At 65.5% G+C, this 56,279-nt stretch carries 52 protein-coding genes and 1 riboswitch (1 of these 53 running past the window's edge); of the genes, 29 read left to right on the top strand and 23 right to left on the bottom strand.

Annotation, left to right across the window (positions count from 1 at the left end; translation table 11 throughout):
- The 4 genes from ACI0FO_RS28320 to mntP form a co-directional block, all read left to right on the top strand.
- Positions 1-2,343 carry the 3' portion of a fimbria/pilus outer membrane usher protein gene (locus ACI0FO_RS28320; RefSeq protein ID WP_416031912.1) on the top strand. 216 nt of this gene lie to the left of the window's left edge, so the window shows 2,343 of its 2,559 coding nt (coding positions 217-2,559); its start codon lies off the left edge, out of view; the stop codon is at positions 2,341-2,343.
- A gap of 6 nt (positions 2,344-2,349) precedes the next feature.
- Positions 2,350-3,429: a fimbrial protein gene (locus ACI0FO_RS28315; protein WP_416031911.1), complete on the top strand. Its 1,080-nt coding sequence runs from the start codon at positions 2,350-2,352 to the stop codon at positions 3,427-3,429.
- Between the two features lie 78 nt (positions 3,430-3,507).
- A complete protein-coding gene (locus ACI0FO_RS28310) occupies positions 3,508-3,882 on the top strand; it encodes a hypothetical protein (RefSeq protein ID WP_416031910.1) in 375 nt (124 codons plus the stop codon).
- A gap of 38 nt (positions 3,883-3,920) precedes the next feature.
- Positions 3,921-4,096: riboswitch (yybP-ykoY riboswitch) on the top strand.
- Positions 4,097-4,103: 7 nt separating this feature from the next.
- Positions 4,104-4,679 carry a manganese efflux pump MntP gene (gene mntP / locus ACI0FO_RS28305; protein ID WP_416031909.1) on the top strand — a complete coding sequence of 192 codons (576 nt, stop codon included), beginning with the start codon at positions 4,104-4,106 and terminating at the stop codon, positions 4,677-4,679.
- A gap of 23 nt (positions 4,680-4,702) precedes the next feature.
- Here the strand turns inward: mntP and ACI0FO_RS28300 are convergent, their stop codons facing one another.
- Genes ACI0FO_RS28300 through ACI0FO_RS28285 form a run of 4 tightly spaced genes read right to left on the bottom strand, consistent with a single transcriptional unit; the run spans position 4,703 to position 11,486 of the window.
- On the bottom strand, positions 4,703-6,457 hold the full coding sequence (locus tag ACI0FO_RS28300) for an ABC transporter ATP-binding protein (protein ID WP_416031908.1): 1,755 nt from the start codon (positions 6,455-6,457) through the stop codon (positions 4,703-4,705).
- Positions 6,454-8,190, bottom strand: coding sequence for an ABC transporter ATP-binding protein (locus tag ACI0FO_RS28295; RefSeq protein WP_416031907.1), 1,737 nt, complete (start codon positions 8,188-8,190; stop codon positions 6,454-6,456). The genes ACI0FO_RS28300 and ACI0FO_RS28295 overlap by 4 nt, the downstream gene beginning before the upstream one ends.
- Positions 8,187-9,374, bottom strand: a complete 1,188-nt coding sequence (locus tag ACI0FO_RS28290) for an MFS transporter (RefSeq protein ID WP_416031906.1) — start codon at positions 9,372-9,374, stop codon at positions 8,187-8,189. Before ACI0FO_RS28290 ends, ACI0FO_RS28295 begins: the two co-directional genes overlap by 4 nt.
- 15 nt (positions 9,375-9,389) lie before the next feature.
- Complete coding sequence (locus tag ACI0FO_RS28285; protein ID WP_416031905.1) at positions 9,390-11,486, bottom strand: TonB-dependent receptor; 2,097 nt, start codon at positions 11,484-11,486, stop codon at positions 9,390-9,392.
- Between the two features lie 171 nt (positions 11,487-11,657).
- Between ACI0FO_RS28285 and ACI0FO_RS28280 the strand changes: the two genes are divergently transcribed.
- Positions 11,658-12,581: a helix-turn-helix transcriptional regulator gene (locus tag ACI0FO_RS28280; protein ID WP_416031904.1), complete on the top strand. Its 924-nt coding sequence runs from the start codon at positions 11,658-11,660 to the stop codon at positions 12,579-12,581.
- A 47-nt stretch (positions 12,582-12,628) separates the two neighbouring features.
- Here the strand turns inward: ACI0FO_RS28280 and ACI0FO_RS28275 are convergent, their stop codons facing one another.
- The 9 genes from ACI0FO_RS28275 to ACI0FO_RS28235 form a co-directional block, all read right to left on the bottom strand.
- Positions 12,629-13,534 (bottom strand): LysR family transcriptional regulator, encoded by a 906-nt coding sequence (locus ACI0FO_RS28275; RefSeq protein ID WP_416031903.1) that lies wholly within the window; start codon positions 13,532-13,534, stop codon positions 12,629-12,631.
- Positions 13,535-13,546: 12 nt separating this feature from the next.
- Positions 13,547-14,029, bottom strand: a complete 483-nt coding sequence (locus ACI0FO_RS28270; RefSeq protein ID WP_006222631.1) for a YajQ family cyclic di-GMP-binding protein — start codon at positions 14,027-14,029, stop codon at positions 13,547-13,549.
- 86 nt (positions 14,030-14,115) lie between these two features.
- Positions 14,116-14,904 carry a heme ABC transporter ATP-binding protein gene (locus tag ACI0FO_RS28265; RefSeq protein WP_416031902.1) on the bottom strand — a complete coding sequence of 263 codons (789 nt, stop codon included), beginning with the start codon at positions 14,902-14,904 and terminating at the stop codon, positions 14,116-14,118.
- Positions 14,901-15,899: a FecCD family ABC transporter permease gene (locus tag ACI0FO_RS28260; RefSeq protein WP_416031901.1), complete on the bottom strand. Its 999-nt coding sequence runs from the start codon at positions 15,897-15,899 to the stop codon at positions 14,901-14,903. The genes ACI0FO_RS28265 and ACI0FO_RS28260 overlap by 4 nt, the downstream gene beginning before the upstream one ends.
- Positions 15,883-16,716, bottom strand: a complete 834-nt coding sequence (locus tag ACI0FO_RS28255; RefSeq protein ID WP_416031900.1) for a heme/hemin ABC transporter substrate-binding protein — start codon at positions 16,714-16,716, stop codon at positions 15,883-15,885. Before ACI0FO_RS28255 ends, ACI0FO_RS28260 begins: the two co-directional genes overlap by 17 nt.
- 10 nt (positions 16,717-16,726) lie before the next feature.
- The gene (locus tag ACI0FO_RS28250) at positions 16,727-17,773 is read right to left on the bottom strand and encodes a hemin-degrading factor (RefSeq protein WP_416031899.1); all 1,047 of its coding nucleotides are present in this window, start codon (positions 17,771-17,773) and stop codon (positions 16,727-16,729) included.
- Between the two features lie 77 nt (positions 17,774-17,850).
- Positions 17,851-20,481: a TonB-dependent receptor gene (locus ACI0FO_RS28245; RefSeq protein ID WP_416031898.1), complete on the bottom strand. Its 2,631-nt coding sequence runs from the start codon at positions 20,479-20,481 to the stop codon at positions 17,851-17,853.
- A gap of 112 nt (positions 20,482-20,593) precedes the next feature.
- Positions 20,594-21,595, bottom strand: a complete 1,002-nt coding sequence (locus ACI0FO_RS28240) for a FecR domain-containing protein (protein ID WP_416031897.1) — start codon at positions 21,593-21,595, stop codon at positions 20,594-20,596.
- A complete protein-coding gene (locus ACI0FO_RS28235) occupies positions 21,574-22,083 on the bottom strand; it encodes a sigma-70 family RNA polymerase sigma factor (RefSeq protein ID WP_416031896.1) in 510 nt (169 codons plus the stop codon). Before ACI0FO_RS28235 ends, ACI0FO_RS28240 begins: the two co-directional genes overlap by 22 nt.
- Positions 22,084-22,239: 156 nt before the next feature.
- Between ACI0FO_RS28235 and ACI0FO_RS28230 the strand changes: the two genes are divergently transcribed.
- From ACI0FO_RS28230 to ACI0FO_RS28215, 4 genes are all read left to right on the top strand, one after another.
- Positions 22,240-22,707, top strand: a complete 468-nt coding sequence (locus tag ACI0FO_RS28230) for a CopD family protein (protein WP_416031895.1) — start codon at positions 22,240-22,242, stop codon at positions 22,705-22,707.
- 171 nt (positions 22,708-22,878) lie between these two features.
- A complete protein-coding gene (locus ACI0FO_RS28225; RefSeq protein ID WP_416031894.1) occupies positions 22,879-23,739 on the top strand; it encodes a hypothetical protein in 861 nt (286 codons plus the stop codon).
- Between the two features lie 122 nt (positions 23,740-23,861).
- The gene (locus ACI0FO_RS28220; protein WP_416031893.1) at positions 23,862-24,551 is read left to right on the top strand and encodes a helix-turn-helix transcriptional regulator; all 690 of its coding nucleotides are present in this window, start codon (positions 23,862-23,864) and stop codon (positions 24,549-24,551) included.
- A 69-nt stretch (positions 24,552-24,620) separates the two neighbouring features.
- Positions 24,621-25,034 carry a VOC family protein gene (locus ACI0FO_RS28215; RefSeq protein ID WP_416031892.1) on the top strand — a complete coding sequence of 138 codons (414 nt, stop codon included), beginning with the start codon at positions 24,621-24,623 and terminating at the stop codon, positions 25,032-25,034.
- A 45-nt stretch (positions 25,035-25,079) separates the two neighbouring features.
- On the opposite strand, the gene ACI0FO_RS28210 is transcribed toward ACI0FO_RS28215, so the two are convergent.
- Positions 25,080-26,216: a threonine synthase gene (locus ACI0FO_RS28210; protein ID WP_416031891.1), complete on the bottom strand. Its 1,137-nt coding sequence runs from the start codon at positions 26,214-26,216 to the stop codon at positions 25,080-25,082.
- Positions 26,217-26,313: 97 nt separating this feature from the next.
- On the opposite strand from ACI0FO_RS28210, the gene ACI0FO_RS28205 reads away from it, so the two are divergent.
- Complete coding sequence (locus ACI0FO_RS28205) at positions 26,314-27,237, top strand: LysR family transcriptional regulator (protein WP_416031890.1); 924 nt, start codon at positions 26,314-26,316, stop codon at positions 27,235-27,237.
- A gap of 48 nt (positions 27,238-27,285) precedes the next feature.
- Here ACI0FO_RS28205 and ACI0FO_RS28200 read toward each other — a convergent pair whose 3' ends face one another.
- Both ACI0FO_RS28200 and kynU read right to left on the bottom strand, forming a co-directional pair.
- Positions 27,286-28,695, bottom strand: a complete 1,410-nt coding sequence (locus tag ACI0FO_RS28200) for an amino acid permease (protein WP_416031889.1) — start codon at positions 28,693-28,695, stop codon at positions 27,286-27,288.
- A gap of 79 nt (positions 28,696-28,774) precedes the next feature.
- Positions 28,775-30,025, bottom strand: a complete 1,251-nt coding sequence (kynU, locus tag ACI0FO_RS28195; protein WP_416031888.1) for a kynureninase — start codon at positions 30,023-30,025, stop codon at positions 28,775-28,777.
- Positions 30,026-30,163: 138 nt separating this feature from the next.
- Between kynU and ACI0FO_RS28190 the strand changes: the two genes are divergently transcribed.
- A complete protein-coding gene (locus tag ACI0FO_RS28190) occupies positions 30,164-30,637 on the top strand; it encodes an Lrp/AsnC family transcriptional regulator (protein ID WP_006222611.1) in 474 nt (157 codons plus the stop codon).
- 33 nt (positions 30,638-30,670) lie between these two features.
- Here ACI0FO_RS28190 and trhA read toward each other — a convergent pair whose 3' ends face one another.
- Positions 30,671-31,303 (bottom strand): PAQR family membrane homeostasis protein TrhA, encoded by a 633-nt coding sequence (trhA, locus tag ACI0FO_RS28185; RefSeq protein WP_416031887.1) that lies wholly within the window; start codon positions 31,301-31,303, stop codon positions 30,671-30,673.
- A gap of 97 nt (positions 31,304-31,400) precedes the next feature.
- Positions 31,401-32,495, bottom strand: coding sequence for a P1 family peptidase (locus ACI0FO_RS28180; protein ID WP_416031886.1), 1,095 nt, complete (start codon positions 32,493-32,495; stop codon positions 31,401-31,403).
- A gap of 184 nt (positions 32,496-32,679) precedes the next feature.
- Between ACI0FO_RS28180 and ACI0FO_RS28175 the strand changes: the two genes are divergently transcribed.
- The 3 genes from ACI0FO_RS28175 to ACI0FO_RS28165 all read left to right on the top strand — a co-directional run bounded on the left by ACI0FO_RS28175 (position 32,680) and on the right by ACI0FO_RS28165 (position 34,982).
- Complete coding sequence (locus ACI0FO_RS28175; RefSeq protein ID WP_416031885.1) at positions 32,680-33,462, top strand: amino acid ABC transporter substrate-binding protein; 783 nt, start codon at positions 32,680-32,682, stop codon at positions 33,460-33,462.
- An 84-nt stretch (positions 33,463-33,546) separates the two neighbouring features.
- Positions 33,547-34,227, top strand: coding sequence for an ABC transporter permease subunit (locus ACI0FO_RS28170; RefSeq protein ID WP_416031942.1), 681 nt, complete (start codon positions 33,547-33,549; stop codon positions 34,225-34,227).
- On the top strand, positions 34,224-34,982 hold the full coding sequence (locus ACI0FO_RS28165) for an amino acid ABC transporter ATP-binding protein (protein WP_416031884.1): 759 nt from the start codon (positions 34,224-34,226) through the stop codon (positions 34,980-34,982). The genes ACI0FO_RS28170 and ACI0FO_RS28165 overlap by 4 nt, the downstream gene beginning before the upstream one ends.
- Before the next feature lie 213 nt (positions 34,983-35,195).
- Here ACI0FO_RS28165 and ACI0FO_RS28160 read toward each other — a convergent pair whose 3' ends face one another.
- On the bottom strand, positions 35,196-35,879 hold the full coding sequence (locus ACI0FO_RS28160; RefSeq protein ID WP_416031883.1) for a peptidoglycan DD-metalloendopeptidase family protein: 684 nt from the start codon (positions 35,877-35,879) through the stop codon (positions 35,196-35,198).
- Between the two features lie 292 nt (positions 35,880-36,171).
- On the opposite strand from ACI0FO_RS28160, the gene ACI0FO_RS28155 reads away from it, so the two are divergent.
- The 11 genes from ACI0FO_RS28155 to cyoD all read left to right on the top strand — a co-directional run bounded on the left by ACI0FO_RS28155 (position 36,172) and on the right by cyoD (position 46,767).
- The gene (locus ACI0FO_RS28155) at positions 36,172-37,464 is read left to right on the top strand and encodes an MASE1 domain-containing protein (RefSeq protein ID WP_416031882.1); all 1,293 of its coding nucleotides are present in this window, start codon (positions 36,172-36,174) and stop codon (positions 37,462-37,464) included.
- On the top strand, positions 37,451-39,001 hold the full coding sequence (locus tag ACI0FO_RS28150) for an acyl-CoA-binding protein (protein ID WP_416031881.1): 1,551 nt from the start codon (positions 37,451-37,453) through the stop codon (positions 38,999-39,001). Before ACI0FO_RS28155 ends, ACI0FO_RS28150 begins: the two co-directional genes overlap by 14 nt.
- A 26-nt stretch (positions 39,002-39,027) precedes the next feature.
- Positions 39,028-39,462: a DUF2946 family protein gene (locus ACI0FO_RS28145; protein WP_416031880.1), complete on the top strand. Its 435-nt coding sequence runs from the start codon at positions 39,028-39,030 to the stop codon at positions 39,460-39,462.
- A gap of 75 nt (positions 39,463-39,537) precedes the next feature.
- Positions 39,538-40,161: an SCO family protein gene (locus ACI0FO_RS28140; protein WP_416031941.1), complete on the top strand. Its 624-nt coding sequence runs from the start codon at positions 39,538-39,540 to the stop codon at positions 40,159-40,161.
- A gap of 37 nt (positions 40,162-40,198) precedes the next feature.
- Entirely contained in the window at positions 40,199-40,696 is a 498-nt protein-coding gene (locus ACI0FO_RS28135) for a copper chaperone PCu(A)C (protein WP_416031940.1), read from the top strand.
- A 198-nt stretch (positions 40,697-40,894) separates the two neighbouring features.
- Positions 40,895-42,097, top strand: a complete 1,203-nt coding sequence (locus ACI0FO_RS28130) for a HAMP domain-containing histidine kinase (RefSeq protein ID WP_416031879.1) — start codon at positions 40,895-40,897, stop codon at positions 42,095-42,097.
- Between the two features lie 5 nt (positions 42,098-42,102).
- Positions 42,103-42,654 carry a response regulator transcription factor gene (locus ACI0FO_RS28125; RefSeq protein ID WP_006221322.1) on the top strand — a complete coding sequence of 184 codons (552 nt, stop codon included), beginning with the start codon at positions 42,103-42,105 and terminating at the stop codon, positions 42,652-42,654.
- A gap of 257 nt (positions 42,655-42,911) precedes the next feature.
- Positions 42,912-43,820, top strand: a complete 909-nt coding sequence (gene cyoA, locus ACI0FO_RS28120; protein ID WP_105558304.1) for a ubiquinol oxidase subunit II — start codon at positions 42,912-42,914, stop codon at positions 43,818-43,820.
- Between the two features lie 2 nt (positions 43,821-43,822).
- Entirely contained in the window at positions 43,823-45,799 is a 1,977-nt protein-coding gene (gene cyoB, locus ACI0FO_RS28115; RefSeq protein WP_416031878.1) for a cytochrome o ubiquinol oxidase subunit I, read from the top strand.
- Between the two features lie 3 nt (positions 45,800-45,802).
- Positions 45,803-46,417, top strand: coding sequence for a cytochrome o ubiquinol oxidase subunit III (gene cyoC, locus ACI0FO_RS28110; protein ID WP_006222595.1), 615 nt, complete (start codon positions 45,803-45,805; stop codon positions 46,415-46,417).
- Entirely contained in the window at positions 46,417-46,767 is a 351-nt protein-coding gene (gene cyoD / locus ACI0FO_RS28105; RefSeq protein WP_054422653.1) for a cytochrome o ubiquinol oxidase subunit IV, read from the top strand. Before cyoC ends, cyoD begins: the two co-directional genes overlap by 1 nt.
- Before the next feature lie 93 nt (positions 46,768-46,860).
- Here the strand turns inward: cyoD and ACI0FO_RS28100 are convergent, their stop codons facing one another.
- Complete coding sequence (locus ACI0FO_RS28100) at positions 46,861-49,341, bottom strand: ankyrin repeat domain-containing protein (RefSeq protein ID WP_416031877.1); 2,481 nt, start codon at positions 49,339-49,341, stop codon at positions 46,861-46,863.
- Positions 49,342-49,553: 212 nt separating this feature from the next.
- On the opposite strand from ACI0FO_RS28100, the gene ACI0FO_RS28095 reads away from it, so the two are divergent.
- The gene (locus ACI0FO_RS28095; RefSeq protein WP_416031876.1) at positions 49,554-50,183 is read left to right on the top strand and encodes a nitrogen fixation protein NifQ; all 630 of its coding nucleotides are present in this window, start codon (positions 49,554-49,556) and stop codon (positions 50,181-50,183) included.
- A 10-nt stretch (positions 50,184-50,193) separates the two neighbouring features.
- Here ACI0FO_RS28095 and ACI0FO_RS28090 read toward each other — a convergent pair whose 3' ends face one another.
- On the bottom strand, positions 50,194-52,320 hold the full coding sequence (locus tag ACI0FO_RS28090) for a TonB-dependent receptor domain-containing protein (protein WP_416031939.1): 2,127 nt from the start codon (positions 52,318-52,320) through the stop codon (positions 50,194-50,196).
- A gap of 126 nt (positions 52,321-52,446) precedes the next feature.
- Between ACI0FO_RS28090 and ACI0FO_RS28085 the strand changes: the two genes are divergently transcribed.
- On the top strand, positions 52,447-52,662 hold the full coding sequence (locus ACI0FO_RS28085; RefSeq protein ID WP_416031875.1) for a SlyX family protein: 216 nt from the start codon (positions 52,447-52,449) through the stop codon (positions 52,660-52,662).
- Positions 52,663-52,672: 10 nt separating this feature from the next.
- On the opposite strand, the gene ACI0FO_RS28080 is transcribed toward ACI0FO_RS28085, so the two are convergent.
- The gene (locus ACI0FO_RS28080) at positions 52,673-53,491 is read right to left on the bottom strand and encodes a class I SAM-dependent methyltransferase (RefSeq protein ID WP_416031874.1); all 819 of its coding nucleotides are present in this window, start codon (positions 53,489-53,491) and stop codon (positions 52,673-52,675) included.
- Positions 53,492-53,713: 222 nt separating this feature from the next.
- Here ACI0FO_RS28080 and ACI0FO_RS28075 point away from each other — a divergent pair, with 222 nt between their 5' ends.
- A complete protein-coding gene (locus tag ACI0FO_RS28075; RefSeq protein WP_416031873.1) occupies positions 53,714-54,070 on the top strand; it encodes a DUF4148 domain-containing protein in 357 nt (118 codons plus the stop codon).
- 188 nt (positions 54,071-54,258) lie between these two features.
- Positions 54,259-54,639: a hypothetical protein gene (locus tag ACI0FO_RS28070; protein ID WP_416031872.1), complete on the top strand. Its 381-nt coding sequence runs from the start codon at positions 54,259-54,261 to the stop codon at positions 54,637-54,639.
- An 89-nt stretch (positions 54,640-54,728) separates the two neighbouring features.
- Here ACI0FO_RS28070 and ACI0FO_RS28065 read toward each other — a convergent pair.
- The coding region (locus ACI0FO_RS28065) for a phosphate acyltransferase (protein ID WP_416031871.1) at positions 54,729-56,279 on the bottom strand (1,551 nt) is incomplete at its 5' end.

Raw genomic sequence — 56,279 nt, 5'->3', positions numbered from 1 at the left:
GTATATCGGAATGGCGAATGGCTGGGCCGCCAGACCTTGCAGTTTATTCAGGACCTGGGGCAGCAGAGCGCAAAACCCTGCTTCAACGCAGCGTTGCTGCTCTGGCTGCGCGTGGATATGACCAAGGTCGCGCTAGCGCCCGGCACCGCGGAAAGCGCCTGCATCCGCCTGAATGAGGTTCTTGCGGGGTCGACGATTGCCTATGACTCGGGCGAACAACGACTGGATATTCAAATTCCCCAGGTGTTGATAGCGGCCGGGTCGCGCGGCTATGTCGATCCGGCGCTCTGGAGCCATGGTATTCCCGCCGCCGTCTTGAACTACAGCCTGAGTCATTACTCAAGCCACGGGAACAACGGCATGGACGGGTCGGACACCTATCTGGGCATCAATGCCGGGTTGAATGCCGGCGCCTGGCGCCTTCGCCACCAAGGCAGCTTCACGCGGGACAGGCGGGGCGAACAAAGTTATCAAAGCGTGCAGACATACATTTCGCGCCCGATCGCATCCTGGGGCGCCCAATTCAGGGCGGGCGACGCCTTTACCGGGGGCCGCCTGTTTCCCAGTTGGGGCTTCCGCGGCGTGCAGCTCAACACCGATGAAAGAATGGTCCCCCAATCGCAGCGCGGCTATGCGCCGATCGTGCGGGGTATTGCCAATAGCAATGCGCGGGTGCGGATCAGCCAAAGCGGCAACGTCATCTACGAAACAACCGTGCCCCCCGGCGCGTTTGAGATCTCGGACCTGTACCCGACGGGCTTCGGCGGCGACTTGACGTTGGAAGTCCTGGAAGCGGATGGGCGTGTGTTCGAATCCAGGGTCCCCTATGGCGCGGTGGTGAACTCGCTGCGCGAGGGCGCGTCCAGATATCAGATCACCGCGGGCACGTATCGCAATCGCACCTTGTCCGACGAACCCGCCTTTTTTCAAGGAACCTACGAGCACGGCTTTTCCAATTTCTTGACCGGCTACGGCGGCTTGATCGGGGCACGCGCCTACCAGGCGGCGCTCGCGGGCGTGGCGTTGAATACTAATTTTGGCGCGTTCGGCGCGGACGTCACCGGCGCGATCGCGGACATTGATCCGGACTCGCGCAGCCGCGGGCACAGCATAAGACTGAGCTATTCCAAATTCCTGGAGCCCACGGATACGAACATTCTCCTGGCGGCATACCGGTACTCCAGCAGCGGCTACCGGGAATTTGAAGAAGCGGTGGCGCTTCGGCAGCTTTCGCGCGGAGATGGCGGATTGCCAGACTATCGCGGTCTGCGGCGCAATCGGCTGCAGTTGAATGTGTCGCAACAATTTGCGCCCTCTTACGGCTCGATGTACCTCTCGGGCTCCGTCGAGGACTACTGGGATAGAGGCGGTCGGGGCACCGAATTCACCGCCGGCTATAGCAATAGCTACCGTCTGGTGAATTACTCCCTGTCGTTGGGACGCCGCCTTGATGTGTTGACCCGGAAGTGGGAAAACCAAGTGACACTGAACGTGTCGTTTCCCATCGGCAGCAATGGCCACGCCCTCTATGCGTCCACCTCGGTCCAGCATTCATCGAACGGAACATCGAACGTTTCGCAATCCGTGTCAGGCACGGTGGGCGAGCGCCGGGCGCTGAGCTATAGCCTGACGGCATCCGCCCAGCGCAGCGACTATGACCACCAAGCGGTGGCAAGCGGCAATGTGAACTATGTGTTCCCTGCGGCCACGCTTAATGTGAATGCCAGCGCGGGCGGGAATACGCGCCAGATGGGTGGCGGGTTGACGGGCGGTTTGGTCGTGTATGGAGGAGGCATCGCATTCTCTCCGGTGCAAGGCGACACATATGCCATCGTCGATGCGCCCGCCGGCGCGGGCGCACACATCCAGAACCTGAACGGTTTGCGTCTGGACGCCAGTGGCAAGGCGCTGCTATCGAACCTGACGCCCTACGAGATCAACACGATCACCGTCGACCCCAAAGGGCTGCCGCTGGGTGTCTCTTTCCAGACCACGGAACAGCGCGTCGTGCCGACGGAAGGCGCCGTGCTGCGGGTGCCGTTTGAAAGCCAGCAAATGGGACGCGCAGCGGTATTGGAGGCGCGCCGCGCGGACGGAACGGCCTTGCCGTTTGGCGCCCAAGTCCTTGATTCCGCGGGCCAGACCGTCGGCGTGGTCGGCCAAGGCAGCCGCGTCATCGCCAACGCCTTGGCCAAGGACGAAGGCGTGCTCAATGTGCGCTGGGGCGGGGCCAACGATGAGCACTGCCAGCTTGCTTACCGGCTATCGCCGGCCAAGATTGGCGAACCCATTGTTGTCGCGCCCAATTTGCTATGCCGCCCCGAGAACGACATTAAAAACTGATCGAAAATGCAAAACACCAGAATCGCTGTCATCGCAGCCGCACTTGCCGTCCTTGGGGTTTTCGCCGATCAGCGGCCTGCTTCGGCCCAGTCCGTTCGCTGCACGTCGCTAAAGACTAACGCCGAAACGCTGAACACGCCGCGCACGATCACGATCCCCCGCAACATCAGGGCGGGGATCATCACGCTGACGCCATGGGTTAAGAGCCAACCCACAGGAAATTTAGCGCAGTGCACGTTTAGCGGCGCGGCACAAGATTACGGCGGCGGGTATGGTTTCGGGACCGACGCCGTGAACTCCGGGTATGTGTACGCAGAGACGGATAACACCTATCCCATATACAAGACATCTGTGCCCGGCATTGGATTCGTGGCACGCGTAGACGTGCAATCCGGGCAATGTCCGCTTTCAAGTTATCCCGTTCGCGGTCCGCAATCGCTGGCTGGCGCGTTGTGCAATCCTGGCACGCTGCCCCTGCCGACACCATTCTACGTGCGAGCCACTGCCGCAATTCGGTTTGTGAAATATCTGAATACTGCGCCAGCCGGCGGCGTCATATCCGCGCAGGCGCTCATGAAGGGCCGTATAGCGACCAGGTCCGGACCGATGGGCACTCATATCGAATACGGGAATTTTGATAATTACATTTCAATTCCGAATATCGAGATCACCGTGGGTACGTGTTCGACCTCGGATCAGGACATAGCACTAGGCGATCATACCCAGTCGTCTTTTGTCAGAGCGGGCTATACCACAAAGCCCACTTATTTTTCGTTGAAACTGGACAACTGCTCAGCAGGAATGAGCAGGATCCGCTATAGGCTGGATGCGACAACCACAATAATAAATCCCGCACAGGGCGTGGTCGCGCTGGACGCAACATCCGCGGCCAAGGGACTGGGAGTCCAGCTTCTGGATGGCAAGGGCGACCCCTACAAATTCGGACAGTGGACGACGGTAGGCGAATACACCGGACAAGCAGGATCTTTCAGCATCCCCTTCCGAGCCAGATATTATCAAACCGCCTCCACCGTATCTCCCGGCCCCGCCGGCGTAAGCATGATTTTGATGATGAGTTATGAATAGCGTCATCGGAACCGATATCTGATTGGGCTTTTTTTTGCGCTTTCTTGATAGAAGGCGTCTTGTGATGGTAATGACCCCATGCGTATCGACCGTTCATACCTCAGCACGATGACAATCGCGAAAACAGCGGCGGATGCAGCATGCCAAGGTCCGCTGGAGTGCCTGAGCTCGTCGGCCAGAACGTCATGCCTGGCCGCGAGTCTTGGCGCCGGCCTGCCGCGCACGACGCTGATCGAACGTCTGATGCGAGAGCACAACTGGACCCACCTTTGCGCATGGAGACACGCGCATGGTTATTCAAAATCAGAGGTGGCAAGCCGTCTTGGCGTGCACCGGATGACCTATGAACTGATTGAGGACGGCACGGTCGATCTAGGCCCCTGGTTAGCCCCCGCCCTGGAATGGATACTGGTTAGCGCGATAGATAGGAAAGCACATCCGAATCGCCGCTAGCCGCTGTCACACGCCCTTTCCGCAGCTCTGCTAGACTTCGACTTCTCTTTGGGGAGTAGCCTCCTTTCAGCACGATCTGAAAGGGCTTACGTCAACATTCTTGGCCCTAGCCGGCCATGGCGTAAGCGGCATTTGCGCTTGGCGAGACCACGGACTTTTCACGCGACGCTGGGCGAAGTGAAGGGTCTGTGCCGTTCTCGCCCAGTTGGACCCCGCTTCCCATGAATGTCATCTCCATCATCGTCCTTGCGTTCGCCATGTCGACGGACGCGTTCGCGGCCGCCATCAGCAAAGGCGCCGCCCTGCACAAACCCCGTCTTCCGGAAGCGCTGCGCACGGGAATCATCTTCGGCGTGATCGAAGGGATCACGCCTGTGATCGGCTGGGGGCTCGGTTCCGTCGCGGCAACGTTCGTGGCCGATTGGGACCACTGGATCGCGTTCTCGATGCTCTGTATTCTTGGGGTGCTGATGATCCGCAACGCCTTCAAGGAAGCCGACGAAGACGCGGCGCCAGTTGTCCGCCATTCTTTCTGGCTGCTGGCGGCGACCGGGTTCGCCACCAGCATCGACGCAATGGCCGTGGGCGTGGGCCTGGCGTTCGTCGACGTCAACATCGCCGTGGCGGCCATTGCTATCGGTCTGGCCACGACGTTGATGGTGACGATCGGTGTGATGCTGGGCCGCGCGCTGGGCAGCGTGGCGGGCAAGCGCGCCGAAGTGTTGGGCGGGATTGCGCTGATCGGCATCGGCTCGGCGATCCTGTACGAGCACCTGACGGCGGCGGCAGCCGTGTGACGCGCCACCGGGGCAAGGCCGCTTCAATACAAGATTTCGGCCTCCTGCGCCATCCACATGGCGCGATACCGGCCCTGGATCCGCAGCAGCTCGGCGTGCTTGCCCGACTGCGTAATCCTGCCGTCCTCGAAGACCAGGATGCGGTCGGCGGCAACGATGGTCGAAAGGCGGTGGGCGATGACGATGACGCTGCGTTGCCGTACCAGGGCATCGATAGCCGATTGCACGGCCAACTCGCTTTCGGTGTCCAGCGCGGCGGTGGGTTCGTCCAGGATGACGATGGGCGCGTTTTTCAGGATGGCGCGGGCAATGGACAAGCGTTGGCGTTCGCCGCCCGACAGCCGGTTGCCCGCTTCGCCCAACCGGGTCTGCCACCCTTGCGGAAGACGTTCGACAAAATCCAGGCAATGCGCCGCACGCGCGGCCGCGCGGATTTCCGCGTCGGTAGCCTGCGGCCGCGCCATGCCGATGTTGGCAAGCACCGTATCGTCGAAAAGATGCACGTCCTGGAACACCGTGGACACAAGACCGTTGATTTCCGCCGGCGGTATCCGTCGCAGATCGACGCCGCCGATCATGATGGCGCCCGTCTGAGGATCGGCGTGCCGCATGAGCAAGCGCGTGAACGTTGTTTTTCCCGAGCCCGATGGACCCACCAGCGCGGTCAGGCCTCGCGCCGGCAAAGTCAGTTCGATGCCGCGCAAGGCGGGCGCCGTGGCGCCCGCGTAGTGGAATCCCAGGCCCTCGACGCGAATAGCGGCATCACGCGGCGCATCGTCGGACACCGGCCATTGCGGTAACGGCGCAACCGACAGCACCGCCTCGACACGGGCGAGCGCGGCTTCAATCAGCGCGAAGATGGCGGTGAAGGATACGAAGGTCGCCATCGGTTCGGCAAAGCGCACCACCAACACCAGCACGGCTGCCAACAACGCGGCGTCCAGGGTGCCTTGGGCCACCCAGAGCGCGCCGCACGCCAGGACCCCAAGCAGGCCGAGTTCGATTACGCTGGCGATCATCAGGTCAGGTTTGGCCCCGCGTCGGTGCGCGTCGCGCTGCACGCGCTCCACCGCGTCGAAACGTTGGCGCAAGCGCTGGTTTTCGATGCCGGCGCGCCCGGTCGCCATACATACCGGAACCCCCTGCATGTACTCCAGCAGTTCGGCGCTCAGGGCTTCGTTGGCCAGTCCCGCCGCCGTCATACCCCGATCCAGCGCCGGCCGGCGCCAACGGTAAAGCGGGATGATCGCGGGAAACACCAGCAGCAGCGCCACGCCCATGCGCCAATCCAGCGTCAACAACGCCAAGGCCGTCATGGCGGGCGTCACTACCGCGCCCAGGATGAGGTTCACCACTGTCAGCACGTAGTTCATCTGTTCATCGACGCCCCCAAGCAACTTGGCGGCGATGTCGCCGGTGCGGTGGCGTTGCAAGGCTTCCAGCGGCATTCGCCGAAGTTGCTGCCCCAGACGGATACGCAGGTCATGCGAGGCGGCCGCCATATGGCCCTGGTAGTCAAAGCCCTGTGCGCGCCAACGCACGACGGTGGCGCCCAGCGCCAATAGCGAAAAGGCCACGAGCCAGGCCGCCAGCGTGCGCCACGAAGCGCCATGGACGACGGCGACGAAAAGCGGCGCGATGCAGGCAAGCGCCACGCCTTGCAACATCGCGGCCGCCAGCAGCAGCACAAGGCTAGCGCGCAGGCGGCCGGCCTGCGGACCCGCGCTGCGCATCAGGCGCCGATAGGTTTCGGACCACGAGGCCGGACGATTGCTCATGGCTGCTGTTCTCCCAAGGTCCAAAGGCGGGCGCGCTGGTGGTTGTTCCACAGGCGGGCATAGAGGCCGCCAGCGGCGATCAAGCCGTCATGCGTGCCGGTTTCGGCCAAGCGGCCGCGGTCCAGAACCAGAATCTGGTCGGCGTGGCGGACGGCATTCAGGCGATGCGCGACCATGATGACCGTCTTGCCGCGCATCAACCCAGCCAGCGCGGCGCCCACGGCACGTTCGTTCTCGGGGTCGGTCGCCGAGGTGGCCTCGTCCAATACAAGAATCGGCCGGTTCATCAAGATGGCGCGGGCGATCGTCAGGCGCTGGCGCTGCCCTCCCGAGAGGTTATTGCCGCCTTCGCGCAATACGGTGTCATACCCGTCGGGCAGCGCCGTAATGAAGTCGTGGGCCTGCGCGGCAGCGGCGGCGCGCTCGATATCGACGCGCGTGGCGTCGGGCCGGCCCATGGCGATGTTCTCGGCGACACTGCCCGAGAACAGGAAGGCATCCTGAAAAACAAAAGCGACGTGCTCGAACAGCGCTTCGCGCGTCATGTCGCGGACATCGACGCCGCCGATGGTCACGGCGCCCGCATCGACATCCCAGAAGCGCGCGATAAGCCGCGCCACGGTGCTCTTGCCTGCGCCCGACGGGCCCACCAGCGCCGTTATCCGTCCCGCCTGAGCGGTGAAGGTCAGGTCATCAAGCGCCCGCTTTCCGTCGTAGGCGAAGGTCACTCCCTGACACCTGACCGCACTGTCCGCGGGACGCCTTTGCGGCGCGCGCGCCGGCGGCAAAGGGGCGATGTCCATCACCTGCTGGATACGGGCCACGCTGAGTTTGGCCCGGTCGATCATGTGGGCCAGCGACATCATCGGGAACATGGCCTCGGCCATCCCCATCCCGAACAGCAACGCGGCCAGCCAGGTCGGAAATGTCAATTGCCCCTGCGTGATCAGCCAGGCCCCGGTCCACAACAGCAGGCCCAGCGTGGGCAGAGGCCCCAGCAGCGCAATGGAAAAACGCGCCGGAAAGCTGGCTGCGCGATACCAGTGCGTCAACATGGCCAGATAGCGCTCCAGTGCTTGATGGTAGCGGCCGAACGTGGTCTGCCCGGTATCGAAGGTGCGAACGACCGGCATGGCCTGAACGTATTCGACGACTGCCGCGCTGACCTGCTCGCGCGCCTCGTGATAGCGGCGGGTCATGGCGTCGCGCCCGCGCATGGCCCGCGACAGCACGCATCCGCCCGCCGCCAGCACGCCGACACAGACAAGCGCCAGACGCCAGTCCAGCGCAAACAACAGTATGGCGCTGGCGACCGGCATGGCGTAGCCCCGCGCATAGAGCGGCGTGCTGTCCGCGACGAATGTATGCAGCGCCTGGACATCGTCATGCACCACTTTGGCAAGCGCGCTGCTTCCCAGCGCTTGCGTGTCGCCAAAGGACAGGCGCGCGATATGCCGGACCAGGTTGGTGCGCAGGATGACCTCCAGGCGGAAGGCCGCGTAGTGCGATTGATTGAACGCCTGCAAGCGCAACACATACGCCAGCACGGTAAAGGACAGCGCGGCCGCGAACTCGCGCCAGGGAAATACCCCGGATGCGCGCGTCAGCGCCTGAACCGCCCATGCCAGGCTGGCCAGCGCCGCCATGCTGCACAACACGCCGATCACCGCCAAGGCCATGGCCAGCCGTATTCGGCCGCGAACCGGATGCAGGATCTTCCAGGGCTTGCTCATGCGGTCCTCCGAGGCGTCCAGCGCAGGCTGGCGGCGGCCGCCAGCAACGCCAACACCACGGCCGCCGCCACTACCCCGCCATAGCCGATGCGCGCGGCCAGCATCGCGCCCGCCGACGTCAGCAACATCACGAAGCACTGGCTCAGGCTGACCTGCAGGGTGTAATCGGTCGAGGGGCTTGCCGCGGACGACTGGTCCATCATCAATGTCGCCAGCACGGTCGCGGCCGGGTTGTAGAGCAGAAAGTAAGCCACGACGGCCGACCCGGCCACGGCGGCGGATCCCCATCCCATCGCGGGCAGCGCCAGGAGGCCGATACCCAGCAGTTGCAGCAGCGCGGCCGCGACCATGGCGCGGCGACGCGAGTAGCGCCGCAAGAGGCGGCCATAGGCCAGCGCGCCGGCCACACCCGCCAGCGACCCCAACACATTGACGACCAGGCCGACGCTTTCCAAGGTCCACCCGGCATCGATCAGGGATGGCATGACGATCGAATAGGCCAATGCGCTGCCAGCCGGATAAATCAGCAGCAACAGCAGCAGACGCAGGCGCCCCGGCGCGCGCCAGAACCCGATAAGACGGGAGTAGCCGGCAGGCCGCGCCGGCCGCGGCCATGCGGGTTCCTGGTAGCGCAGCAACTGCAGCCACGACATCGCGGTCAGGGCCGCCAGCGCCAGGCAGCAGCCGGTCCATCCGATAGTCGGATATAGCATCAGCATGGCCCCGCCGCCGACCAGGTTGCCCACTAGCCCGCCGCCGATTTGCAGCCCGTTTCCAAACCCGCGGTCCGCAGCGGTGAGCAGGCGGCAGGCCAGGCCATCGACGGCGATATCCTGTGTCGCCGACAGCAGCGACGTCGCCAGGCACAGCAGATAGATCAGGGCAAAGTCGGCCTGCAAGTCCAGCAGCCCGATCAGCGCCAGGCATAGCACCATGCCGCCTTGGGTGAAGAGCAGCCAGCCGCGATAGTGGCCCTGCCGTCCGATGGCATAGCGATCAATCAAGGGCGCCCACAGCGCCTTCAGCGGCCACACCATGCCCAGCAGATACACGAGGGCAATGGTATCGAGGCTGGCGCCGCGGTCGCGCAGGATGGCCGCCATGGCGACGACGAAGAACATCAGCCCCAGGAACTGGGTGCTGTAAAGGCTGGCCAGCAGGCGCCAGGCGCGTTGGGGTTGCACGATGCGGCTCCAGGGTCAGAAGGTGTACGACACGCCGACGCCAAGCGTGCGGCCGCGAGCCGGTACGCCATAGGCCACACTGGGCGGAGCGAAATACCCATAAAGGTCATACTGCTGGTCCAACAGATTGCTGCCCCACACGTAGTACTCGGCGCGGCCGTTGGCCAGCCCTAAGCGGGCGTTCAGCAAGTGGTAGTCGTCGAGATCAAAGTGGTTCTGCGGGTCGGCGGCGCGCTTGCCGACATACTGGTAATCCAGGCGGGCGTTCAACACCGGCGCCGACAGCCCCAGGAAGGCGGGCATGGCACGGCGATAGGTCACCCCCAGCGTGCCGCTCCAGCGCGAGACGTCCGGCACGCGGTTGCCGGCTTGCACGTCGCCATCGCCAACACCTGTCACGGTCGTCGTGATCTTGGCATCGATGTAGCTCAATCCCGCCGTGAAGCCCAGCCCGTTGTCGAGCCGGACGTTGCCCTGAAGTTCAGCGCCCTTGCTGCGCGTGTCGGCATTGAGCGCGTTGACGACATACGTCGCCGAGTCATAGGACAGCAAGTGGTTGTTGCGTACCTGGTTCAAATAGACGGACCCATTCAAGCCGTAGCGTCCGTCCGCGCTCAGAAACTTGAAGCCGAGTTCATAGGAATTGGTTTCCGCTGCTTTATACGGCGCGCTGTCCGCAGGCTGCGCGGCATAGTCGTTGAAGCCGGCCGGGTTATAGCCCCGGCCATAACTGCCATACACCGTCGTTTCGGACGTGAGCGAATACGCAAGCGCGATGCGGCCGGTGGTGAAAGTGTCGTCGAGCTTGCGGTGGTCGGTCTGGACGCTGCCCCCGCCGTGGTATTCGCCGGCATACGTCTTCTTCACCCATGACTGGCGCAGCCCTGTCGTCAGCTTCCACTGCTCGGCGATGGGATAGGTCATTTCTCCATAGACGCCATACCGGTCTGTGTCGAAATCGCGGTACTTGGCGCTGGCCTCGCCATAGGTGTTGCGCGGCGTGTCGTAGGAGCGCGTTGCGTGGGAATACGACAATCCCGTCACCCAGAAGACGTCGGCGCCAGGCAGCGAGGCCAGGCGTAGATCCTGCGTGAACAGGTGTTCGCGAGCTTCGTCGACGTTCCAGAACTCGCTGGAACCGCGCCCCATGGCGGTCTGCAGGCGGCGGTCGTAGACCACGGGGCCGATGTTGTAGCTATCGGTGTAGGCGGAGGTCGCCGTCAGCTTGGCGCCGTCGAAACGATGATCGGCCTGAAGGGTGTAGCGTTCGACGGTTTTCTTCGCGTCGTCCAGCAACGACGGGTCCATATCCACCGTCGGGGGTCGGCCGTAAGGCATCAGCACCAGTTGCTCGCCCAGGTGCCGGATCTGATGACGTTCGGCCGAGACCAACGCACTGGTGCGCGCGGTGATGTCCCAAAGCAGGCTGCCCCGGAAGGCCACGTCACGCGGCTCGGAAAGCGGCCGGTCGTTGCGGGCGTTTTCGATCCAGTGGTCGGAGCCGCCCGCGCGTATCGCGAAGCGGCCGGCAAGCTTGTCGGTCAGCGGACCGCCGACAGCCGCCTCGGTCAGGAACTGGCGCTCTTGGCCATACTCGGCGCGGGCGTAGCCTTCCCATTCCCGGGTCGGGCGGCGCGTCGTCAAGTTGACGGCGCCGGCCTCGCCCATGCCGCCGAACAGCGTGCCTTGCGGCCCCTTCAGTATCTCGATCTGATCGACGTCCAGCGTTCCGATGGAGATGTGGCGCGTCGAAAGCGGGCTGCCGTCGACATTCAACGCCACCGAGCTGTCGTCCATGCTCATGGGATAGAGCGCGCCGACGCCACGGATATATATCGTTGACACGTTGGCGCCGCCGGAGGAGTTCACGTTCACGCCGGGCGTGGCGCGCAGCACCTGCTCCACATTCAGCATGCGGCGCTCTTCGAGCGTGACGCCGTCCATCACATTGACGGTATACGGCAGGTCCTTATCGGTCTCGCCCGTGCCGCGCGCATGCACAGTGATGGCGGGCAAGGCGGCCGCTTCGCCGACCGGTTGGGCATGAACGGGCAGAACAATAGACAACGCCAGCGTGGGCAGAGACAGCGCCGGCAAGGCAGGGAATCGCATTGGGGGCCTTTCAGGAAGATCGGGGATTCGGGTCGGATACGGCTGGCCGGGCCGTATTTGCAGGGTCAACACAAATGGATGATAATGATTTCCATTTGTATTTCTACCCGAATCGGATCACGTCCCCCGATCGGATCACCTTATCGGGTGCGAACCGCCATGAGTTCCGGCATGATCCCGCTGTCCCGCGTTGTCACCGATACCTCGGTGCTGCGTCTTGGCCCTGGCAGCATTTGCCACATCACCCGCGTACCGCTGCAAGAAGGCGCGCAACTGGTCTATTGGCGCAGCGCCTTCAAGGAAGCGCTAGACATTCCCTTGCAGGATGACAGCGACTACGTCCATTTCAGCTTCAACAGCCGCATGCAAGGGCGCGCCGCCTGCCGCTTCGAACGCTGGGAAGGCGGCCGGGAATTCGCCGTAAGCGAAGGCCTGGGCAGCATTAGCTATGGTCCCGGGCGGCGCGGACATTATTGTCAGGAAGGCCGGCTGGACAACGTGACCGTCATGGTGCGGCCGGACGTCCTTAAGCGCTGGACCCACGATGTCGACGGCAGCCTGGCGAATGGCCTGGCCTCGTCGGCGTGCTTCCTGCACGGCCATGGCGGCGCCGAACTGCAAAGCACGGCGCATCTGCTGGCGCAGACCCTGGCTGGCAAAGATCCAACAAGCCGTCACGGGCTGTGGATGCAAGCCCAGGCGTTGATGCTGGTGAGTCTGTTCCTGGAGTCCTGCTCGCGGCCTTTGGCCGGCTTGTCGGCCAGCGCCCAACAGCGGATGGCCCGCGTCCTCGAACATCTGTTGGCCGACCTGAGCCGAGCGCCCAGCCTCGCCGCGCTGGCTGACGACGCCGGCGTGAGCGTGCCGACCTTGGTGCGGGCATTCCGCCGCCAGTACGGATGCAGCATCTACACCTATTTCCAGTCAGAACGCATGCGCCAAGCGCAGGCGCTGTTGCTGCGCGGCCGCCTATCGGTGGCCCATGTGGCGGCGGATCTGGGTTACAGCAACCCCAGCCACTTCGCGGCTGCGTTCCGCAAGCAGTTCGGCGTCAATCCCTCATCGCTGCGCCATGGCAAGCAGGCGGCGGCCTGACCCGCCGGCACGGCTGTCGGCTTTCGGGCTTGAGTGCCTTCCCCGCGTTACCAACTATTCTCGGCGCCCTTCTGGAAATAGCCCACCAGGAAATCCACGAACACCCGGACCTTGGCCGACAAGTGATGCCGTTCCGGGAACACCGCGTAAATGTCGGCTTGCGGCAAGGCATAGTCTTCCAGCACGCGCACCAACCGGCCGCTGCGCAAGTAGCGGGCCAAGTCCCATTCCGCGCGCTGCAGGATGCCCAAACCGGCAAGGCCCCAGGTCAGCGTCACTTCGCCATCGTTACTGCTGAGATTGCCGCGCACCTTCACGGTTTCGCTGCGGCGGCCCTTGGTGAACCGCCATAGTCCGTAGGCAGCCTCGTTCTGCCGCAGCACGATGCACTGGTGCCGTGTCAGGTCGTGCGGCGTGGCCGGGATGCCGTGTGCTTTCAGGTAGGCGGGAGACGCGCAGACCAGGCGCCGGTTGGGCGCGATCTTGCGGGCGATCAGGCGGGTGTCGGGCAAGTCGCCGAAGCGCACCGCGACGTCGAACGCGTCCTGGACGAAATCGGCGGGACGGTCGGTCAGCTGCAATTGCAGCGATACGTCGGGATATTTCGCGGCGAATTCCGCGATGGCAGGCGCGATGTAGCTGCGGCCGAAGCCCAGTGGCGCGTTGACTTTCAATAGCCCGCTGGGGCTGGCCTGGCGGCTGGCGATCAGCGTATCCAGGTCTTCGATCTCGCCCAGGATGCGGCGGGCGCTTTCCAGGTAGACCTCGCCTTCGGCCGTGAGGCTCAGGCGCCGCGTGCTGCGGTTGAACAGCCGCACGCCCAGCCGCGCTTCGATTTGCGCCAGCCGCTTGCTGACGGCGGCTGGCGTGACATCCAGTTCCCGCGCCGCGGCCGACATGCCGCCGGCCCGCGCGAGTTCAACGACAAGTTGCAGCTCCGTGGAATGACCCATGAGCCGGCGGCATCAATCGCGGAAGTTCTCGAACTGCAGGGGCAGATCGACGTCGGTCTTTTTCAGTAGCGCAATGGCCGTTTGAAGGTCATCGCGCTTTTTACCGGTGATGCGCAGCTTGTCGCCGTTGATCTGGGATTCCACCTTGAGCTTGGCGTTCTTGATGGCGGCGATCAGCTTCTTGGCCACCGGCTGTTCGATGCCCTGCTTGATGGTCACCTTCTGCCGCGCGCCGCCCAGGTTTTCCAAGGGGTCGGCCACATCCAGGCAACGCACGTCGATGCCGCGGGCAGACAGGCGGCCGCGCAGGATGTCGAGCATCTGCTTCAACTGGAATGCGCTGGAGGCGACCTGGGTCACGACGAAGCCTTCCAATTCGAACTTGGCATCGGTGCCTTTGAAGTCGAAGCGGGTGGAGAGTTCGCGGTTCGCCTGGTCGATGGCGTTGGTGAGTTCGTGTTTGTCGACTTCGGAGACGACGTCAAAAGTAGGCATGACACGGGTCCTGTTGAGTAATGGGTGAAATTGGCGAATACATGCGTATCGTCTATTTTACCGACCCCGCGCGGCCCGTGTCGTTCTCAGTCGGTCAGCACCAGCAGCCGTCCGGCTTGCAGCGGGTGCGCAACCACCTGGGCGTCGATGCCGTAGGCCAGATACAGATTGGCCGGCGTCAGCACCTGGCCGGGCGTGCCCGCCGCGATACCCCGCCCGCCGCTCAGCAGCAGCAGGCGGTCGCACCAACGCGCCGCCAGGTTCATGTCGTGCAGGATCACCAGTACGCCCGTATTGCCGGCGTGCGCCAGTTCCCAGGCGCGGCGCAGCAGGTCGATCTGGTGCTTTGGGTCCAGGCTGGCCGTGGGCTCGTCCAGCAGCAGGTAACGCGCTTCGCCGGGGCCTCGCGCGGCATGGCATTGCACCAGCACGCGGGCGAATTGCACGCGCTGCTGTTCGCCGCCGGACAATTCGGGATAGCGGCGCCCGTCCAGATGCGCCACGTCGGCCAGCTCCAGCGCCTGGGTCACCAATGCGTCCACCTGCGCGGGCGGCAATTCAGGAAACGGATACGCCCCCATGGCGACGACTTCCCGCACATTCAAGTCGAAGGTCAATCCGGGCTTTTGAGGCAACACGGCGCGGCGGCGCGCCTGCTGCCGGTGCGCCAGGGCGGCAAGCGCGATGCCGTCCAGGCACGCCTGGCCCGAGTCGGAGGTCAGCTCGGCCGCCAACGCGCCCAGCAGGGTCGACTTGCCCGCGCCGTTGGCGCCCAGCAGGCCCACGACTTCGCCCGGTTGAACGTCCAGCGATACGTCGGTCAGGATGCGCGCGCCCCCTCGGGACAGCGTCAGGTTGCGTGCGGAAAGGGTCATCCGATTCTCCTTCCGCGCGCCAGCAGCCACAGGAAGAAGGGGCCGCCCACCAAGCCCGTCACCAGGCCGATCGGCAATTCGGCCGGCACGACCGCCGTGCGGGCCGCCCAATCGGCCAATACCAGCGCCAACGCACCGGCGATGACAGTGGCGGGCAGCAGCCAGCGGTGATTGGCGCCCAGCGTCATGCGCACCAGATGCGGCACCACCAGCCCGACAAAAACGATGGTGCCCGTGGCGGCGACCAGCGGGCCGACGATCAACGCGCTGGCCAGCACCAGCTTGGCCCGCACGCGTTTCAGCGCATAGCCCAAATGCTGCGCTTCGCGTTCGCCCAGCAGCAAGGCGTTCATGACGCGCCACTGGCTGACCAGCCACACGCTGACGAGCAGGACCCACGGGCCCAGGAAAGCCAGCAGGGTCCAGTTGGCCCCGCCCAGGCTGCCCATGTTCCAGAAAGTCAGATCGCGCAATTGCGCATCGGTGGCGATGAACGTCAGCACGCCGATCAGGCTGAATGCCATCGCGGTGATCGCCACGCCGGCCAGCAGCAGGCCCGCCACGCCCGGCACCCGGCGGCCAATCGCATAGGCGCACAGCGTCGCCAGCAGGCTGCCGATGAATGCCGAGGGCGCCGTGACCCAGAACCCGCCCGACAACAGCACGATGGCGGCAACCGCCCCCAGCGCGCCCCCCGCCGAAATGCCGATCAGGCCGGGTTCGGCCAGCGGGTTCCTGAACAGCGCCTGCATGGCCGCGCCCGATATCGCCAAGCCCGCCCCGGTCACCATCGCGAACAGCACGCGCGGCAGGCGGATGTCGATCAGCACATTGCGCCACAGGGCGTTTTCCGGCGTGGCCGCGCCCCATAGCAAGGACGGCAGTTCGCGCATCGGGATGGCCACCGCGCCATTGGCCGTGGCGGCCAGCGCCGCCAGCACCAAGGCCGCGGCCAAGAGGCCCAACGCCCATGGCGCGCTAACGCGCCATGACATCCGCGACCTCCTTCTTCAATTCGGTCAACGCCAGCGGCAGACGCGGCCCCATGCCCAGGATCAGCAGATCGTCCATCACGACCACCCGCCGCTTGGCTGCGGCTTGCGTGGAGGCAATGCCCGGCAGGCGCAGGAAGGCCTCCATGCCGCCGCCTGCATCCAGCGAGGCCTGCGTCACCACGATCAGGTCGGGCGCCAGCGCGCCGACCGCTTCGGCCGACAAGGGCTTGTAGCCTTGCTGATCATGCAGCACGTTGACCAGCCCCGCCAAGTGCATGACTTCGTTGGCGGCCGTGTCGCGGCCCGCGCCTTGCGGCGACCCGGTCCGGTTGATAAGCAGCAACGCCCGAGCGCGGGTGGCGGGCAAGGCTTCGGCGCGAGCCAGTTCCCGCGTAACCTCGTCCACCATGCGTTCGCCGGCCGGCGCCACGCCCAGCGCGTCGGCCACGCTGCGGATACGCGCCTTCAGCGAATCCACCGAGGGCGCGTCCGACACCGTCACGACCCGAACGCCCACGCCCTGCAGGCGCTTGAGCGCATCCGGCGGGCCAGCCTGCTCCGACGCCAGCACCAAGTCAGGTTTTAGCGACAGCACGCCTTCCACCGGAACGGCGCGGTAGTAGCCCACGCGCGGCAGTTTGGTGGCGGCTTCGGGATACAGGCTGGACAGGTCGTCACCCACCAGCCGGTCGCCCTGCCCCAGGCCATAGACGATTTCCGTCACGCTGCCGCCCAGCGTCACGACCCGGCTGGGTTCGGCGGCATGCACGCCCGCCGCCATCACCCAGCCCAATGCAATTGCCAGCCACTTTTTCATCAAGGGATCCTTAGGCGGCCAAGGGTGCGCCGCACAAGCTGATCATCAATTCGCGCCAGCCGGTCAGTTCGGGCTTGCCCGGTTTGCGTTCGCCGAAGAACTGCACGATCAGGTCGCCGTTGGCCGCGTACACCTCCAGCGACGTCACCCAACCATCGGAGGTGGGCTTGTTCACGACCCAGGCCGACGCGATAGCGGTGGTGTCCAGATGCAGGTTGAACTTGGGGTCAAGCACGTTGTACCAGGGGCCGGTGCGGCGCAGTTGCTGCACGGGACCGGTATGGATCTGGATCATGCCGCGGTTGCCCACGAAGCACATGATCGACAGGCCCGATTCGGCGGCCGATTGCAGCATGCGTTCCACGGATTCCGCCGGCACGGGCTGCGCCAGGTCTTCGCCCGCCGCAGCCAGCGCGGCCAGGCGCGACACCTTGAACTTTCGCAGCAGCGGGAAGAACTCGTGTGTGTCTTTCATGCCAAGCCAGGCTTCGCGCCAGCCCGCAGCGTCTTCGATCTGTTCAGCGTCGGCGGCGGGAGCATAGGCGGTGGTTTCCGGCCATTGCGGTTCGCCTGCGAACTTGGCGACCAGCGCTGCGTAGGCGGCGGCGTCCGTGGCATCGGTGCGATAGACCTTGTGCACGGCCACGCCGGCGCCGTCAAAGAATTGCAGGCTGTGGCGGCCATCCTGCTCGACCGCCCAGGCGGACTTCCAGGCGGAGAAGAACACGCGCAGGTCGATGTCCGGCCCCAACACCAGGCCCACCGGGCCATCGGCCTGGATGTCCAGGTAGGCGCCGTGACGTTCGTGCACACACCAGTCGTTGCGCGTCAGCGCCATCACTTCGCCCAGCGTGCCGAATTCGCGGAAGATGGCTTGGGGCGCGCCGTGCAGCGCGGTCGCCTTCACCCCGCCACAACCGGCAGCAACCCATTCCGCTTCGGACACGCCCAGCGCCTGGGCAAGGTTGCGGGCGCGCAACCCGGGTTGCGCGACCGCCAGTTCGTCGTTGCGGACGCGCAGCGCTTGCGCGCGGGAGTTGAAATCTTGGTTCGTCATCGTAGGCCCTCCGGCCAGAGCAGAGCATTCTTGAAAAACCACCGCCGGACCCGCATGCGGGCGGCGGTGGCGCGAAATCAATACTGGTACGTCAGCGACACCCGAACGCTGCGGCCCGGTTCCGTATACCAATCCACCGTGCGCGGCAGCGCCTGGGTCCCTGCGGTGGGCACGTTGATGGCTTCCCAGTACTTCTTGTCGAACAGGTTGAACACGCCAGCCTGCACTTGCAGCCCCTTCACCGTGGCCGGACGCCAATAGCCCATCAAGTCCACCACGCCGTAACCCGGCGCCTGGAAGTCGGCATTGGCTGCCGCCGGCGGGCCATCGGGGTATTCGACCTTGTCGCGCTTGAGCGCGGTGGTCAACAGGGCGTCCACGCCCCATACGTCTCGGCCATAACCCACACCGACGATGGCCTTCAACGGCGCCACCGAATTCAGGTGCTGCCCCGTGCCTTCATCCTTGCCCACGGTCCATGCCACCGAGCCCCACGTGCGCCAACCCGGCGCGAACTTCCAATGCGCGCTGGCTTCGGCGCCGTAGATGCGGACCTTCGCGCGGTTGACGTTGCCCGTGATGCCCAGCGGATACTGCCCCGTCCAACCCGGCTGCCACTGCGGCGAGCTCGGGTTCAACGGCTGATTGGCATCGATGAAGTTCTGATAACGATTATCAAACAACGATACCGCACCGCCCAGGTCGTCGCTGCCCATCTTGGCGCCCAATTCCCACCCCTTGCTGGTTTCGGGCTTCAGATAGGGATTGCCCACGCGCAGATAGGTTCCGGGGCCACCGTAGTTGGTGTAGAGCTGGCTGGCGCTGGGCGCCTTGAAACCGTAGGCATACTGGGCGTACAGGCTCAGTTGCTCGGCCGCTTTCCATGTGCCCAGCAGCTTGGGCGAGAAACGGTTACCGCTATTGGACGGCGGCAAGGCGCCTGCGTTGGGATTGCTTTCGTAGCTGGCGGTGGACTGGGGCTTTTGTTCGTAGTGGTCGTAGCGCAGCGCGGGCATGACGGTATAGCGGCCGTCAGCGAAGCTGAATTCGTCCTGCACCCACAACGCCCATTGGTTGCCCTTGGATTGCGGCACGTCGGCCTGGTTGGTGTGCAGCATGTCGCACGAACGCGGGCCGAACGGCGCGGGCAGGCCCGGGCGCACCACCGGGCAGTTGTCGTACCCGCTGGAGTTCTGCTCGGTCTTGTTGCCGTACCACTCGCCGCCCACAGTCCACAGCTGCGATACCGAGGCGCCGCCCAGCCGTTTGGTCAGTTCGCCATTCACGCCGAACAACGTCTGCTGGATGGAATTGCTGCGTCCGTAGGGACCGCTGGGAAAGCCGTAGCGGAACGGATCGCCAGGGATGATGCGCGCGCGGGAATCCACGCTGCGCACGCCGTCCAGGGCGTTGTCCAGCCGCATGCGCTGCCAATAGACGACGGCGGTGGCGGTGTCGATCAGGCTGCCTTCGCCGGGCGCTTTATAGGAATAATCGAACGACACGCGTTCGCGCTCGGTTTCCTTCTTGGTGCTGTTTTCGCCGTACAGGTAGCTGGTGCCCGCGCCTTGGTCGTACATGTTGTCGATGTCGGCGCGGCGCTTGAAATACTCGCCAGTCAGGCCGAATCGGTGCCCGCCTTCGACCCGTTGCTGCAGCTTCATCAGGAAGCTCTGCTGGTCGTAGTCTTCGGGGCTGGGCTGGCTGCGCTTGGGGCCGTAGCCGCCGACATCGCCGCGGTTGTCCACATCGTGGCCGTTGCGCACGCCGGCCTGCACCAGCCAGAACGTGTTGCTGTGGATCTGGCCCGCCAGCGCGGCGTTGGCGCCCCAGCTGGCGTCGGCGGAATCGTAATCGGTCTTGGCCAGCGCGCCGAACGTCTTGCCGCCGGTCAGCAGGTCGGACGGTTCCAGCGTGTACAAGTCGGCGGTGGCGGACAGGGCGCCCGAGCCGCCGCCGGTCGAATCGGCGCCGCGCACGATGTCCAGCCGCGACAGGCTGTTGAAGTCCACGGCCTCCAGGCCGCCCTTCACGCCGCGCGCGCCATCGTCCAGCCACGGTAAGCGGATGCCGTCCACGCGCGTCAACACCCGGTCCTGATCCAGGCCGCGGATGTTGATGCTGTTGGTCGTCCGATTGAAGGTCACGCCCGCTTCGGCGCGCTTGCCCAGATCGCTCCAATTCTTGATCTGAAGGTCGTCCATTTTTTTGCGGTCGGTGCTGGTTTCCCAGGCGGGCGTCACCACGGCCCCCTCGCCTTCCACCTGCACCGGGGTAAGCAGCGTCACGCCCGGTTGCGGCGCGGCCAACAGCACGAAGACCCCGGCGCTGCGCTCTTGCGCGGCCAGGCCGCTACCAGCCAGCAAGCGCGCGAAGCCTTCACTGACGGAGTACGTGCCGTCCAGCCCGCCAGAACGGCGTTGCCCCACCAGCGCGGCGTCGAACAGCACCGTCACGCCGGCGCTGTCCGCAAAACGCGGCAGCGCCTCGGCCAAGGCGCCGGCCGGGATGCGATAGCTGCGCGCGGCGGCCTGCCCCGCCGCTTGCGCGGTGGCCTGCGCTTGCGCGGCGGTCATCGGCAACATGACGCTGGCGACGGCCGCGAACGCCAATGCGGCATGCACGGCGCAGGTCAGGCGGGTCAACCGGACCTGCGCGTCCGGAGCGTTTCGGGAGCCGCTTGCGCGGCCGGCGGGTAGATAAGCCATGGTCGTCCTTTCGATCCAACGGGTATCGGCATTCGTTTGCCTATACAGACCATGACCCTCGTGAATCGCGAACCGGACAGCTTGGGCGCCACTATTTTGTAACGGCCGAAAATCACGCGGCCCCCACCCGAGGCCCGATCGTCACCCAATAGGCCGTGCGGTAGCGGACCTGCACCGGCAGCGTCGCCGGCAAGGCGGCCAGCACGGCATCCGTGTCGTTCAACTGGAAGGCGCCGGAGATGCGCAGATGCGCGATGGCCGGATCGCAACGCAGCACGCCCGAGCGGTACCGCCCCAATTCGGAGGCGAATGCGTCCAGGCGCAATTGGTTGGCGTACAGCACGCCGCGCATCCAATCGCTGGCATGCGGATCGGCGGGCGAAGGCGCGGAGACGCCGTCCGCCATCAGCTTGCCCTGCTCGCCCGCCGCAAGACCAAGCATGCGGCCCGGGTTTGCACCGCTGCTGACACGGACTTGCCCTTCCTGCACGCTGACCTGGCATTGCCCGCCCTCTTGGCGCACGCAGAAGCGCGACGGCATCGCCTCGATATCACCCAGGCTCGTGCGGACCACGAACGGCCGCGCATGGGGTGAAGCATCCGCCACCGCATGCACGGCGATCTCGCCCGACCGCAGGCGCACGAGCCGCGTCGCGGCGTCGAACGCCACGTCCACTGCGCTGGCCGTATTCAGATGCACGGTGGAGCCGTCGGCCAGCGTGATATCGCGCCGCTGGCCAGGCCCGCTGCGATAGTCCGCCGTCCAGTCCAGGGGATCGGCGCGCCACGCGGCCCATCCGAGGGGGCCAGCCATCATCAAGGCCACCAGCGCCTTCAACGCCGCGCGCCGCTGCTGCAATTGCGGCCGGTTCAGCGTCGCCATGCCGAGCGCCGCCGGGATCAGGCCAAAGCGCTGGTTCACCCGTTGGGCGCGTTGCCAGGCGTGTTCATGTTCGGCCTTGCTGGCGCGCCACTGATCGCAGGCATGCACGTCCGCATCGGTCGCGCGGCCCGAACTCAGCCGCAGCAGCCAGCGCGCCGCCTCGCGCGCCACATTGCGCTCGACGGCAGGCAGCTCGCCAGCCGGCGCGCTCACGCCACCGCCATGATGCATTGCTCGAACCCACGGGCGATGTACCGGTGCACGGACCGCAGCGACACATTGAGCCGTTCGGCGATTTCGCCATGGCTCAGCCCTTCCAGCTGCGCCATCAGGAACGCCTGGCGCGCGGGCCAAGACAGCCCGGACAGCATTTCATCGATTTCCTGCAGCGTTTCCAGGATGATCAGCCGATGCTCGGCCGACGGCGCCACCGCTTCCGGCATTAGCGCCAGCGCTTCCAGGTAGGCGTCTTCAACCGAGCGGCGCCGGTGATGGTTCAGCAGCAGGCGCTTGGCGATCGTCGTCAGGTAGGCGCGCGGTTCCCGCAGCGCGTCCAGTTCGTGGCGGTGCCGCAGCACCCGCACGAACGTGTCCTGGGCCAGGTCGGCCGCATCAAAGGTATTGCCCAATTTCGCCCGCAACCAGCCGTGCAGCCATCCATGATGCGTGCGGTACAAAAGTTGAACGGCGTCGCCTGAAGCGAGTACAGGGTTCGGCACGACGGGCTCCCGGAACACTATGTATAAATAGAAATCAATCTCATTCTAAATGCAAAACCCTGATTCCGGTCAAGTCCGCGCAAGATTATGTTGCGGCGATATGATGGGGACAGACCGGGCCGCATTCCGCGGCCCTACCCTTGCAGGCTGCCCGCAATGTTCTATAGCGTCGTGAAATTCATCCATGTGATGGCCGTGATCCTGTGGGTCGGCGGCATGCTGTTCGCGCACTGTTTCCTGCGGCCGGCGGCCGCGCGGTTGGAACCGCCGGTGCGCCTGAAGCTGATGGCGTCGGTGCTGGGCCCCTTCCTGAACGCCGTGCTGGTGGCGATCGTGCTGATCCTGCTGACGGGCATGTCGATGATCGGCCAGGAGGCCGGCCAGGCCGTGCGCACGGGCGGGGCGTTTTTCATGCCGCTGGGCTGGACGCTGATGGCATCGGGCGGCATCGTGATGATGGCCATCTTCGGCCACATCCGCTTTGTGCTCTACAAGCGCCTGGCCGTCGCCGTCGCGGCGTCCGATTGGCCGAAAGGCGGCCAGGCGATGGCGGGCATCCGCCGCTGGGTGGGCGTGAACCTGGTGCTGGGCATCGCCATCGTGGCCATCGTCTTCACGGTCTAGCGCCGGATCCCGGCGCAGGCGCTGGATGGATACCGGCCGCCGCCGCCACCTATCGGCCAAGTGGGGACTGGTATCGGGATTCTTTCGGCTGGTGCAATACCCCGTACATCCGCAGTGGCCACACTGCGGATGACTCTCGCGGGTCACGTCAACAACGACAAGGGATTCCCCATGATCAAACGTGCATTCCACCTGGCCGCCCTCGGCCTGTTCGCCACCTCGTTCGCCGCCCAGGGCGCCGCCCCCATCGACAACAGCGCCCTGGACAAGCCGGAGTTCCGCGCCCACAAGGCCACCTACGGCGTGGTGTACCGCCTGCCGCAAGACGTCAACGCCGTCCTGGACGCCAAGATCACCGGCACGCTCAAGCAGGACCTGTTGGCGCTGGGCCTGAAGACCGAGGCCGACACGCCCAACATGCCGCACGTCACCGTGGTCCATATCCACAGCGCCGATCCCGAGACCCCCGCCCGCATGCTGCGCGCCCTGCCCAAGCCGCCCGCCCCGCTGCAGGTCACGCTGAAGACCTTCTACCCGACGGAAGCCGCCAAGGGCGCCGGCCATCCGTGGTGGCTGGATCTGGGGGTCGTCAAAAGCGGCCAGGGCTTTGAAGACATGATGCGGTACAACACCGTGGCGACCGCCGCGCTGGCTCCGTTGCGCGACGGCCCGCTGCCGCGCGTGACGGGCCCCGTCTACGCCAAGATGGGCGATGCGGGCAAAAACCTTGTCAAGACAATGGGCGTCAGCGGCGTCAACATCATGCAGGACGGCAAAGAAGTGCGCGCCCACAACCCGCACACCACGCTGGTCTACAGCATGGCAATCTACGACACCCGCTTGCAGGACGCCATGAAGCAGGAGTCGGACAAGTTCAATGCCGTGCTGCCCGATGGCATAAACACCACATTCAAAGACGTTTCCATCGTTGAAATCGGCTTTGCCGGCAACGTCGTGCGCGAGATCTACCGCGTCAGCCTGGAAGACGGCTCGGTGATCGACGTGGCGACGGGCAAGAAGGTCGGCTCTTAAGGCCGTTCTGCCGCGGGAGCGCCCATGCGCTCCCGCAGGGCTTGCGGAATAGCCGCCCGAATAGCCGACCCAATACTGCCATTTCATGGCAGCATTACGGCATCCGGTCCCTTTCCCCCGCCATGTCCCGCACCGAACGACTGCTGGAGCTGCTCCAGACCCTGCGCCGCCACCGCTTGCCTGTCAGCGGCCACCGGCTGGCCGCCGAAATGGGCATCAGCCTGCGCACGCTGTACCGCGATATCGCGACGCTGCAATGCCAGGGCGCCGAAATCGAGGGCGAACCCGGTGTGGGGTACGTGCTGCGCCCCGGCTTCATGCTGCCGCCCCTGATGTTCAGCACGGAAGAGATCGAAGCCTTGGTGCTGGGCACGCGCTGGGTGGCCGGACGTTCCGACGAACGCCTGGGCCTGGCCGCCCGCAACGCCCTGGCCAAAATCGGCGCGGTGCTGCCACAAGAGCTGCGCGACGAACTGGACGCCATTCCTTTGCTGGTCGCCCCCAGCGCCAGCGCGGTCATCGACCGGGTGGACGTGGCGCTGATCCGGCAAGCCATCCGCAACGAGCGCAAACTGGAGATCCAGTACCGCGATGACAAGGGATCCGATTCCGCTCGCGTGATCTGGCCGTTCGCGCTGGGCTTTTTCGACAGTGTGCGGCTAGTGATGGCCTGGTGCGAGCTGCGCCAGGATTTCCGGCATTTCCGCACGGACCGCATCGCCGCGCTGACTGCCGGCGACCGCTATCCCCGGCGTCGTCACGCCTTGCTGAAAGAGTGGCGCGGAATTCACCAGGAACAGCAACAAGCCTGATGCACGCTACTGCCAAAAACTGACAGTACCCCTGCCTAACATGAGCGCATCAACCACCAGGAGCGCCTCATGTCCGACACCAACTACGTCCTCTTCTACGTCGAAAAGCCCCAGGCCAGCGCCGCGTTCTACAGCGCGCTGCTGCAACGCGAGCCCGTCGAGAATTCGGCGACCTTCGCCCTCTTCGTGCTGGACTCCGGCCTGAAGTTGGGGCTGTGGTCGCGCTACACGGTGGAGCCGGCCGCGGCCGGTCGCGGCGGCGCGTCCGAACTGGCGTTCGCCGTGGCCGATCCCGACGCCGTCGACCAGCGCCATCGGGAATGGAGCCTGCGCGGCCTGCCCATCCTGCAAGCCCCCACCGATGCGGATTTCGGGCGCACCTTCGTGGCGCTGGATCCGGACGGGCACCGCCTGCGCGTGTTCTCGCTTGCGCCCGAGCTGGCCGCGTCGAACGAACGCACCGTGGCGGCCCAGTCCAGCTGACCGCGGCGCAGGCCCGCCGGTCTTCCGGACAGGCCCGCGCCCGGTTCAAGGCGCCGTCGAATACAGGTCCGTCATGAACTGCGTGGACTTGATGCCGGTACCGGTCAGCAGCACGACCGTGCGTTCGCCGGCCTGGATCGCGCCGCGCGCCTGCAGTACGTCCAGCGCGGCCGCCGCCGTCGCGCTGGTCGGTTCGGCGTACAGGCCGGACAGAGCCAGGCGCTTGACTGCCGCCACGATGTCCGCCTCCGGCACCGCCACCGTCTGGCCGCCGCTGGCCCGCACGGCCTGCAGCACCTCGCGCAAGCGCACCGGATGCTTGATGGCCGTGCCTTCCGCCACGGTAGGCAGCACGGCGCGCGGCACCGCCCCATCCGCCCCCGCCTGAAAGCTGGCGTCCACCGGCGAACAATTCAACGGCTGCGCCACGAACAGCCGGGGCAGACGGCGGATCTGGCCCGCGGCCAGCAATTCGGCGAAGCCGATGGCGCAACCCAGCACGTTGCTGCCCGCCCCCGCCGGAATCACGATGTTATCGGGCGCCTGGAAGCCAAAATCTTCCCACATCTCGTAGGCGATCGATTTGGTGCCCTGTAGAAAGAACGGCTGCCAATTGTGGCTGGCGTAAAAGATATCTTGCGAAGCGCGGATGGCTTCAGTCTGCGAATTCTCGCGCGGACCTTCCACAAGCCGCACGTCGGCGCCGAACGCGCGGATCTGCGCCACCTTGGCGATGGACGTATAGGCCGGCGCGAAGATGGTTACCCCCATGCCCGCCGCCGCGCCGAAGGCCGCGATGGCCGCGCCGCCGTTGCCCGAGCTGTCCTCGGCCACCGCCGGGATGCCGATCTGGCGCAGCCATGACAGCATCACCGCCGCGCCCCGGTCCTTGAAGCTGCACGTGGGGTTGAACCATTCCAGTTTGAAGTGCGGCCGCAGGCCGCCCCAAGCGCGCTCGACCATCGGCGTGCCGCCTTCGCCCATCGACACCGGCGTTGCGATGTCCTGCGGCAAGGCCGCGCGATAGCGCCAGATAGAGCGGTCGCGGGTATCGATGTCATCGCGCGAGATGCCTGGCAACGGCGAGATCATCAGCGGCGTCTGGGCGTTGGAGCACCAGCGTGCGTCAGTGATCGGATAGCGTTCGCCGGAAAGCGGGTCTACATAGCAGGGCAGCGGCATGATGAACAGAAAATAAGCGGGAAAGCCGTCAGTCTAGGCCGGGCGCCCAGCATAGCGTTGCAATATCATGTTGCGATAATCGCAATGGAGAATCCGCATGGAACGAGGCGCGCTATGGGAATACCAAGTGTTCTGCGCCGTGGCCGAACGCCAGAGTTTCGTCCTGGCCGCCCGCGCGTTGGGCGCCTCGCCCAGCGCCGTCACCCGGGCCGTGCAATCGCTGGAACGCCAGGTGGGCGCGCAGTTGCTGTTGCGCAGCAAAAGTAGCGTGGTGCTGACGCCGCAGGGTGAAAGCTACTTCCAGTCCGCGCGCGAGCTGCTGCGGCTGGAGGCGCAAGCGCGAGACGATCTTCAAGACGCTCAGGGCGGCGTGCAGGGACGCGTGCGTTTTTCGGCGCCGGATCTGCTGGGGGTGACGCTGCTGCCCGCCGTGCTGCGGCAGTACGCGGACGCGCACCCCGACGTCAGCATGGACATTCTGTACACCGACAAATGGGTGGACCCCATCGCCGAAGGCCTGGACTTTGCGATCCGCGGCGGCTTTCCGGCGTCCAGCGATTTGCTGGGCGCGCGCCTCTGGCCCTATCACCGCCTGCTGTGCGCCAGCCCGGACTACGTGCGCCGCATGGGCCTGCCCCGCCAGCCCGAAGACCTGACAGCGCACCGCCTGGTAATGCACACCGGCCCCCGCGTGCTGAAGGATTGGCACCTGCGGGACGATCAGCGCATTGTGCGCTTTCACGCCGAGCCCGCTGTCCGGGTCAGCAGCGGCAGCGGCCTGATGGCGATGGTTTTGCAAGGCATGGGGATCGCGCGGCTGGCGGACTGGGCCGCGCAGCCGGAAATCGAACGTGGCGCGCTGGTGCGCGTGTGTCCGGCGTATACCGTGACCTCGGCCCAGGGCGCCGCGCCGCAAATGCACGCCGTGTACGCGTCGCGTTCGCTACCGGCCCGCGCCCGCGCCATGCTGGCGGCGATCCGGCAATGCGCGTCCGGTCCGGGGCGGCAGGCCAGGCGGTAACCCGGGCTGCAACCCCGGCGATGATCCGGGCGCGGTTGGCGGCCCGGGTCACCCTTGCTGGTCGCGCGCCTGCAACAGCAGCGTTTCGCCGCTTTTCTTGAACAGCAGGAAATACAGCGCGGCCAGGATCAGCAGGAAGGGAACGCCAAAGACCAGCGTCATCTTGAACACGCCGGTGAAGGCCGTCGTGACCAGAATGGCCAGCATCGCAACCGCGCCCAGCAGCGTCAGCGCCGGAAAGCCCGGCATCCGAAACGACAGCGCAGCGCCCCCTTCGCGCGCCCAACGGCGGCGGAAGAAATAGTGCGTGACGAAGATCATCATCCAGGTGAACAACGCGCCGAACATCGAAATCGCCATCATCAGCGTGAACGAGGTTTCGGGGTACAGCGCATTCAACACGGCCGCGATGGCGATCCCGCTGGTGGACAGCAGCAGCGCGTTCAGCGGCGTGCCGCTGCGGGTCAGCCGGCCGAACGCGGATGGCGCGTGCCCGGCGCGAGACAGGCTGAACATCATGCGCGTCGTGATGTAGAGCTGGCTGTTCATGGCGGACAATGCCGCCACCAATACGATGAAATTGATGACGCCTGCCGCGCCCGGAATCTCTAGCGCCTGCATCACTTTCACGAACGGGCTGCCGCCCTTGCCGGCTTCGTCCCACGGCACGATGGCCAGGATCAGCGCCAGCGTCAGCAGGTAGAAAACGACCAGCCGGACGATGGTGGCGCGGAACGCCTTCTTGACGGCGCGTTCCGGATCTTCGGCTTCGCCAGCGGCCACCGCGATCATCTCTACGCTGAGGTAGCTGAAGATCGAGATCACCACGGCGACCCACATGCCCCACACGCCATTCGGAAAAAAGCCGCCGTGCGAGGTATACAGCGCCGTGCCGTACTGCGGATTGCCCCAGACAACATAGGCGCCCAGGATGATGAAGGCCACGATCGCCGTGATCTTGATGGTCGAAAACCAGTATTCGATGGTGCCGAAGGCCTTGACGCTCATCGCGTTGATGAAGATCAACGCCGCCGAAAACACGCATACCCACTGCCAGCCTGGCACGCCCGGAAACCAGAACTTCATGTATTCGGCTACCGCCGTCACTTCGGTGCCTACTGCCAGCACGACGCACGACCAGTACGCATAGCGCACCAGGAAGCCCGCCAACGGCCCCACGTAATGCTCGGCATAGGCGCCGAAGGAACCAGAGGTGGAATGCGCCACCGTCATCTCGGCCAGGCAGCCCATCAGCAGCAGCGTGATCACCCCGCCGATGGCATAACTGATGATCACGCTGGGCCCGGCGAACCCGATGGCGAACTTGCTGCCCAGGAACAGGCCCGTGCCGATGGCGCCGCCAATGGCGATCATGCTCATCTGGCCCGAGGTCAGGCGACGCTTCAAGCCCTGTTCGCGCTGGGTGATCTGGCCGAAGCCCTGTTGTTGTTTTTGCATTGTCTCCTCCTTGTACTGCGCTCTTTTTCTGGATGTAGGGCCGCTCGGGCCCGCGCGATCAGGCAACGCGTCAGGACGTTCAGGTCACGGCGGACCGCTGCTTGAATTCAGGCTTGTCCCAGGCGCGGCTATCCAGCACGTCTTTCAGGATATCCACCGCATCCCATACGTCGGCGTAGCCGAAGTACAGCGGCGTCAGGCCAAAGCGCAGCACCTCGGGTTCGCGATAGTCGCCGATCAGGCCGCGCGCGATCAACGCCTGCATCACCTCGTAGCCGTTGGGATGGCGGAAGCTGACGTGGCTGCCGCGGTCGGCGTGTTTGCGCGGCGTGACCAGCGTCAGCGGATGGCCTTCGCAGCGTTCTTCGACCAGCGCGATGAACAGGTCGCCCAATGCCAGCGACTTGCTGCGCACGTCGGCCATGTTGGCGGCATGAGCCACGTCCAGGCCGCATTCCACCAGCGACAGCGACACGATGGGCTGCGTGCCGCAGAGATAACGGCGGATGCCGCCGGCCGGCTCGTAGGCCACGGCCATGTCGAACGGGCGCGTGTGGCCCCACCAGCCGGATAGCGGCTGCCAGAAGTCCTGGGTATGGCGCGGCGCCACCCAGATAAAGGCCGGCGAACCCGGGCCGCCGTTCAAGTATTTATAGGTGCAGCCCACGGCGAAGTCGGCGTTGGCGCCGTTCAAGTCGACCGGCACGGCGCCTGCGGCATGCGCCAGGTCCCAGATGGTCAGCGCGCCGCGCTCGTGCGCCAGCGCGGTCACGGCGGCCATGTCGTGCATCTGGCCGCTGCGATAGTTCACGTGCGACAGCAGCATCACGGCGACGGACTCGTCCAGCGCCTTGTCCAGCGGCAGTTCGTCATCGATCAAGCGCATCTCGTAGCCCTGCTGCAGCAGGTCGATCATGCCCTGGATCATGTACAGGTCGGTCGGGAAGTTGTCGCGTTCAGACAGGATGACGCGGCGGGCCGGCTGCTTCTGCTGCTGGATACGCAGCCCGGCGGCCAGCGCCTTGAAGATGTTCAGCGACGTGGTGTCGGTCACGACCAGTTCGCCTTCGCGGGCGCCCAGCAGGCTGCCCAACTTATCGCCCAGGCGGGCGGGCAATTCAAACCAGCCGGCAGTGTTCCAGCTGCGGATCAAGCCGGTGCCCCATTCCTGCGTGATGACGCCGGCGGCGCGGGCCGCGGCGGCCTTAGGCATCACGCCCAGCGAATTACCGTCCATATAGAGCACGCCGGGCGGCAATTCAAAACGGTCTTTCAGGGCGGCCAGCGGGTCTTTCCGGTCTGCGGCGACGCAGTCTTCACGCGTAGTCATACGATGCTCCTTCGGGCAATATCTGCCAAACAGGATAGCAGCGCGCCGGGGCCGAAATATTGCAAAACCGGGCGTGGCTTACCCTATGATTCCGCAGTAAATTGCACAAAACTCAGATTTTTCGAATTGGATTGCACCATGCAACTAGACGCGATCGACCAGCGCATCCTCTACCGCCTGCAAGAGAACGGCCAGCTCAGCAATCAGGACTTGGCCGAACAGGTGGCGCTGTCGCCGTCGGCCTGCCTGCGCCGCGTGCGAGCCCTGGAAGAAGGCGGCATGATCCGCCAGTACCGGGCAGTGCTGGACGCCGAGAAATTGGGGTTCGAACTCGAAGCCATCGTGCATGTATCGCTGGACCAATCGCGCCCCGGGTGGCACGAGGCGTTCCTGGCCGGCATCGCCGCGCACGACGAGATCACCGAAGCCAGCATCGTGACCGGGGCGTCAAACTACATCCTGACGGTGCGCACCCGCAACCTGTCGGCGTTTTCCCAGTTCGTGGAAGACAAGCTCAGCAAGATCGCCGGGGTACGCGACCTGTGTTCGCATATCGTCATGCGGAAAGTGAAAGACCGGGGCGGCATGCTGCCGCTGGCCAGTTGGCGATGACGGCGTTCTTTCGTGACGATCTGGCCGCCGCGCTCAAGCGGGCGTGCCGTAGCGCAAAAAACCGAACACCGTGACGAAGTGGCAGGCCGACCCGCCCATCACGAACAGGTGCCAAATACCATGGGCGTGGCGCCAGCGCTTGTCGTTGACGTAGAACAGCGTGCCTATCGTATAGGCCGCCGCGCCCGCCAGCAGCCAGGCCAGGCCCGCGGATGACAGGGCGCCCGCGATCGGGGCCGCGAACATCACTCCCAGCCACCCCATCCCCAGATACAGCGGCAAAGCGGGCGCCGCGCCGCGCGCCCACCACAATTCCCGGCTGATGCCCACGGCGGCCAGCGCCCAGATCGCCACGCCCATCGCCGCACCCCAGCCGTGGGCAATCGGCCCGAACGCCAGCGGGGTGTAGGTCCCGGCAATCAACAGATAGATGGCGCAGTGGTCCGCCTTGGCCCAGCGCGCCTTGTTGCGGCCCCGGGTGCAGTGATACAGCACCGACGACGCGTAGACGGCGATCATCGACGCCGCGAACACCACGCAGCTGGCGATCTGCCGAGTATCCACGTTCAGTTCGGCCGCGCGCGCGATCAGCCACCCGGACGCGCCCACGGCCAGCGCCAGGCCCGCCAGATGGGTAGCGCCGTTGAATCGTTCGCCCTTATACATAGTGAGCCCCCTCAGGACACCGGAACCCCGGTGTCCGCCATGATGTTCCCTTCCTGTGACAAGGTGAGGTCAGGACAAACGCCGGGGCCGCGCGCATTCAGGCGATGAAATCCACGGCCGCGGGAAAGCCTTCTACCGCGCGCGCCGCCAGGATGGCGCGCTGCACCGCGATCGCCATGGCCTCGGCCGCCATGACGCCCAGCAGCATCACGTTGCCCGGTTTGCCCAAGGCGCCGGTGCCCAGCGCGAAGATCGTGTCGCCGTCCATCATCGTGTGGATCGGGTTGATGGTGCGGGCCAGGCCGTCATGGGCCATGCCGGCGATCTTCTGCGCCTGCGCCTTGGTCAGGGTGGCGTCGGTGGCGACCACGCCGATGGTGGTGGCGGTGCCGGGGCGCATGGCATTGGGCAGGTCGCCCGCCAGGATGGCGGCGCGCGTGTCCAGCAGATGCTTGCCGTCGGCGGTGCGCGCGCCGGCCAGGATGCGTCCCGTGGCGGGGTCCAGCACATCGCCCACCGCGTTCACCGCCACGATCGCGCCAACCGTCACGCCCGCCACCGTCAGCGACGCGCTGCCGATGCCGCCCTTCATGGCGCGCTTGGCGCCATACAGCTTACCCACCGTCGCGCCGGCCCCGGCGCCGACATTGCCCTCTTGCGGCGCGTCGGTGGCGGCCGCCTTGCAAGCCTGGTAACCCGCCGCCGCATCGGGCCGGATGGACGCATCGCCCACGCCCAGGTCGAACAGGATGGCGGCCGGCACGATGGGCACGTGCGCCACCCCCACATCAAAGCCGATTTTCTTTTCTTCCAGATAACGCATAACGCCGGTCGCGGCATCCAGCCCGAACGCGCTGCCGCCCGACAGCACGATGGCGTGCACCTTTTCCACCATGTTCATGGGATTGAGCAGATCGGTCTCGCGGGTGCCGGGCGCCGCGCCGCGCACATCGACCCCGCCCGTGGCGCCGGCCTCGGCGATGATGACCGTGCAGCCGGTCGGGCGGCGGGTATCGGTGTAATGGCCCACGCGCAGGCCCGATACCTGGGTGATGCTGCCGCCGCCCGGCGTCAGCCGCAAGCCGTTGCCGCCTTGCGCGGGCATCACCCCGGCAAACGCCGCCGTGCCCGCGGCCGCCATCATGAACGCCCGCCTGTTCCATTGCTGTTCCACACCGATCTCCCTCGCCATGCCGTTTGATTGCGCCCGGCGCGAATGCGCCGGGCGAGCGTAACCTTATGACTTGCCGCTATATTTTTACTATTCCTTATGCTTTGTGGAAAAATAGACGCGTTGTTAGAGTGCGGCTAAGCCGGAGGGCATTGCATACCCGCGATCTCTCCTGAATGACACCGATCATCCGTGGAGCATTGCCATGAAACTCTTTCGCTCGCTGTTCATCGCCGGCCTGATCCAGGCCGCGGCCCTGGCCCCTGCCCACGCCCAGTCCGGCCTGGACCAGATCAAATCCGCCGGCACGTTCAAGATCGGCACCGAAGGCACGTATGCCCCCTTCACCTTCCACGACGCATCCGGCCAGCTTACCGGTTTTGATGTGGACATTGGCCGCGCCATCGCCGAACGCCTGGGCGTGAAGGCCCAGTTCGTGGAAGGCAAGTGGGACGGCCTGATCGCGGGGCTGGACGCCAAGCGCTACGACGCCGTGATCAACCAGGTCGGCATCACCGACGCGCGCAAAGCCAAATACGATTTTTCCGATGCCTATATTTCTTCGGCAGCGGTGCTGATCGTGCGCGACGACAACACCACCATCAAGTCGTTTGCCGACCTGAAGGGCAAGAAGTCGGCCAATACGCTGACCAGCAACTTCGGCAAGCTGGCGCAAAGCCACGGCGCGGAAGTGGTCGCCGTGCAAGGCTTCAACGAAGCCATCGACCTGCTGACCTCGGGCCGCGTGGAAGCCACCGTCAACGACAACCTGTCGTTCCTGGACTTCAAGAAGCAGAAGCCCAACGCGCGCGTGAAAATCGCCGCCACCGACAAGACCGCCGAATTCAGCAATTCCGGCGTGTTGATCCGCAAGGGCAACCCCGAACTGCAAGCCGCCATCAACAAGGCGCTGGCCGACATCAAGGCCGACGGCACCTACAAGACCATATCCGTCAAATACTTCGGCACGGACCTGTCGGCGCAATAAACGGCGGGCACGCACATGACGCTACCCTCCTGGCTGCAAGCCGTCATGCCCGATTGGCTGCTGGCGCAAATCGGGTCGTGGACCGTGCCGCCCTGGGTGCAGTTGATGGCCGACTCGTTCTGGCCGCTGCTGCACGCCGGGCTGGTGTTCACGGTGCCGCTCACGCTGATGTCTTTCGCGCTGGGGCTGGCGCTGGCATTCGTGGTGGCGCTGATCCGGCTGTTTGGCCCGGCGCCGCTGGTGGCGGTGGTGCGCTTCTATGTGTGGCTGATCCGCGGGACGCCGTTGCTGGTGCAGCTGTTCGTGATCTTCTACGGCCTGCCCAGCGTGGGCATCGTGCTGGACCCGCTGCCGGCCGCGCTGATCGGCTTCACGCTGAACGTGGGCGCGTACAACTCGGAAGTGATCCGCGGCGCCATCGAATCCATCACCAAGGGCCAGTGGGAAGCGGCGTACTCGCTCAGCATGACGCGCGGCCAGGCGCTGCGCCGGACCATCCTGCCGCAGGCGGCCCGCGTGGCGGTGCCGCCCCTGTCGAATTCATTCATCGCGCTGGTCAAGGACACGTCGCTGGCGGCGGTGCTGACCGTGCCCGAGATCTTCCAGGCCGCGCAACGCATTGCCGCCGTCACCTATGAACCGCTGATCCTCTACACCGAGGCCGCGCTGATCTACCTGGTGTTCAGTTCCGTCCTGTCCGCCGCGCAGGTCCGCCTGGAACGGCGCTTTGGCCAGCACGCCGTGTTCTCCGAGAAAAGCCGATGATCCGCCTGCAGAAAATCGAAAAATCCTTCGGCGGCAACCCGGTGCTCAAGCAAGTGGACGTGAGCATTGCCGAAGGCAGCGTCACCGCCTTGATCGGCCCGTCGGGCAGCGGCAAAAGCACCCTGCTCCGTTGCGTGAACCTGCTGGAGGTGCCCGACCGCGGCACGCTTTCCATCGGATCCGAAACCGTGGAATTCGAACCCGGCCAGAAGTTGGCGCGCGATCAGGTGCAGCGCGTGCGCAAACAGACCGGCATGGTGTTCCAGAACTTCCAGCTGTTTCCGCACCAGACGGTCATTGGCAATGTGATGGAAGGCTTGCTGACGGTGCAGAAGTGGCCACTGGACCGCGCCCGCGCCCGGGCCGAAGAACTGCTGAAGAAGGTCGGCATGGCCGAAAAGGCCGACGCCTGGCCTGCCAACCTGTCGGGCGGCCAGCAGCAACGCGTGGCGATTGCCCGCGCGCTGGCGCCCGCGCCCCGCGTGCTGCTGTGCGATGAACCGACCTCCGCGCTGGATCCCGGGCTGGCCGCCGAAGTGGTGGATGTGCTGCGCCAGTTGGCAACGGAAGGCATGACCATGCTGATGGCCACGCACGACCTGCGCCTGGCCGCCAGCGTATCGCGCGAAGTGGTGTTCCTGCTGGATGGCGTCGTGGTGGAATCCGGCGAGTCCCGGACAATCTTCTCGCGTCCCGCGGACCCGCGCACCGCCACGTTCATCTCGACGCTGACGCAAGACGCGGCGGCGTTCTAACCTGCCCGCACGGACCACCGCCATATTGGGATTGGACCGTAGGATGGGTGGAGCGCGAGAATTCTTAAGCAAGAATATTGCTGTCCAGCGCGCGCAACCCATCAAGCAACGGTGATTTCTTAACAGCGTTGGCCACAACGCAACGGTTGCGTGATGGGTTGCGCGCGCTGGGCAGTCGGGTTCTTGCCTAAGCCCCCCCGCGCTCCACCCATCCTACCGGGGCGGCAGGTTGCCCGCCGGATCGACCGCCTGGCCGTCATAGCGCAATTCGAAATACAGCCCGACCTGCTTGCTGTCGCTGTTGCCCATTTCGGCGATCTTCTGCCCTTGCTTGACGCTCTGGCCTTCTTTGACCAGCAGCTTGCTGTTGTGGGCGTAGATGCTGAGGAAGCTGGCGTTGTGTTTGACGATGACAAGGTGGCCATAACCCCGCAGGCCGCTGCCCGAATAGGCCACCGTGCCGCCCGCCGCGGCCACCACCGGCGTGCCGGACGAATTCGAGATGACGATGCCATTGGACCCGCCGCCGTCATAGCCGCGCGTGACCTTGCCCTGGGCCGGCCACACCAGCGAGATCGCGCCCGGCGGCGCGGTGCGCCGCTTGGCCGTCGACGTGGAGGTTCGCGGCGACGACGCCTTAGGTTTGGACTGCGCCTTGCCGGAAGCGGACGGGCTGGCCTGCCCCCCGGGCGGCGCCACCCGCAGCAGTTGCCCGACCTCGATGGAGTTCGAGTTCGACAAGCTGTTCCACCGCACCAGGTTGCTGACGCTTGTGCCCTGCTTGCGTGCGATCTGCGTCAACGTGTCGCCCGACTGGACCCGGTAGTAGCCCGGCTGGACCTTGGTGGTGCCGCATGCGGTCAACATGACCAGCAAGGCCACGATCACGGCGCCCATCCAGAGCCGTCCAAACGGGCGAAGCCGTTTCCAGCACCTGGGCGGCCCGGCAGGCGCCGCGGCAAAGGGGGCGGAAGCGGGCACGGACGCGATCGAAGCGGACAAGGAAAGCACTGAAACCTGGGGCACTGAGAGGGGCGGTGGAAACGGAGGTGCATTCAAGGGTACCAAGATTTTCGGGTGCCAGTGTGGCGAGGGTGCTTCGCAGCGGCCGCCGGGCCGTGTATAACCCGCTGATCACGGTGAACGCGCTTCGCCACGACTCAACGCGATTGCAAGGACCGATATGGGCATGACCGACACAGTTAGAAAGAATCCGCTTTGCCTGCTGTGGACCATCCCTTACCTGCTGTGCGGCGTGTTCTCGCACCTGCTCAACGACCCGGTCAGCCACGCGCTCTTCGTGTGGCTGCCGCCGGGAGTGGCCGTTGGCGCCTATCTGCTGTCGCCGCGCCGCGACTGGCTGCTGCTGGCCGCGGGCTTCTTCTGCGCGCAGTTGCTGTTGACCCTGGTCACGCGCGGGCAACCAGCCACCGCCATCGTCTTCGCGCTGACAGGCAGCCTGTCTTCGCTGCTGGCGGCCTGGACGGTGCAACGCTTGTCGCCCCGCGCCGAAGGCCTGGGTTTCGTGGCCGCGCTGCTGGCCGGCGCGGTCGCCGGGGCCGCCAGCAGCGCGCTGATGGGCGGCGGGTGGCTGTGGCTGACACAGGACGCCCACGCGCTGGACCGGCTGCGTACCTGGGTCACGGCCTATCTGGCCGGCGTGCTGATCCTGGCCCCGGCGCTGACGGGGTGGGCGCAATTCCGGCCGCGGCGCTCCGGCGGCCCCCGGATGCGCGACCTGCTGATCGGCGCGGTGGCTTACGCGCTGATGATCGTGTCGACCTTCATGACGTTCGACGGCGACATGATCCAGAACCTGCCCTACGTCGTCTCGTTCGAGCTGACTTATTTGCCGCTGGTGTTCGCCGTGCTGATCGCGTTGGTCTGGGGCACGCCCGGCGGAACGCTGGCGATGGTTACGCTGATGTTGATGGCGCTGTACCAAAGCGCCCAGGGCGAAGGGCCCTTTGTCGAGGCCAACGACCCCTGGCACGTGTTGCTGGCCACTCAGGTCTATCTGGTGATCACGGCGCTGCTGCTGTTGCTGGTCAATACCCTGCGCGGCGCGCGCGCCCAGGCGCTTGAGAGCGCCGAGCAGTGGCGCGGCCGCTTCGACCTGGCGCTGGCGGGCAGCCATCAACTGATGTACCGCTTCAATCCCTATGACGGCAAGCTTGAACTGGCGGGCGACCTGCAAGATGCCTTCGGCCTGCCGGCCAGCGCCATTACCGATCTTGCGTCGCTGACTGCCCATGCGCATCCTGAAGACCGGTCGCGCCTGGCGATGCACTGGGCGGCGCGCCGCGCCGGCGCCCAGGACCGCACGCCCTTGCTGTTCCGCGTGGCGCATGCAGCGGGCGGCTGGCGGCTGGTCAGCGACCGGGGGTCCCCGCTGTCCGACTTCGACGGCAGCGTGGCCGTCGTGGCCGGCATGTGGCGGCTGGGCGAGATCGAGCGCGAGCCGGCCGATGCCAGCCAGTAACCCCGACGCGCCGTCCAGCACGGGCGCCCTCCTGATCCATGGATTGGGCGGAACCGAATACGACCTGGGGTCGATGCACAAGGTCCTGAAGCGCGCCGGCATCCAGACTTACAGCCTGACCTTGCCCGGTCACGGCGGTTCGCCCGAAGACCTGCTGTCCGTCCGCATGGAAGACTGGCTGGACGCCGTGACCCGGAAATACCACGAAGTCGCCGAGCGCCACGAGACGCTGCACGTCATGGGCATGTGTCTGGGCGCGCTGCTGGCGGTAGAGCTCTGCAAACGGGTCGGGCACAAGCAGGGCAAGCTCGTGTCGCTGGCCGCGCCGGTCTTCATCGATGGCTGGAGCACGCCCTGGTACCGTGGCCTGCGCAAGCTGGTCTACCGCATCCCGGGCCTGGGCGCGCGCATGCGCGTGGAAGAAGAAGAGCCCTATGGCATCAAGAACGAACTGGTGCGGTCCATCGTCAAGGCCAAGTTCGAACGGGGCGAGAACTTCCACTACCGGTGGGTGCCGCTGGCCTGCGTGCGCGAAGTCGATCGGCTGCGCGACGCGGTCAGGCGCGGACTGGACGGCATCGACTGCCCCACGCTGATCATGCACGCGCACGAGGACGAGCTTACGTCGGTACGTTCGGCGCATCTGCTGCACGACGCGATCGCGGGCAGCCAACTGGTGTTGCTGAACAACAGCTATCACATGATCTGCGTGGACAACGACCGCGATCTCGTGGCGGCCACCGTGCTGCAGTTCATGGACCGCGACCCCGCCGCCGCGCAGTCGCCGCGCGCGGCCGGCCGCGCCGCCCCGATGGGCGCGGCCGATGTCGAGCGCATCCTGGGCGCGTACCGCGATTCTCTCTTGGCCGGCGAATTCGAAACGCTGTTCCCCTTATTCGCCGAAGACGTCGTCTGGACTGAAGAAGGCGACAACCCCGTCAGCGGCGTCTACGAAGGCCGCGGCGCGTTGATCACGCTGTTCTCGCGGCTGATGGACTATTCGCGCAACACGTTTGCAATCCGCGACGTCGGGCCACCCGCATTGTCTGGCCGCGCCATCGCGCTGCCGCTGCGCTTCCAGGTGCAGGATGGCGCCAACCTTTACCAAGGCGGCACCACGCACACGCTGCGCCTGCGCAACAACGCCATCAGCAAAGTCACCGCCCGCGCCGACGAACCCGAAGCCGAAGACGCCCTGTGGCGCAGGCTGGCCGCCGCCGCCGGCCACGAACCCGCAGGCGACGCCATGGACGAGGCCACCCTGGCCCTGGGCGGGGACGCGCTGCCCGATGCGTTTGAAGCGGCCATCATCGAATTGCGTTCGCTGCCCGCGCCGCCCTCCGCCGCCGTGGCGATCCGGCTTGCCGCGTACGAACAGCAAGCGCGCCACGGCGACGCGCCGCAGACGGCCCCACCCGACGCGGATGCCCGCGGCCAGATCGGGCATGCCGCCTGGCGCCTCTTGGCCGGACTGCCCGCCGACCAGGCGCAACGGCGCTACATCGCCCTGGTGCGGCGTCTGGACGCAGGCGACTGACCCCTGGGCAGGGCTAAAATGGCGCCATGCCCGACCTGACCCGCCTTCACCGCCTGGGACGCGCCGCGCGCGCCCGCGGCGTGCTGTGGCTGGCGCTTCTGGCTTTGACCCTGCGCGCCTTGGTTCCCACGGGCTACATGCCCGATGCCCGCGCGCTGCATGATGGCCGCCTGGAAGTCACGTTCTGTTCCGCGGCGGGCGATCTGTCCACGTTCAGGGTGGCGCTGGCCGGCTCAAAAGGCGGCGACGACGCCCCCGCCAGCCATGACGCCGCCAAGACCGGTGCGCAATGCCCCTTCGGGCTGCTGGCCCATGTCGCGCCCGCGCCGCCTCCGGCGCTAACGCCCATTCTGCTGCCGGCGGGCCGGTATGTTCCGCCTCCGCCCGCCTACCGGGCCCTGCCCAAGCTGGCCGCCCACGGCCCGCCCCTTGGTTCCCGCGCCCCGCCTCCGTTGGCCTGACTCCGCCTGACCGCGCGGCCCTGCCGCGCGCCTTGCCGACCGTCAACCCAAGAGGTTTTCATGCGTTCCCCCTTCATGCATTCCCCCGCCCTGCGCCCGCCCGCCGGCGCGGCGCTTTCCCATGCGCCCGATCCGCGGCGCCGCCTGCTTCTGTCTTCCCTGGCCCTGCTGGCCCTGGCCGGTTGCGGGCAAGATGCCCCGAAGCTCCATGGCATGGACCTGTCCGGCATGCCGACGGGCGACTTCCAATTGCAGGATACCGGCGGCCAGGTCCGCCGCCTGGCCGACTACCGCGGGCACCCCGTCATGCTGTTCTTCGGTTTCACGCAATGCCCGGACATCTGCCCGACGGCGCTGACCCGCGCGATCGAGATCAAGGGCCTGTTAGGCGCCGACGCGGACAAGCTCCGGGTGCTCTTCATCACCGTCGACCCCGAGCGCGACACGCCCGACATCCTGCGCGCCTACACCCAGGCTTTCGATCCGGCGTTCGTCGGCCTGCGCGGCGATGCCGAGCAGACCCGCGCCGCGGCCCAGTCGTTCAAGGTGTTCTATCAAAAGGTGGCCACCGGCTCGTCCTACACCATGGACCACACCGCGCTGACCTACATCATCGACGCCCAGGGCAAGCTCCGGCTTGCCTTGCGCCACCAACAGACCGCCGAGCAATGCGTGGAAGACCTGCGCACCGTGCTGTGACCCCACGCCGTCAACCCGATAAAGAGAAGCCAACATGATGAAGACCTTTACGTTCAAGTCCCTGGCCGCTGGCCTTTCCCTGTGCGCGCTGGCCGCTTTCGGCCCCGCCGCGCTGGCACAGGACGCCGTCCTGAAGGTGGACGACGCCTGGGTGCGCGCCACCGTGCCCAGCCAGCACGCCACCGGCGCTTTCATGCGCCTGACCTCGTCGGTGCCCGGCCGCCTGGTGGCCGTGGAGTCCGATGCGGCCAAGCACGTGGAAGTCCACGAAATGGCCATGCAGGACAATGTCATGAAGATGCGCCAGGTCCCCGGCATTGATCTACCCGCCGGCCAGCCGGTGGAACTCAAGCCCGGCGGCTACCATGTCATGCTGATCGACCTGGCCAAACAGATCCAACCCGGCGACCGCATCGCACTCACGCTGGTGGTGGAAGACGCCAGGCAGCAGCAGCGCCGCGTGCCGGTGCAGGCCGAGGCCCGCGCGCTCAACGCGAAGGCGGGGGCCGCGCCAGCGCCGCAGCACGGCCACTGAGCGAATATCGGGGACACACCATCCGTGTCCCCGCCAGCGTCTCGCGCTGAATCGCCATACAATGCCAGCACATCCGCCGTCGACGCCTGAGTCAGGCCCGACGGCAGCCGGCCCCTCGCGCCGCGCGCTGGATGCCTGCGTTCCGCGCCGCCGGGCGCTTGACCCGCCGGCGGGCCGCCGGCACCTCTGTGTCTGGATATGCCCGGTAGTTCCGCCTTTTCATTCCTGCGTACCTTATGCAGCCTGCGCTGGCTCGCCATCGCGGGCCAAGCCGCCACCATCCTGCTAGCCAGCAGCGTTCTGGGCCTTGCCCTGCCGCTTGAGCCCCTATGGATCGGCGTCGGCGTGCTGATCGGATTCAACGCCTACGCCAGCCTGCGGCTGCGCCATCCGCGCGACCTCTCCCACGCCACGGCCTTCGGCCATCTCTTCGTAGACATGGCGGTGCTGTCGTGGATGGTCGGCTGGAGCGGCGGCATCAGCAATCCGTTCGGCACGATGTTCCTGATCCTGACCGCGCTGGCGGCCCTGGCGCTGCCGCGCAACTGGGCGCTGGCGGCGGCGGTCGCGGGTATTTCAGGCTACGCGGCGGCGGCCATCTTCGGCCAGCCTCTGCGCGGCGACGTGGACACCCATTCCCTGCTGCTGTGGGGCCTGGGCGTGAATTTCCTGATTTCCGTCGTGGTCGTGCTGGTGTTTTCCACCCGACTGGCGTCCGACCTGCGCGACCGCGAACGCGAGCTGGCCCGCCTGCGCGAACGCTTCACCCGCAACGAGGGCATCGTCGCCCTGGCCACCCACGCGGCGGCCATGGCGCACGAGTTGAACACCCCGTTGGCCACCATGACCCTGCTGGCCGACGAGATCGCCGCCGAGGTCAAAGACGACGACCTGCGTGCCGACGTGGCCACCTTGAGCCAACTGCTGGCACTTTGCCGGGAACGCATCCGCAATCTGGCTGTCCCAACCGCGGTGGACCTGGTCCGCGTGGTGGGGCAGTGGCGCCTGATCCGGCCAACGATCGACCTGCAACGCTCGGGTACCCTGCCGGCCAGCCTGCGGGTGGATCCCGCGATCGCGCATCTGCTGCAGGCGCTCTTGAACAACGCGGCCGACGCGGGCGAAGCCGCCGAGGCGCCCCGCGTGGACCTGCATCTGGAATATGGCTATGGCGCCCTGCGCGGCGAAGTGCGGGACTACGGGCGCGGCTTCGACCCCGACCAGACCCTGCTGCCGGCGACCAGCCTGTTCAACAGCGGCAAGCCGGGAGGGTTGGGCGTCGGCCTGGCGCTGTCGCACGCCACCGTGGAACAGCTGGGCGGTGAAATGACCATGACCGCTGCCTCGGGAGAGGGCACCCGCATCCGCTTTTACCTGCCCCTGGGCAACCCCGGAACCTGACAGTGATGAATCCTACCGACCTTGGCCTCCTGATCGACGACGACGAACTGTACGTGCGCACCTTGCAGCGCAGCCTGTCTCGCCGCGGCCTGGAAACCCGGACCGCCACCGGCATCGCCGAAGCGCTGCGCGTGGCCGAAGAGATTCGGCCGGCCTTCGCGCTGGTGGACCTGCGCCTGGGCGAAGACTCCGGCCTGACGCTGATCCGCCCCCTTCGCGCGCTCCGCGCGGACATGCGGATCCTGCTGGTCACCGGCTACGCCAGCGTGGCCACCGCCGTCGAAGCCATCAAGCGCGGCGCCGACGATTACCTGCCCAAGCCCGCCACCGCGCCGATGATCCTGCGCACGCTGGGCCTGGTAAAGCCAGAATCCGTTACGATCGAAACGACCATGACGCCGTTGCACCGCCTAGAATGGGAACACATCCACCAGGCCCTGCACGAGACCGGCGGCAATGTTTCCGCGGCGGCGCGCCTGCTGGGCATGCACCGGCGGTCGCTACAGCGCAAGCTGGCAAAAAAACCGGGGCCGGAACGGGAAGTGCTCGTCGACTGATCGGTGCAGTGCGACACATCTTTACAACACCGTCATGTGCGGGTGCGACATATCGTCGCACCCTGACCCCACCACCTAGGGCGTCTGCCCCCTAGGAAAACCCTGAATCTGCTCCGTTGGGGGCAGAATCCTCCCAGGCAATGCGACCATTCGTCGCATGCTTGACCGATATCAAGCCGATAGGATGGACGTTGCTGCTTGGCAGCATTCCAGCTTGCTGCTCCGCAGCATTTCCAACCATCCATCCAAGGCTGTACGTGAAACACCCCCTCCTTGCGACCCTAACGCGCATTTTTGGCGTCGGCGCGGTCATGCTGCTTGGCGGCTGCAACATGGAAATTCTCTCTCCCAAGGGAGACATTGGCGCCCAGGAAAAGACGCTGCTGTTCACGGCGACGGGGCTGATGCTCATCGTTGTGATCCCAGTGCTGTTCATGATCGTGTCGTTTGCGTGGAAATACCGCGCATCCAATACCAAAGCCGACTACCAGCCCAAGTGGGCCCACTCCACGGCGATCGAGATCGTGGTCTGGACCGTGCCTTGTATCATCGTGGCGATTCTTGCCGTGATCACCTGGCGCTCCACGCACGCGCTGGATCCCTACAAGCCGCTTGTCTCCGAACACAAGCCCGTCACCATCGAGGTGGTGTCGCTGGATTGGAAGTGGCTGTTCATCTACCCCGAGTACGACATCGCCACGGTCAACGAGATCGCGTTCCCCGTGAACGTCCCGGTCAACTTCCGGATCACGTCGGCATCGGTCATGAATTCGTTCTTCATCCCCCAGCTGGGTAGCCAGATCTACTCGATGGCCGGCATGGAAACGAAGCTGCACCTGAACGCGACCGAAGCCGGCACCTACGCGGGCATCTCGGCCAACTACAGCGGCGCCGGTTTCTCCGGCATGCGCTTCAAGGCCATCGCCACGTCGCAGGAAGGGTTCGACAACTGGGTCAAGGAAGCCAAGGCTTCGCCCACGGCGCTGACCCCCGAGGCCTACGCTGAACTGACCAAGCGCAGCGAGCGCAATCCGGTCGTCAAGTACTCCTCGGCGCCTCCCGCCATGTTTGATTTCATTCTGGGCAGCACCATGTCCAAGATGGCCGGCGTGGACGACGCCACGTGCACCCCCACGTCGAAAAATCTGATCGCAGGAATTAACTAACAATGCTCGGGAAACTCACCCTCGAGGCCATTCCGTACCATGAACCTATCGTCATGGTTACGCTGGCCGCCGTGTGCCTGGGAGGCCTAGCGGTCTTCGGCGCCGTCACTTACTTCGGCAAGTGGAAGTACCTCTGGACGGAATGGCTGACCTCCGTCGACCACAAGCGCATCGGCGTGATGTACATCATCGTCGCGCTGATCATGCTGCTGCGCGGCTTTGCCGACGCCATCATGATGCGCACCCAGTTGGCGGTCGCGTCCGCCGACTCCGCCGGCTTCCTGCCACCTCATCACTACGACCAGATCTTCACCGCCCACGGCGTCATCATGATTTTCTTCATGGCGATGCCCTTCATTACCGGGCTGATGAACATCGTGGTGCCGCTGCAGATCGGCGCCCGCGACGTGGCCTACCCGTTCCTGAACTCGCTGAGCTTCTGGCTGTTCGGCGCTGGCGTCGCGCTGATGATGATCTCGCTGTTCGTGGGCGAATTCGCCGCGACCGGCTGGCTCGCCTATCCGCCGCTGTCCGGGCTGGACTACAGCCCAAGCGTCGGGGTGGACTACTACATCTGGGCGCTCCAGATATCCGGGTTGGGCACCACGCTTAGCGGTATCAACTTCATCGTGACCATCCTGCGCATGCGCGCACCGGGCATGAGCCTGATGAAGATGCCGATCTTCACGTGGACCTCGCTGGTCACCAACGTGCTGATCGTCGCCGCCTTCCCCGTGCTGGCTGCAACGCTTGCGCTGCTGACCGCCGACCGCTACCTGGGCACGCACTTCTTCACGAACGACATGGGCGGCAACGTCATGATGTACGTGAACCTGATCTGGATCTGGGGCCACCCCGAGGTCTACATCCTGGTGCTGCCGGCATTTGGCGTGTATTCGGAAGTGGTTGCCACCTTTGCCCGCAAGACGCTGTTCGGCTACAAGTCCATGGTCTACGCCACGGCCGCCATCGGCGTGCTGTCGTTCCTGGTCTGGCTGCACCACTTCTTCACCATGGGGGCGGGGGCCAACGTCAATGCCTTCTTCGGCATCGCGACGATGATTATCTCGATCCCGACGGGCGCGAAGATCTTCAACTGGCTGTTCACCATCTACCGCGGCCGCCTGCGCATCACGACGCCGGTGCTGTGGACGCTGGGCTTCATGATCGTCTTCGTCATCGGCGGCATGACCGGCGTGATGCTGGCCATCCCCGGCGTGTCCTTCGTGCTGCACAACAGCTTGTTCCTGATCGCCCACTTCCACAACACCATCATCGGTGGCGTGGTGTTCGGTTGTATCGCGGGCATGACCTACTGGTTCCCGAAGGCGTTCGGCTTCACGCTGAACGAGCGCCTGGGCCGCTACTCGTTCTACTGCTGGTTCGTCGGTTTCTTCATGGCCTTCATGCCCCTGTACATCCTGGGCTTCAAGGGCATGACGCGTCGCCTGAACCACTACGACAACCCCGAATGGCAGCCGTACCTGCTGGTCGCGCTGGCTGGCGCCGCGCTGATCATGCTGGGCATCTGGTTCCTGTTGCAGCAAGTGTTCGTGTCGGTTCGCCAACGCAAGCAAAACCAGGACGTCACGGGCGATCCCTGGGATGGCCGCACCCTGGAATGGTCGATTTCGTCGCCGGCTCCTTTCTACAACTTCGCCCACGTTCCTCACGTTGATGAGCTGGACCAGTTCTGGGAAGACAAGCAAAGCGGCAAGGCGTACAAGCGCCCGGCCAAGTACGAAGACATCCATATGCCGAAGAACACCGGCGCCGGCGTGTACATCGGCTTGTTCGGCCTGATCATGTGCTTCGCGCTGATCTGGCACATCTGGTGGCTCGCCATCGCCGGTTTCGTCGGCATGGTCGGTTCGTTCATCGCCCGCGCCTATGACCGCGACGTCGATTACTGGGTCCCGGCCGCGGAAGTCGAACGCATCGAAAACGCCCACTTTGAAAAAATGCAGAAGGCCGCCTGAGCCATGATTCAAGCCGTAGCCACTCACCCCCACGCGGGTCACGACGATCACGCGCATCATGACGATGGATCCAAGACCGTTTTCGGTTTCTGGGTCTATCTGATGAGCGACTTGCTGATCTTTTCGGTGCTGTTCGCCACGTTCGCGGTGTTGTCCAACGCCACCGCGGGCGGCCCCACGGGCAAGGAACTGTTCGACCTGAAGTTCGTGCTGGTCGAAACGCTGTTGCTGCTGTTCTCCAGCTTCACCTTCGGCATGGCCAACTTGAACGTGCACGCCAACAACAAGTCCCGCGCGATGGGCTGGTTGATGGTGACGTTCCTGTTCGGCGCAGGGTTCATCGCGATGGAAGTCTGGGAATTCCATCACCTGATCACTGAAGGCGCCGGCCCGGGCCGCAGCGCTTACCTGTCGGCGTTCTTCACGCTGATCGGTACGCACGGCCTGCACGTCACCTTCGGCCTGATCTGGATCATCGTCCTGCTGGACATGATCCGCCGCCATGGCCTGGACTCGATCAACAAGCGTCGCCTGGCGTGCCTGAGCCTGTTCTGGCACTTCCTGGACATCGTCTGGATCTGCGTCTTTACCTTCGTCTATCTCATGGGAGCCATCTGATGTCGCACTCCGCTGCGGCCGCACACGGCCACGACGATCACGCCGCCGACCACGGCAGCCTGAAGTCCTACATCATCGGTTTCGTGCTTTCGTTGCTGCTCACCTTCGGCTCGTTCGGCCTGGTGATGCACGGCGCGCTGTCGCACACCATCACCATCGTCGGCGTCGTTGCCCTGTGCGTGCTCCAGTTGCTGGTGCAACTGGTGTACTTCCTGCACATGGGCGCGTCGAAGTCGGCCCGCGACAACCTGGCGGCGTTCGTCTTCACCGTGCTGATCATCGCCATCATCGTCGGCGGTTCGGCTTGGGTGCTGTACAACATGAACGTCAACATGGGCCACGCCATGTAATGACGGCTTGCCGTTGAAGCAAAAAAACAGGCACCTTCGGGTGCCTGTTTTACATTGCGGGGCCTGCACGCCCGGCGCGCGGAACGCGCCGGCCTACTTCGGCGCCGCCACCGTCAATGCCACCCCGGCCCGCGCGGCCAGATCGCTGGCGGAAACGCCAACATAGGGCTGCACGCGCGAACGCTGGCTCAAATCGCAACTGGCCGCGGCCGCCGCGCCGTCCAGCACCTGCTTCACGGCACGCGCCCCCATCGGGCTAAGCGGACCGCTGTCGTCCAATTGCCAGGCCAGCACATCGGCCACCGCCATGCCGCAACGCCAGGGGGTGCGGTACAGCCCCGCATCATGTTCCAGCAGCATCTTCGTTTTGCTTTCCTTGCCCAGGCGCAGCATGATCACCAGCGGCAGGGCATCGGTATCCGCCACGCCGTCGATGCGCACGCTGTTGCCGCTGCGGTCCGAGGCATCCGCGCCCTTCTCCAGCCACGCCTGGTACAGGTCGTCGGGCAGCCACGGCAAACTGAGGGGCGCGATGTCGTTGTTGCTGATACCCGTGGCGTCGTCCGCGCGGGTCAGCGGCACGCCCGCCGCCAACAGGCGGTCAGCGGTGGCGCGCAGCCTGGCGCGCTGCCCGTCCCACTCGGGACCGTTCTGCTTGATCGCCGCGCGAATCTCGACCTGGTTCCACACGCTCAGCAAGCTGGACAGCGGCTCCGGCGTCAGCGGCAGGCGCGGCTGGCCAGCAGCCTGCGCCAATTGGTCCACCAACGCGGGCTCCATCGTGCGCGCCGCCAAGGTAAGCGCTTCGTTCAAGCCGTTGCGCTCGGGCGTCTTGCTGGCGCTGTAGCCGCCCACCGCCGCATCCGCGCCGTGCGCCAACGCGAAGGCCACGCGCTCCGACACCGGATACGTCGCGGTCGGCGTCAGTTCTCCGGAATTCGATTCGCGCAGCGCTTCCAGCAATGGGGTTTCCCACATGCCGCGGTTGCCGTAGTACATGCGGACATAGGCGGCGTTGATATCCGCGCCCTTGGCCAGCAGTTGCTCGGCGAACCAGAACCGGCTGGGCGCCCCCATGGCGGCATGCAGCGCCGACCGGCCTTTCTTGTCGCGCGCATTCGGGTCGGCGCCCTTGGCCAGCAGGTAGCTCAGGCTGTCTTTGTCTTCGCTGAAATACGAAATGCGCCGCACCAGCAACGGCGTGCCGTTGTAGTCGACACCATCCAGCGGCGCGCCTGCCGCGATCAAGGCGTCGGCCAACGCGTAGCGCTCCGCCGCCGGACGCGTGTCCTTGGCGTCGGGCAAGGCGCTGGCCAACAGCACGAACCCGTTGTTGGGGCCATCCGCGCGGGCGCCCGCCGCCAGCAAGGCCCGCACAATATCCAACTGCTTGCCCGACACCGCCACGGCCAGGGCCGACGTGCCGTTTTCGTTCACGCCATTGGGGTCCTGGCCGCGCGCCAACTCGGCACGCACCGCGTCCAGGTCGTCGGCCCGGATCGCCTTGAAGATCGCCAGCCGGGGCCGGCACACGCCCGCGTCCAGCGCTTTCTCGTTCAAGGCGGCACCGATGCGGCTGGCGATATTGCCCGGGATCGGTTCCTTGGCTTTCAGGCGGTTTGCACAATACAGGCGGTAATCCTCGCGCGCCAGGGTCTCGAAGTAACCGCGCCTGTCGCCTGCCTTCGCGCTTTGCGCCCAGCGCGCGTCGGCGCGGTTCAGATAGGCGGCCGTGCGGGAAGGATCGCGGCGCAGCACGTCGGTGAGGACGCGGTCCGCCTGCACGGCATCGCCCGATTCCGCCAGCCAGAAACCGTAGTCGTTCAAGGCCGTCAGCATGTCGGGATCTTTGCCGCCGGGATCGATCTCGCGGAAGTCCTGTTCCATCACGAAGCGGCGCAGGTCCGCCAGCGCACGCCCGAATTCCACGGTCTTGCCGCGCGGAATGGCGCGCGCCACCTGATGCAGCATGCGGAACACGGCCGTCACGTCCACCGGCGCCTGATGCTCGAAGCGCACGTCGGCGGGAAACGTCTTCAGGCGCCCCGGGTAGTTCGTCAGCGCCTGCCGCAACGTCGCCAGGGCTTGCGCCTTGCGTGCCTCGTCCCAGGGCTGGTTGGCGGTGACGACGGCCACGCTGGCGTCGGCGCGGACCGTGGCTGCATTGCCGGCCGCATCCACCAGGAACCCGTCGGACCGCGAGGCATCGGCGTCGTTGTAGGTGTAGCCGACCCAATACAGGGTCTCGTCGTTGCGCGGCGTCCGGACCTGCACGTTCTCTTCGCGCGCCGCCTTCCACGATGCCGGGTCAATCACCAGGGGCTGGGAACGGAAGTCCAGGCGGAATTCCTTGCCGCTGCCCCGCACGTACCGATACAGGTAGAGGCGGTTCTCCATTTGGCCGACCAGCAGCGCGTCGCGCACGTTCTCGGTGCCCCACACGCGCCGCTCCGGTTCGCGCAATGGGTAGCGCGACAAGCGGATGGATTCGACGACGGCGCCGATATCGGACGCCGCGGCTGGCGGCGGCGCAAATGCCAGACCGGCCAGCGCCAGCAGCGTGGCGCCGGTCATTCGGGAGACTGCGGGGCGGAAAGTGCGCGGCATGCGAAGGGCTAACCCAGGAAATCAGGGACACCGATCATACCCCCGGGACATCCCTAGCTCGCGGGTAAGTCCTGAGATGTTTTTGTCCCGCGCTACGGAATTTAAGTCACTTTCGATATATATTTCGCAACATAGCGATTTCATTAACATTTGAACGACTGTAGCGACCGCCACACCTCATGGACGCCGTGCTAACCCCCTCCCCCGCCTTGGCCGCGACTGCCGCGCCGGCCCAGCGGTTTGCCCGCGCCCTGCTGCATCACGCGCCCCCTGGCCATCCCGACGCCGGCTTTTTCGCCACCGTGATCGGCACCAGCCTGGCGTACCAGGATCTGGCGCGCAGCGGGCTTTGCCCTGTCGAGCTGCAACAGTTGCTGGACCACCTGTTTCCCGGCGCCCTGGCATCGGATGACGCGCGGCTGGCCGCGTTGCGGGAGCAGGCCGCGGGTTATGCCAAGCGCGGCCGGGGCGATCCCCAACCCGGCTTCACCTTGCTGCTGCGCGTGCTGCTGGACGCCTACCGCGCCCCCGAACCCGAAACCACCACCTGGGTCACTGGCGTGCTGGTGCACGCCTGCCTGCGTCCCGATCACCTGTGGCGCGATTTGGGCTTGTCGGGCCGCGAAGACGTGACGTTCCTGCTGGCCCGGCACTACCCAGGCCTGGTGATCCGCAACGTGCGTAATTTGCGCTGGAAGCAATTCCTGGCGTACTCGGCCTGCGAGCACGCGGGCTTGCCGCCGTCCGCCGCCCCGGGTTGCCCGGCCTGCGAAGACTACGGCGTCTGCTATCCGGACGCGCCGGACTGACGGCAGACCGCTAGAACCGGTACGCGACGCCGGCGCCCACGCCCACGCTACGCCCGGCGGCGGGCTCGTAATAGCGGCCGTTGCTTTCATTGACGATCACGGACCCGGCGTAATGCCGGTCGAACAGATTGTCCACGCGCGCGTAGGCGTTCAATTCCCACGCCCCCACGCGCTTCACATAGCCGGCGCTGATCGCCGCCACGAAATAGCCCGGCGCCGCTTCGCTATTGGCGTCATTCACGTAGATCTGGCTCAGGTAGCGGCCTTCCAGCGCGGCCTGCCAGCCTTCGGGCGGCGCCCACGCCACCGATGCGAACGCCGCCTGCCGCGCAATGCCGGGGATCTTGTTGCCCGCCCGGATGTTGCCGGTACTGTCATCCGCGTACCGCGCGTTCAGCCACGTATAGGCGAACTGCGTGCGCCAGTGGCGCGCGACTTCCCCTGACCAGCCCAGCTCTACCCCATCGCGCCGCGTGCGCCCGGCGTTTTGGTAGCTGGTGCGACCGCCGGCACTCCCGGCGGACACGATCTCGCTGTCGGTGCTTGTATGGAATACCGCCGCCGTCGCCAAGCCGCCCGCCATGCGGGCTTTGACGCCCGCTTCCAGATTGGTGCTAAGCGACGGCGCCAGGCCGAAATTCAAGCCGGGCAGGCCGCCGGGCCGATACGAAATCTCGTTCAGGGTCGGGGTCTCGAAACCCCGTCCATACGAGGCGTACACGCTGACGTCGGCGCTGGCCGCGTAGCGCAGGGCCGCCACCGGCAGCGCCTTGCGGTAGCGCGCGCCACCGCTGTCATCGCCATTGCCGGCCGTGATGTAGTGGTCGTCGGAATCGAAACGGACGGTGCTATAGCGCAGGCCAGCGTCCATCGTCCAGCGTTCGGACGCCTTCCAGGATGCCTGCACATAGGGGTCGGCGTTATAGACGGTGTTGGTCTCGTCGCGCCGCAACGCGCCTTGCACGCCCAGTTGCTGATCCGCGCCCGTGCCGGTGAAGTTCTGATAGCCCTGGCGGTCTTCGCGCATGGAATCGTAGGAAAAACCGCCGACCAGCGTCAGTGGCCGGCCCGCCAGCTCCAGTTCGGATGTCCAGCGAATATCCGCGCCGCCGTACTGACGCGCCAAATCAATGACGCCGCCCGCCTGCGTGGGCGCCAACTGCGCCGCGGGAGGAATCGACTGGTACTGAGTGGTGTCGCGCTGGCCGTAGTACGCCATCACGCGCAGGACGTTGCGGCTATCGATCTGCCGTTCGTACACCACGCCCCCCTGCGTCTGCCGAACCGTCTTGCGGGTGTCGTACTGTTCGGCCAAGGGAGCGGCGCGCGGGTCGTCCTGGAACTGCTGGTACGTCAGGCCAAGCGGATCCTGCGCCTTCAAGTCCACGCTATTGACGACAAGGGTCAAGCGGCTGGCGTCGTCCAGCTGCAAGCCGAGCTTGGCGTTGGCCAGGTTCTTCCGCGCCGCGCTGTGATCGCGGTAGCCATCGGTCGTGAAGCGGCTGGCGTCCAGCACGTAGTCCAGGCCGCCCGTTTCGCCACCGCTGGCTTTCACACCGTAGCGCCAGGTGCCGTCGCTGCCGCCCCAACCGCTGGCCGATAGCGTGGGCGGCGGCGTCCCGTCTTCCGTATAGACCTGAATCACGCCGCCCGATGAATTGCCGTACAGCGCGGAAAACGGCCCACGCAGCACCTCCACGCGATCGATGGATCCGATGTCGATGTTGGACGTCTGCCCCTGCCCGTCCGGCATGGTGGCCGGAATGCCGTCCACATAGAGGCGCACGCCGCGCACGCCGAACGTGGAGCGGGCACCAAAGCCACGGCTGGATATCTGCAAGTCCTGCGCGTAGTTCTGCCGGTTCTGGATTTGCAGGCCCGGCACGCCGGCCAGCCCCTCGGACAGGTTGATCCCCGGCTGGCCCCGACGCATGGCGGCGCCCTCGACCACGTCCACCGATGCCGGCGTGTCCAGAACCGACGTGCCCAGGCGCGTGCCGGTCACGACCACGGGTGATAGCGTGGGGCTGGCCTCTTGCGCCAAGGCGCCGTTCGCCAGCGCGTGCGCCAAGCCCGCCGCCAGCGAACCGCGCGCGGCCCAACGCGTTCCCCAGTGCACTGCTCGCGGCGCCGCCATGCCGCGCCGTCCGACCCGCTTCGTCAAATCCGTCTCCCGTAGCGTCCCGCCATTGCCATTGCCGTTGCCGTTGCCGTTGCCGTTGCCGTTGGAAACGCAGAGCGGGAATAGGTTCTAATAGCCGCTATGGAACCATCGCAAGACATCGAACGCCGCCTGCTCGAACTGGAGGTCAAGTCCAGCTTCGCGGACGACCTGCTGGAACAGTTGAACCAGATCATCGTCCGGCAGCAACAGCAGATAGAGCGGCTGCTACGCGAAGTGGCTGAGCTTCGCCAGCAGACGCCCGAGGGCGCCGCGCCTTTCCGCAGCCTGCGCGACGAACTGCCGCCGCACTACTGAGCCAGCGCGGCTAGTAACGGTAGCGTAGCAGCCTGCCCAAGCGCCGCAGCGGCGCGACCCGCCGCATCAGCCAGACCGCTGCCCGGGCGGGCCAGGTAAATCTGGCCCACTGCCTGCCGTCGCTTTCCTCATACACCCATTGCTCGTCGCGCAGCCGCAGGCCGGGCACCTGCGTTTCAAGCTCCAGCGGATTGCCTAAGCTCCAGCGCATCACCGCGCCCGTCGCCCGGAACATACGGTTGCGCGACGCCAACGCCAGTCCCATTCGGCTGTAGGCATCGAATACGACCTCGCCCGATGGGAATTGCGTGGTCACGGTGCGCAGCAATTGCAGTACCTGGTCTTCGGACAGGTACAGGAACAACCCCTCGGCCACCACCAAGGCCGGCCTGTCGGTGGGAATCTGCGACAGCCACCCCAAGTCCGCCATCGATGAACCCAGCATCTGATAACCCGGGCGCGGCGGATACAACGCGCGGCGCAGGTCGATCACGTCGGGATAGTCCACGTCGAACCAATTGACCTCCGGGGGCGGCGCCACCCGGTATACGCGGCTGTCCAGGCCGCAGCCCAGATGCAGCACCGTGGCGCCGCGGTGGGCGGCGATGAACTCCCGTGCCCAGGCGTCCAGCGAGTAAGCCCGCATGGCCAGCCCGATCATCTCGTCGCGGCGCATGCCCAGCGCGGAAAAATCATGATCAAGGCGCGCCACGGCCTCGGCGGCGTAGTGGTCCTGCAACAGCGAGCCGGGCAAACGGCTTTCTTCGGCCTTGGCATACAGGGTGATCAGCAGCGTGGCTTTCTCCCCGGTCAGACGCACCTTTTCCATGCGGGCTCCTGTAGGCCAATGCCTGCACTATTCGTTCCATTGATGGAGACTATCAACAAAATAGAACGACGTTCTTTCCATTAATGGAAAGATGTTTTACCGATATACGGGTTTATCCCTATCTTTATTCGGCGCAGAATTCAGTCATCGGGAAACAGCAACGAACCACGACGGATAGGCCGCCGGATTCGCCCCCTAGGCTCTTGAAATCGGAGATTTACCATGAAGAAGACCCTCGCTACCGCTTTGATGTTGTCCTTGGCCGCCCTAAGCGCCGGCGCCTACGCATCGCAGAACATTGAACCCAACAACGTGCCGTTCCAAGGCGTTTACGGCACCCCGTATGAAGGCCCGACCCGCGCCCAGGTGCAAGCCGAACTGGCTGCCGCCAAGGCTGCCGGCCTGGTGACCAACGTCGAACCGAACAACGTGCCGTTCCAGGGCGTTTACGACGCCCCCCAATCGGGCAAGACCCGCGCTGACGTGCAAGCCGAACTCGCCGCCGCCAAGGCCGCCGGCCTGGTCAGCAACGTCGAACCCAACGACATGCCCTTCGCTGGCGTCTACCGCGGCAACTGATCTGCCCCGCAACGATTAACTCCCTCCCCTTGTTGTACCTTGGCCGCCTGCAATAGGGCGGCCTTTTTTTTGCCAGGAAGCGTCAAGTCGCCCCGTGCGGGCGCGTGGATTGAAAAAGGAACGGGTTCGCGTACTATCCGCTCATGTACAAGCACGACAATCTGATCCATCAGACAGGGAGCCCCAACTTGAAAACCACCCGCGTTCTTGCTGCGTTGCTTATCGCGACCGGCTTGTCGGCAACCGCCGTGGCCGCGCCGCCGGTAATGCTGAACAACTCGCTTATCACCGAGATCCCCAAAGGCGACCGGACATCGTTCCACGAAGCCATCGCGCAAGCGCTGAACAGCTCGGCCGACGGTCAGCGCACCGAATGGACCAGCAAGGCGCAGCCCAAGCGAGCCGCGCCGATCACCGTGCAGCTGACGCCCACGCAAACCAGCAAGGTCAAGGACGACCGCGTCTGCCGCTTCCTGGTGGCCGACTTCGCGCGCACCAGCACCACCGAAAAGTGGCAATTCTGGTTCTGCAAACAGCCCGACGGCACCTGGAAGGCCAGCAGCAACTAAGCTGCCGCCGCCCAAAAAAATGCCCCTCACGGGGCATTTTTCTTTTCAAGCACGCGAAGCGTGCGCAGCGTGGGGCCCTTCCTTCAGATCTAAGCTTCCACTCGGTTCGCGTCCAGCACGGTCATGGCCGTCATGTTGATGATGCGGCGCACCGTCGAACTGGACGTCAAGATGTGCACCGGCGCGTTCGCGCCCAGCAGGAACGGGCCTACCGCCACGTTGCCGCCGGCCGCCGTCTTCAGCAGGTTGTAGGCGATGTTGCCGGAATCCACGTTCGGGCACACCAGCAGGTTCGCCTCGCCCTTCAGGGTGGAGGACGGCAGGATACGCATGCGCAGCGCTTCGTCCAGCGCGCAGTCGCCGTGCATTTCGCCGTCGATTTCCAGTTCCGGCGCCTGTTCGCGCACGATTTCCAAGGCGCGACGCATCTTGGCGCCCGAAGCCGAGCTGCCCGAACCGAAGTTCGACCGCGACAGCAGCGCCACCTTCGGCGCCAGGTTCATGCGGGCCATTTCCTGCGCCGCCATCACCGTGAATTCCGCGATCTGCTCGGCCGTGGGTTCGTCGTTCACGTGCGTGTCCACCAGCACCACCGTGCGCTCGTTGAGCAGCAGGATGTTCATGGCCGCATACACGTTGTGGCCCGGGCGGCGGCCGATCACTTCATCGACGAAACGCAGGTGGTCGTGATAGGCGCCCACGGTGCCGCAGACCATGCCGTCGGCGTCGCCCAGGTGCACCATCATCGCGCCGATCAAGGTCAGGCGGCGGCGCATTTCCACGCGCGCCATTTCCTTGGTGATACCGCGACGGCACATCAGTTCCCAGTACGTGGTCCAGTATTGATGGAAGCGCTCGTCGTATTCCGGGTTGGTGACTTCGACGTCTTCGCCCAGGCGCAGCCGAAGGCCGAATTTCTCGATGCGCGACAGCAACACAGCCGGGCGGCCCACCAGGATGGGGCGCGCCAGGCCTTCGTCCACCACCACTTGCACGGCGCGCAGCACGCGTTCGTCTTCACCTTCGGTGAACACGATGCGCGACTTCCCGCCGCCGCGCACGATGCGCTTGGCGGCCGAAAACAAGGGCTTCATGAAGGCGCCCGAGTGGTATACAAACTGCTGCAACTGCTCTTCGTAGGCTTCCAGGTCGGCCAGCGGACGCGTGGCCACGCCGCCGTCCATCGCCGCCTTGGCCACGGCCGGCGCGATGCGCACGATCAGGCGCGGGTCGAACGGCTTGGGGATCAGGTATTCGGGGCCGAACGAGATGTCATAGGTGCCGTAAGCGGCGGCCACGACTTCATTCTGTTCCTCTTCCGCCAATTGGGCGATGGCATACACCGCCGCCATTTCCATTTCACGCGTGATCGTGGTCGCGCCCACGTCCAGCGCGCCGCGGAAAATGTACGGGAAGCACAACACGTTGTTGACCTGGTTCGGGTAGTCCGAACGGCCCGTGGCCATGACCACGTCGTCGCGCACGCCGTGCGCCACTTCCGGCAGGATTTCCGGCGTGGGATTGGCCAGCGCCAGGATCAGCGGGCGCGGGCCCATCGTGGCCACCATCTCCGGCTTGAGCACGCCGCCTGCCGACAGGCCCAGGAACACGTCGGCGTCCTGGATCACGTCGGCCAGCTT

Origin of the sequence: Achromobacter marplatensis (genome assembly GCF_049060505.1) — a bacterium.
Taxonomy (GTDB): domain Bacteria; phylum Pseudomonadota; class Gammaproteobacteria; order Burkholderiales; family Burkholderiaceae_B; genus Achromobacter; species Achromobacter marplatensis_A.
This window is presented reverse-complemented; position numbering and strand designations above follow the sequence as displayed.

Coding starts and splice junctions, on each gene's coding strand:
- ACI0FO_RS28315 (WP_416031911.1), top strand. CDS start 2,350: ATGCAAAACACCAGAATCGCTGTCATCGCAGCCGCACTTGCCGTCCTT.
- ACI0FO_RS28310 (WP_416031910.1), top strand. CDS start 3,508: ATGCGTATCGACCGTTCATACCTCAGCACGATGACAATCGCGAAAACA.
- mntP (WP_416031909.1), top strand. CDS start 4,104: ATGAATGTCATCTCCATCATCGTCCTTGCGTTCGCCATGTCGACGGAC.
- ACI0FO_RS28300 (WP_416031908.1), bottom strand. CDS start 6,457: ATGAGCAATCGTCCGGCCTCGTGGTCCGAAACCTATCGGCGCCTGATG.
- ACI0FO_RS28295 (WP_416031907.1), bottom strand. CDS start 8,190: ATGAGCAAGCCCTGGAAGATCCTGCATCCGGTTCGCGGCCGAATACGG.
- ACI0FO_RS28285 (WP_416031905.1), bottom strand. CDS start 11,486: ATGCGATTCCCTGCCTTGCCGGCGCTGTCTCTGCCCACGCTGGCGTTG.
- ACI0FO_RS28280 (WP_416031904.1), top strand. CDS start 11,658: ATGATCCCGCTGTCCCGCGTTGTCACCGATACCTCGGTGCTGCGTCTT.
- ACI0FO_RS28275 (WP_416031903.1), bottom strand. CDS start 13,534: ATGGGTCATTCCACGGAGCTGCAACTTGTCGTTGAACTCGCGCGGGCC.
- ACI0FO_RS28270 (WP_006222631.1), bottom strand. CDS start 14,029: ATGCCTACTTTTGACGTCGTCTCCGAAGTCGACAAACACGAACTCACC.
- ACI0FO_RS28265 (WP_416031902.1), bottom strand. CDS start 14,904: ATGACCCTTTCCGCACGCAACCTGACGCTGTCCCGAGGGGGCGCGCGC.
- ACI0FO_RS28260 (WP_416031901.1), bottom strand. CDS start 15,899: ATGTCATGGCGCGTTAGCGCGCCATGGGCGTTGGGCCTCTTGGCCGCG.
- ACI0FO_RS28255 (WP_416031900.1), bottom strand. CDS start 16,716: ATGAAAAAGTGGCTGGCAATTGCATTGGGCTGGGTGATGGCGGCGGGC.
- ACI0FO_RS28250 (WP_416031899.1), bottom strand. CDS start 17,773: ATGACGAACCAAGATTTCAACTCCCGCGCGCAAGCGCTGCGCGTCCGC.
- ACI0FO_RS28245 (WP_416031898.1), bottom strand. CDS start 20,481: ATGGCTTATCTACCCGCCGGCCGCGCAAGCGGCTCCCGAAACGCTCCG.
- ACI0FO_RS28240 (WP_416031897.1), bottom strand. CDS start 21,595: ATGCATCATGGCGGTGGCGTGAGCGCGCCGGCTGGCGAGCTGCCTGCC.
- ACI0FO_RS28230 (WP_416031895.1), top strand. CDS start 22,240: ATGTTCTATAGCGTCGTGAAATTCATCCATGTGATGGCCGTGATCCTG.
- ACI0FO_RS28225 (WP_416031894.1), top strand. CDS start 22,879: ATGATCAAACGTGCATTCCACCTGGCCGCCCTCGGCCTGTTCGCCACC.
- ACI0FO_RS28220 (WP_416031893.1), top strand. CDS start 23,862: ATGTCCCGCACCGAACGACTGCTGGAGCTGCTCCAGACCCTGCGCCGC.
- ACI0FO_RS28215 (WP_416031892.1), top strand. CDS start 24,621: ATGTCCGACACCAACTACGTCCTCTTCTACGTCGAAAAGCCCCAGGCC.
- ACI0FO_RS28210 (WP_416031891.1), bottom strand. CDS start 26,216: ATGCCGCTGCCCTGCTATGTAGACCCGCTTTCCGGCGAACGCTATCCG.
- ACI0FO_RS28205 (WP_416031890.1), top strand. CDS start 26,314: ATGGAACGAGGCGCGCTATGGGAATACCAAGTGTTCTGCGCCGTGGCC.
- ACI0FO_RS28200 (WP_416031889.1), bottom strand. CDS start 28,695: ATGCAAAAACAACAACAGGGCTTCGGCCAGATCACCCAGCGCGAACAG.
- kynU (WP_416031888.1), bottom strand. CDS start 30,025: ATGACTACGCGTGAAGACTGCGTCGCCGCAGACCGGAAAGACCCGCTG.
- ACI0FO_RS28190 (WP_006222611.1), top strand. CDS start 30,164: ATGCAACTAGACGCGATCGACCAGCGCATCCTCTACCGCCTGCAAGAG.
- trhA (WP_416031887.1), bottom strand. CDS start 31,303: ATGTATAAGGGCGAACGATTCAACGGCGCTACCCATCTGGCGGGCCTG.
- ACI0FO_RS28180 (WP_416031886.1), bottom strand. CDS start 32,495: ATGGCGAGGGAGATCGGTGTGGAACAGCAATGGAACAGGCGGGCGTTC.
- ACI0FO_RS28175 (WP_416031885.1), top strand. CDS start 32,680: ATGAAACTCTTTCGCTCGCTGTTCATCGCCGGCCTGATCCAGGCCGCG.
- ACI0FO_RS28165 (WP_416031884.1), top strand. CDS start 34,224: ATGATCCGCCTGCAGAAAATCGAAAAATCCTTCGGCGGCAACCCGGTG.
- ACI0FO_RS28160 (WP_416031883.1), bottom strand. CDS start 35,879: ATGGGCGCCGTGATCGTGGCCTTGCTGGTCATGTTGACCGCATGCGGC.
- ACI0FO_RS28155 (WP_416031882.1), top strand. CDS start 36,172: ATGACCGACACAGTTAGAAAGAATCCGCTTTGCCTGCTGTGGACCATC.
- ACI0FO_RS28150 (WP_416031881.1), top strand. CDS start 37,451: ATGCCAGCCAGTAACCCCGACGCGCCGTCCAGCACGGGCGCCCTCCTG.
- ACI0FO_RS28145 (WP_416031880.1), top strand. CDS start 39,028: ATGCCCGACCTGACCCGCCTTCACCGCCTGGGACGCGCCGCGCGCGCC.
- ACI0FO_RS28140 (WP_416031941.1), top strand. CDS start 39,538: ATGCATTCCCCCGCCCTGCGCCCGCCCGCCGGCGCGGCGCTTTCCCAT.
- ACI0FO_RS28135 (WP_416031940.1), top strand. CDS start 40,199: ATGAAGACCTTTACGTTCAAGTCCCTGGCCGCTGGCCTTTCCCTGTGC.
- ACI0FO_RS28130 (WP_416031879.1), top strand. CDS start 40,895: ATGCCCGGTAGTTCCGCCTTTTCATTCCTGCGTACCTTATGCAGCCTG.
- ACI0FO_RS28125 (WP_006221322.1), top strand. CDS start 42,103: ATGAATCCTACCGACCTTGGCCTCCTGATCGACGACGACGAACTGTAC.
- cyoB (WP_416031878.1), top strand. CDS start 43,823: ATGCTCGGGAAACTCACCCTCGAGGCCATTCCGTACCATGAACCTATC.
- cyoC (WP_006222595.1), top strand. CDS start 45,803: ATGATTCAAGCCGTAGCCACTCACCCCCACGCGGGTCACGACGATCAC.
- cyoD (WP_054422653.1), top strand. CDS start 46,417: ATGTCGCACTCCGCTGCGGCCGCACACGGCCACGACGATCACGCCGCC.
- ACI0FO_RS28100 (WP_416031877.1), bottom strand. CDS start 49,341: ATGACCGGCGCCACGCTGCTGGCGCTGGCCGGTCTGGCATTTGCGCCG.
- ACI0FO_RS28095 (WP_416031876.1), top strand. CDS start 49,554: ATGGACGCCGTGCTAACCCCCTCCCCCGCCTTGGCCGCGACTGCCGCG.
- ACI0FO_RS28090 (WP_416031939.1), bottom strand. CDS start 52,320: ATGGCGGCGCCGCGAGCAGTGCACTGGGGAACGCGTTGGGCCGCGCGC.
- ACI0FO_RS28085 (WP_416031875.1), top strand. CDS start 52,447: ATGGAACCATCGCAAGACATCGAACGCCGCCTGCTCGAACTGGAGGTC.
- ACI0FO_RS28080 (WP_416031874.1), bottom strand. CDS start 53,491: ATGGAAAAGGTGCGTCTGACCGGGGAGAAAGCCACGCTGCTGATCACC.
- ACI0FO_RS28075 (WP_416031873.1), top strand. CDS start 53,714: ATGAAGAAGACCCTCGCTACCGCTTTGATGTTGTCCTTGGCCGCCCTA.